Source organism: Paraburkholderia ginsengisoli NBRC 100965 (assembly GCF_000739735.1).
In the GTDB taxonomy this organism is placed as follows: Bacteria; Pseudomonadota; Gammaproteobacteria; order Burkholderiales; family Burkholderiaceae; genus Paraburkholderia; species Paraburkholderia ginsengisoli.
In genome coordinates this window covers 115,344-168,148 of sequence record NZ_BBJF01000019.1, presented here as the reverse complement: position 1 = coordinate 168,148, position 52,805 = coordinate 115,344, and the positions used below count along the sequence as shown (strand labels likewise).

Below are 52,805 nucleotides of genomic sequence, written 5' to 3'. Positions count from 1 at the left end.
TTTCAGTGCCCGCCCGTCCGCAACGCGTCCGCGTAACCCGTCAGTTCTGAGAGCCCGTGTTGCGAGCGCCGCCGCGATTCGCTCACACAGTGCCACGCAGCCAGGCAACAGCCAGCGCGGCTTGGCTCGTAGTGCCGACGGATATGCAACGCATCTCCCCGCTCAACGCTTTCAAATCCAGCTAAGCCCGCTTACGCGCGGGCGTCTGATCAGGCACACCAGCGATAAAGCGATCGAGCCGTTCGCTCGCCTCCGTGACGGCCCAAAGAGGCACGCTGCGCAGTTGCCGGTCATAACTCCTCGCGATTAACGCAAAAAGCTCAAACCCCTCGCCGTCCAATTGCCACTCGCCGGTCTGTCGGCCAATATCGAACACCGCCGACACAGCACGATCCGCCGCGCCGAGTTCCTCGCTGCTCAGCGAGCCGAAGCCCGCTTCCACCAGAAAGCCGGTCAGCAGCATGGTCTGCGTGAGCGTCTGTGCGTCGGTTTTCGTACCGACGCCGCGGCGCAACGCGTCGAGTGCCAGGTGCACTCGCAACGCGAGGTCGTCGGCGATTTGCCGGGCGATCGGCAACAGCATAGTCTTGGCATGCCGTGCGCGCGCCGCGCCAGCGTTGCGCGAAAAGGGGATAGGTTGTGCCATGAAGGTCCAAAGTTATGCCTGTGCAGATGCAATAACGGCTCGCCCTGGAAAAGGTTGAGCCTTTCTTGTGCAAACTGCAGATCGACCGACGAAAACGTTTGCTGGCGGCTGTTTTCGCATCAATCGCCTTTGCTCGACGTCATCTTGTCAATTCAATCGGGCAACGCATTCGGCCTCCTTCATGGAGCGGGCCGGTTCATCAAGAGACCTTCCGCCATCCTCCGCCAATAAAATTGCAGCAAAGGTCGCTACGGTGACCGTGCCCGCGTCTGCGAACGCGAGATGCCGGGGGTATTCGAACCGTTCCCGAAACCCCGCACCCATCGGCCACCCCAACCTACCGTCACCCCAACCACATCACTCCTCGCCACTCTCCTCCGACGACGCCACACTCCGCGCCCGAATCCGTCGCCGAATCTCCGAATCCAGAATCAGACGCCCTCGCAGTTTTCCTTTCATCCGCTTCACGTAACGTGGCGCTTCGGTCATGTGGATCACCATCAACTCCCGCACCTTCTCCACGTCACGCTCACGTGCCGCTTTCGTAATCGCCTTGTGAATCTTGACGTTCGCCTGACCGAACCGTTCATGCTCCGCTGGGGGCGTGTCGTTACGAAATTCGATGAGCTGCCGGATCATTTCATTGATCAGTTCGCAGCTGAAGCGCAGAAACGGATTGGGATTCGCCGCTGCCAGAATGTCATGAAAGTTCACGTCTTCCTGACGTTGCCGCACGATGTCCTGACCGCCATGCGAAGACGCGGGTCGATCGCAACACGCAATGCTCGCTTCGAGCGCGTCGAAGTCCTGTTCCGTCAGATGCGGCACGGCTCCCGCCGCGAGCTCCGGCTCCAGCAATTTGCGCACGGTGTAGATATCGTCGATCGATACGTCCTTGAAGAATAGATAGTTCTGCAGAAGTTGTAGCGTGCGATCCAGCGGCACTTCCACGACCATGCCGCCGCCACTCGGTCCGGTCGTCACCTTGATCAGCCCTTGTACTTCGAGCGACTTCAACGCCTCGCGGATCGTGCTCTTGCTCACCGAGAAGAGTTGCTGCAACTCCCCCTCGCGCGGCAGGCGATCGCCTGGCTTGAGGTCCTTCTCCGTGATGAGCCGCTTGATTTCCTCCGCGACCAGATCGCCGCGCTTCTGCTGTTTGATCTCTATCGCGGCGCCAGCCTTGGCTCGGTCCATGGCCATATTCGATTCTCCCTGTTGTCCCGCACGATCCTCGATCGATTCGCCGGCCACTCGCGGTCGCAAACGACGCCCGGATACGCCCAGGAATATTGCCTTATTGACACCCGAATTTATTGTACCTACGATCAAGTCCAACCTATTTATCATGATAAATAGAACAAAGCCGAAGAGGTGGAAAACTTCACGGCGGCCAGCAGGCTCGACACGTCGTCGCGTCGTGCATGCAGTTTCGTAGCCGGTCAGTGCGTGTCTCTATCAAGGAGCGTCATTTTGAATCGCCGAAATATGTTGAAGCTGGCCGCGCTGTCGGCCGTTCCGGGGACGTTGGGCTCGCTCGCCGCGCGCAGCGCGTTTGCGCAGGCCGGCACCGTGCAATTCGCGTGTCCGGTGCCGATGTCGGGGCCGTTCGCCGCGAACGGCAAATACGCCGATCTCGGCATGAAGCTCGCAATCGAGCAATACGGCAAGGTCCTCGGTCAACCGCTCGCATATACGGTGCTCGACACGGAAGGCAAGCCTGCGACTGCCGTGCGTCGCGTGCAGGAAATCGCGCAGCAAAAGAATGCGCGCTTCTTTGCGGGCGGTATTTTGTCATCCGAAGCATTGGCGATGGGCAAGGAAGTGCAGAAGGCCGGCGGCATTTTTATCACAACCGCAGGCGCCGACGAAATCACCGGCAAGGACTGCAACGCCGCTACGTTCCGCTGGTCGGTGCCAACCTACGGCGCGATCGAACAGACTGTGCGTCCGCTGATCCAGACGTTACCCAAAGCAAAACGCTGGTACACCATTACGCCGCAATACGTATTCGGCGACGGTTTGTTGTCGGCGGCCAAGGCGATCTTCAAGGAGAAGGGCATCGAGCATGTGGGCAACAGCTACCACTCTCTCAATGAGAAGGAATTCAGCGGCTATCTGACGAATGCAGTCGCTGCGAAGCCCGACGTACTGCTGATTCTGAACTTCGGCTCGCAATCGTCCGATACGTTGCGCCAGGCGGTCAGCTTCGGCATGAAGAACAATTGCACGATCCTGATGGCGTGGGCATCCGGCCTCGAGCAATTCGAATCGCTCGGCGCGGACTTGTGCGAAGGCGTTTATTTCGGCGCACAGTATTGGCATGGCATCGATTCACCGCTCAATCGCGATCTCGTCAAACGCGCCAATGCCGCGTTCAAGGCGAACCCCAACTACAGCCTCGCCGGCTCCTATATCTGCACGAAGATTCTGCTCGACGGCATCATCAAGGCGGGGACGGTCGATCCGAAGAAAGTCGTCGCCGCGCTCGAAGGCATGAAATACGACGGTTTGACCGGCCCGGAAGAAGTCCGCGCAGGCGACCATCAAGTTCTGAAGAACTACTATCTGTTGAAGGGCAAGGCGAAGAACAAGATGAAGAACGCCGACGACTACGCGGACATCGTGAGTTCCGGCCAATCCTTCCTGCCGCTCGACAAGACCGGCTGCAAGATGACGTGATGCCTGCGTGCCGCCGCACACGAGCGCGGCACGTTTATCGCGAGCCGGAATCGCGACACCTCTTCGCCACACCCATCAGACGGACGCCATGAACGTTTATCTTCTGCAGATCGTCAACGGCATCGGAGTGGGGATGCTGTATTTCCTGCTCGCGGTCGGTTTGTCGATCGTCTTCGGCCTGCTGCGTTTCGTCAATTTCGCGCACGGTGCGTTCTATCTGCTCGGCGCGTACTTCTGCTATCAGGCGATGCAATGGTCGATGAGTTTCTGGACCGCGCTCATCGTCGTGCCGATCGTGGTCGGCGCATTGGCGTGGGTCGTCGAGAAGCTGATTCTGCGGCACGTCTATGCACAACAACACGAGTTTCATATTCTCGTGACCGTCGGCCTCGCGCTCGTCGTGCAGGAATGCGCGATCCTGATCTGGGGGCCGCTCGGCGATAACGTCGCGGTGCCCGACGTTCTGAACGGTGTGGTGATCTGGGGCAGCTTCGTCTATCCGAAGTACCGTCTGTTCGTGATTGGCTTTACGGCCGTGCTGGCCGCGCTGTTGTGGTGGGTGCTGGAAGGCACGCGACTCGGCAGCGCCGTGCGTGCCGGCAGCGAATCGACCGAAATGGTGTCGCTGCTCGGCATCAACGTGCTGCGCGTCTTCAGTCTCGTGTTCGCGCTCGGCGCAGCGACCGCTGCACTCGCGGGTGTGCTGGCCGCACCGATTCGCGGCGTCGATCCGTTCATGGGCATCGAAGCGCTCGGCGTTGCCTTCGTCGTGGTCGTGGTTGGTGGGATGGGCAATTTTCTGGGTGCGCTCGTCGGCGGTCTGCTGGTGGGGATCGTGCAAAGCGTGATGAGCACTTTGTGGCCCGAAGGCGCGCGGCTGATGATCTACGTCGCGATGGCCGCGGTTCTGCTACTGCGTCCGAACGGTTTGCTCGGGAGAGCGGCATGATCGATACCTCGAAGCCTGCCGTGCAAAGCATTCGCTCCTCATCGACGCCGCAAGGCATGAAGCATTCGCTGCATCGCTACCGTTTTCTGCTGCTTGCGTTGCTGGTCGTGTGCATCTTGCCGCTGACACTGCGCTCCGGATCGCTCGCGACAGAAGTACTGGTTTTCGCGCTCGCCGCACTTGGCTGCAATCTGCTGCTCGGCCACACGGGATTGCTCTCGTTCGGACAAGGCATTTTCTTCGGGCTCGGCAGCTATGGCGCGGGACTGGTGCTGACTAGAACCGCGTTGCCGGTGCCCGTGGCGTTGCTCGCGGCGGTTGTGATCGGCGCAGCGGCGGCCGCGCTCGTCGGCTGGTTTTCGATTCGCCAGCGCGGCACGTACTTCGTAATGTTGACGCTCGCATTCGGCCAACTGTTTTATTTTCTGGCATACACGACGCCTGATCTGACCGGCGGCGACAACGGCCTGCTCGACATTCCGCGCCCCGCGCTGAGCGTGTTCGGCAAAGCCGTCGTTCCGCTGACTTCACCCTGGCAATACTACGGCTTCGTCGCGGTGCTGTTTCTGGTGGTGTTCTGGTTGCTGATGCGCGTGTCGCATTCGGTATTCGGCCGAACCCTGCTCGCAATTCGCGACAACGAGGCGCGCGCGGCCGCGGTCGGCTACGACGTCAAGCGCTTCAAGCTGATGGCCTTCGTGATCTCCGGCGCGGTGACCGGGCTCGCCGGTGCGCTGCATGCGTTGATGACCGGCATCGCGCCGCTCTCCAACATCGACTATCACACGAGCGAGATGATCCTCGTAATGACGGTGATCGGCGGCACGGGCAATCTGTTCGCGTCCGTATTGGGTGCCGCTTTCTACGTGCTGTTCGCCGACTGGCTCTCGACGTTATGGCCGCGCTGGCTGTTGCTGCTCGGCATCGTATTGATCGCAGTGAGCCTGTTCATGCAGCGCGGACTGTGGGGGCTGGGCGAACGCATCTGGCAAGCACTGCGCCGCAAGCCATCGTCTGACCACGACAAGGGCGCGGGTAACGGCACCGATAACGGCACCGAGCAGGAGACCGCATGAACGAAACCATTCTGCAAGCGAGCGGCATAGTGAAGCGCTACGGCAAATTCACCGCGCTCTCCGACGTGAATCTGAGCATCAAACCGCGCACCGTGCATTCGGTCATCGGCCCGAACGGCGCGGGCAAGACCACGCTCTTTCATGTCCTGACCGGCACGCTGCCGATTACCGAAGGCAAGATCGTCTTCGACGGCCATGACGTCACGCATGAACCGGACCATAAGCGCGTGCGCCGCGGCGTCGCGCGATCGTTTCAGGTCACGAGCCTGTTTGCCAATCTGAGCGTGCGCGAGAATCTGCGGCTCGCGGCGCAGGGTGTCGACGCAGTGCGAGCGTTGAATGCGTGGACGCCCCCGCACGGTGCGCTCACGCATGCGGACACGGTCGACAGCGTGCTCGAACGGCTCGCGTTGCAGCGCTTCAGCGATGTCCTGGCAGGCGCACTCTCACACGGTCAGCAGCGCCGCCTCGAAGTCGGCATGGCGCTCGCGGCGCGGCCCAAAGCGATCTTTCTCGACGAGCCGACGTCGGGCATGGGTATCGACGATCTCGACGACATGAAGCAACTGATTCGCGGCCTGCGCGACGAGTACACAGTCGTGCTGATCGAACACAACATGGGCATCGTGATGGATATCTCCGACACGATCACCGTGATGCAGCAGGGCCGCGTGCTCGTGGAAGGGCGGCCGGACGATATCCGCGGCGACGAGCGCGTACGTAGCGCGTATCTTGGCAACATGATCACCGGAGGCCGCGCATGATTCTCGACGTGCAGCAGATTCACGGCTTCTACGGCAAGAGCCACATTCTGCAAGGCGTGTCCCTGCAGATCGGCGACGGCGACGGCGAAACCGTCACGCTACTCGGCCGCAACGGCGCGGGCAAGTCGACTACGCTCAAGGCGATCGCCGGCGTCGTCGCGCCACAGCGTGGGTCGGTGACGTTCAACGGCACGCAGATCGGCGGCTTGCCGCCGCACAAGATCGCCGCGCGCGGCGTGTGCTTCGTGCCCGAACATCGCGGCATCTTCCGTTTGCTGACCGTCGAAGAAAACTTGCGGCTCGGCGCGCGCAAAGATTCGCCGTGGCAACTGGACGACATCTACCGTATTTTTCCGCGGCTGAAGGAACGGCGTACGAATGGTGGCGCGCAACTGTCCGGCGGCGAACAGCAGATGCTCGCGATCGGCCGTGCGTTGATGAACCACCCGCGTTTGCTGATGCTCGACGAGCCGGTCGAAGGACTAGCACCGGTGATCGTCGAAGAGATCGTCGCGCAACTCAAGCTGATTCGCGAAGCGGGCGTGGCCATTCTGCTGGTCGAGCAGAACCTCGAAGTCTGCACGCAACTCGCGGACCGTCACTACATCATCGAACAGGGCGTGATCGTCTATTCGGGCGACAACGCGTCGTTCGCCGCGGACGAGTCGATCAAGGACCGTTATCTCGGTGTGGGCGTCGTTTGACGCTAGCGCCGTCTTCAATACGAGGAAGCATCGATGCAAGTTCATGAATCAACGATCGTGGCGACACCCGCCGATTTGCGAATCGACGGCGCGCGGCTGTGGGACAGTCTGATGCAACTCGCGCAGATCGGCGCCACCGACAAAGGCGGCGTGTGCCGGCTCGCATTGACGGAGTTGGACCGGCAGGCGCGCGAGCTTTTCATCGCGTGGGCGAAAGAGATCGGCTGCAGCGTGCGGGTCGATGCGATCGGCAATATCTTTGTGCGTCGCGCCGGTTTGCGCGACGACCTGCCGCCGGTGATGACCGGCAGCCACATCGACACGCAACCGACCGGCGGCAAGTTCGACGGCAATTACGGCGTGCTCGCGGGGCTCGAAGTGCTGCGTACGCTGGCCGATGCCAACGTGCAAACCGTCGCGCCGCTGGAAGTCGCGGTGTGGACCAACGAGGAAGGCTCGCGCTTCGTGCCGGTGATGATGGGCTCGGGCGTGTTCGCCGGCGCGTTCACGCTGGAGCATGCGCTCGCGCAACGCGATCGCGAGGGCGTGTCGGTGCGCGACGCGTTGACGGCGATCGGTTACGCCGGTGAGAGCGGAAAGCCGCACACCGTCGGTGCGTATTTCGAAGCGCATATCGAACAGGGCCCAGTGCTGGAGGCGCACGATAAAACCATCGGCGTGGTGCAGGGCGCGCTCGGACAACGCTGGTACGACGTGACCGTGCACGGCATGGAAGCGCACGCGGGGCCGACTCCGATGGAGTTGCGTCGTGACGCGCTGCTCGTCGCGGCCGATCTGATTCACGCGGTCAACCGTATCGCGCTCGATCACGCGCCGCACGGCCGTGGCACGGTCGGCTGGCTCGACGTGCATCCGAACTCGCGCAACGTGATTCCTGGCCGCGTGACGCTCACGGTCGATCTGCGCGCCGCCGACGATACGACGCTCACTGCGATGGACGCCGCGTTACGCGCCACGTGTTCCACAGCGAGCGAGAAGAACGGCATTGCCGTCGACGTCGAACAGGTGGTGTACTTCCCACCGCAGCCGTTCGCGGCGGAACTGGTCGGCGCGGTAAAGCAGGGCGCGGACAGGCTCGGCTTGTCGTCGATGGACGTGATCAGCGGCGCCGGTCACGACGCCGTTTATCTGGCGCGCGTCGCGCCCGCTGCGATGATCTTCGTGCCGTGCAAGGACGGCATCAGCCACAACGAAATCGAAGACGCGCGCGCCGATCATCTCGAAGCCGGTTGCAACGTGCTGTTGCAGGCCATGCTGGACGCCGCGCTGAAGCTCGGGAGCGCACCCGCATGAAGATTCTCATCGCGCGAATGAATCACGAGACCAACACGTTCTCGCCGGTAGCGACACCGCTTGCCGCGTTCGGCCGCAACGGTCCGAGTTATGGCGAGGACGCGTTCAACGACAACAAAGGCATGCAGACGGCGATGGCCGCGTTCATCGACGCCGCCGAGCGCGAGCAGGCCGAGATCGTCACGCCGGTGTCCGCATCGGCGAATCCGAGCGGGCCGGTCGAGGCCGCCGCGTACGATGCGATCTGCGACGCGATCGTGGCGGCTGCTGGCGGCTGCGACGCGGTGATGCTCGATCTGCACGGCGCGATGGTCGCCGAGAATTCGAACGATGGCGAAGGCGATCTGCTCGAACGTGTGCGTGCCTTGCTACCCAATGCGCCGATCGCGGTTGCACTCGATCTGCACGGCAACGTCACGCAGAAGATGATCGACAACGCCGACGTGATCGTCAGCTTCAAGACCTATCCGCACGTCGACATGTACGAGACGGGCGCCCACGCGGCGCGTCTGCTGTTCGATCTCGTGCATGGCAGAACGAAGCCGGTGATCGCATGGCGTCAGCCGCCGCTGCTCACGCACACGTTGCGCAGCGCGACCGCCGAGGGTGCGATGAAGCGCGCGGTGGACGCCGCGCGTGCCGCCGAGGCCGACGGCATGCTCGCGGTGTCGGTGTTGTCCGGCTTCTCGCTGGCGGATATCGCCGCGCCGTGCATCAGTGTCATCGTGGTCGGCAATGGCGAACGCGCCGAGGCCGACGCGGTGGCGGAACGCATCGCGCGGCAGATCTGGGACGAGCGCGAAAATTTCGTCTATCGCAGCGCGCCGCTTGCGGAGTCGGTCGCGCAAGCGGCGTCGTTCGCGCAGGGCGCGGACAAGCCCGTGCTGTTGCTCGACCACGGCGACAACTGCATGTCGGGCGGCACCTGCGACACGATGGACCTGCTCGAAGAAGCGTTGCAGCAGAAGCTCGAAGGCATCGTCAGTGGGCCGTTGTGCGATCCGCAAGCGGTGGCGGCGTTGATGTCGGCGGGCGTCGGCAGCACGGTGACGGTGACGATCGGCAACAAGGTCGCGAGCGATGCATTGACGCCGCGCCCGCCGCTTGCGATGACCGGTGTAGTGCGCGCGCTGACCGACGGCGAATACGTGATCAGCGGCCCGACCTACACTGGCCAGCGAGCGTTCATGGGACGCGCGGCGGTGCTCGACACGGGCACCGTGAAGCTCGTGATGACCGAGCGCACGCACGAACCGTGGGACCTCGGCGTGTTCGAGAGTGTCGGCATCGATCCGCGCCGCGCGCGTTTCCTGCTGCTCAAATCGCGCATGTACTGCCGGCCGGTCTTCGTGCCGATTGCCGCCGCGTTGATCGAATGCGATAGTCGCGGCGTGACGAGTTCGGATTACGGGCTGTTCGCATTCGAGCATGTACAACGGCCGGTTTATCCGCTGGATACGCAGACCGAGTGGGTGGCGACGAATTGAACTGCTCATCCGTGTCGGCATAAATAGCGATTGGGGCTTGTGCTACGCGAGAGGAGTCTCTATAATTCGCGCTCTCTAAAGGCTCGTAGCTCAGTTGGTTAGAGCACCACCTTGACATGGTGGGGGTCGTTGGTTCGAATCCAATCGAGCCTACCAACGCATCGGTGACGTAGACGAAAGCGGTTCCGCTTTCGTCTACGTCACTGTCAGTTTCTCTATTCTGCATCGCTCCCGTTCGTTACTATCCGATTGCTTCGCGAGTGCTTTTGCGCGCGCAGGGCCGCCGTATCGCCTCGTCTTTCGTGAATGCGCGGTACAGTTGAGCCTTCCCCTGTTCTTCCCGTTTTCGCAACTGAATAAACTGCCGTCAGCGCGCATTGCTGCACGGGCAGCTTGAAAGGAAGCCGACGCAATGAAGAAGCTCATCAACGACGTCTCCGCCGTGGTCCCCGACATGCTCGACGGACTCGCGGCGCTCAATCCCAATCTCTCGCTCCTGCAGGGCGGCACGATCGTCGTGCGGGCCGATGCGGAGGCCGTTGCCGCGCGCGGCGAAGTCGCGCTGATCTCGGGCGGCGGCTCGGGTCACGAGCCCGCGCATGGTGGGTACGTGGGCCACGGCATGCTGAGCGCGGCGGTGGCGGGCGAGGTCTTCACATCGCCGTCCACGGATGCCGTGCTCGATGCGATCCGCGCGGTGGCCGGCCCGGCCGGCGCGTTGCTGATCGTGAAGAACTACACGGGCGACCGCTTCAACTTTGGCCTGGCTGCGGAGATCGCGCGCGCCGAAGGCATTCCGACCGACATGGTGATCGTCGCCGACGACGTCGCGCTCACGGCGAGCGGCGATCACGCCGGCCGTCGCGGACTCGCGGGCACCGTGCTGGTCCATAAGATCGCGGGCGCGGCGGCGGCCACGGGCCGGCCGTTGACCGAGGTCGCGCGCATTGCACGCGAGGTCGCCGCGTCGCTCGGCACGATGGGCGTTGCGCTTACGCCTTGCACGGTGCCGGCAGCGGGTAAGCCAGGGTTCGAGCTGGCCGATGACGAGATCGAATGGGGTCTAGGTATTCATGGTGAACCGGGTGTCGAACGCGGCGCGCTGGAGCCGGCCGATGCGATCGTCGAGAGGCTGCTGGCGAAGATCGCCGGCGACCTTGGGTTGCGGCGCGGTGAGCGTGTCGCGCTGCTCGTGAACAACCTCGGCGGTACGCCGTCGAGCGAATTGAACGTGGTGGCCGGGTCCGCGTTGCGCAATCTGGCGGAGCGCGGCATCAAGGTGGAGCGCGCGTGGGCCGGCACGTTCCTGAGCGCGCTGGAAATGGCGGGCGTTTCGTTGACGTTGCTGCGCGTGGACGACGAGCGGCTTGGCTGGCTCGATGCCGTCGCGCACACGAGCGCATGGCCCGCGTTGAGCGGCCGCGTCGCACAGGTGTCGGTGCGGGCCGCGCCGGTGATGCCGGAGCGTGCCAGCGGCGCGACGCTCGCGCATGACGCGACGTTGCGTCGTGTGATCGAAGCGGTGTGCGCGTGTTTGCTGAAAGCCGAGCCGACGCTGACCGACATGGATCAACGCGTCGGCGATGGCGATCTCGGCATCAGCCTGTCGCGCGGCGCACGCGCCGTGCTGCATGAGATCGACGGCTATCCTTCCGAAGCGACGCCGGGCGCCGTGTTGCGCAGCGTGTCGGCGACGCTGAGGCGAGTGGTCGGCGGCACCTCGGGTCCGCTATACGCGGTGATGCTGTTGCGTGCGGCCGCTGCGCTTGAGGAACAGTCGGGTGAGGCTACCGCGCAGCAATGGGCGGCGGCATTCAGTGCGGGTGTCGACGGCTTGATGGAGTTGGGCGGGGCGAAGCCCGGCGATCGCACGATGGTCGATGCGTTGAAGCCCGCCACCGATGCGTTGCAATTGGCGCTCGCGGGCTCGCCGCAAATCGATGCCGCGTTGCAGGCCGCCGTCGACGCGGCCACCGAAGGCACCGCGAAAACAGCGTCGATGCATCCACGGCGCGGACGTTCGAGTTATGTCGGCGATCGCGCGCTAGGTCATGCGGATCCAGGCGCGCATGCGGTGGCGTTGTGGCTTGCCGCGATTCGGGATGCGTTGGCGGAGTGAGGCGATGGTGGGCTTTCGCTTGCGGGGTTGCGACGCCGCGCACGCTCATGTTCTTTCGCGCTCACGCATGGACGCATTGACGCCTACGCACAAAAGAAAACGGCTAACAGCCGCAACACTGTTAACCGTGCGACGCAGACTAACTCGCCTGCGCTGACGTCGACAGGCCTCGCTATAAATAACACTCGCCATCAAGATAAGCCTTGCGCCAACGCGTAATCGTCACGCGCTCGAACAGGCCGACCAACGCAAACGGATCGCCCGCGATGAATCGTTCGGCTTCCTCGCGCGTGTCGAGATCGACCACATACAAACCGCCGCCCGCGCCGCTGCCGTCGTCGTTCAGCTTCGCGCCGCATGCCAGCAGCAGCGCCTTGTTCTTCTCCAGAAACGCCAGATGCGTATCGCGCTCGCGCGCGCGGACATCGGCGTGGCCGGGCTTGTCGAATGTTTCGATGATGTAGGGCATGGGCTCTCCGCTTCAGTTCGGTGCGATTGCGGACGGATGCTGCGCGAGCGGCGTCACGTTCACGACCATGTACGGAAAGAGCGGCAACGAACTGAGCAGCGTATGCAGCTCGTCATTCGACTCGACGTCGAACACGCTGTAATTCGCGTACTGTCCGGCCACGCGCCACAGATGGCGCCATTTACCGTCGTGCTGCAGCTTCTGCGAGAACGCTTTTTCTTCGGCCTTCAGACGATCGGTCAACGCCTTGTCGGCGTCGGCGGGAATCTGCACCTGCATATGAACCAGATATAGCATTCGAAACCTCTTCATCAATGAGGCCGCCACGTTGCGGCCGGATCTTTGCTCAACCCCAGGCGAGAATCGCCACCGTGTACACGATACCGATCCAGAACATCATGATGACGGTATAGCCCATGATGTCCTTCAGTTTCAGTTTCGACAACGCGAGCGCCGGCAGAATCCAGAACGGCTGGATCAGATCGTTCCATGCGTTGCCGAGCATCACGGCGGTCGCGGTGTGGCCCACCGATGCGCCGATCGACTTGGCCGCCTCGATCATGAACGGCCCCTGAATCACCCAGTGCCCGCCGCCCGACGGCGCGAAGAAGTTGATGAAGAACGAACTGATCAAACCCCAGAACGGCAGCGTTGCTGGCGTCGCAATGTTCACGAAGAAATGCGAGAACGTATTGACCAGACCCGACGACGCCATGATCGCCATGATCCCCGCATAGAACGGGTACTGCAGGATGATGCCGCTGATCGTGCGAATGCCTTCGTTCAGCTTCTCGACGTAGCGGATCGGCGTGCCGAGCAGGATGATGCCGAGAAACAGAATGATGAAGTTGATCAGGTTCAGGTCCATCGAACCGCCGCCGTGGAAATACAGCACGACGTAGATTACGCCGATCGCGCCGATCAGATAGCTCAGCAGGCGGCTGTTGTTCAGGCGGTTGGCGATCGTGTTGCTTTCGTCGATATCGAGCGCGGGCGTCGCGGCTTTCGGCGTTTCGTACAGCGCCGGGTCGATTTCCGTGACCGGCTGGCCCGGCTTCGGATGCAGCCACGCGTTGAGCAGCGGCAACGTAATGATGACGACGAGGCTCGTGATCAGCATGGTCGGCGAGAAGATCGTTTCCGCGAGCGGAATCACGCCCATCTGCGCTTCCATCGGATGACCTTTGGTCGAGATCAGCACCGGAATACTCGCCGACAACCCCAGCCCGTACATCGTGAAGCCGCTATACGCGGACGCGATGATCAGCGGATAGTGCACGCCCTTGATGCTCATCGCGAGTTTGCGCGCGACGATGCCGCCGATCACTAGACCGAAGCCCCAGTTCAGATAGCTGCCGATGCCGCCGACCAGCGTCGCGACGATCACCGCCATGCGCGGGTCGTGCACCCGCGCAACCAGCCGGTCGAGCAGCCGTTCGGTGAGCGGCGCGGTGGCGAGCACGTAGCCCATCGCGAGAATCACCGCCATCTGCGTGGTGAACGCGAGCAGCGCCCAGAAGCCCTTGCCCCAGCTCAGCGTGAGCGCGGTGACCGCCTGGCCCTGCACGAGCACGGCGAGAATCATCGTGAGCAGCGTGAGGCCGATGGCGAACACGAACGGGTCGGGCAGATACTTGCGCATCAGCTCGGTAAAGAAAGCGGTGATTTTCTGCATGGGACTGTCTCTAGCTTTGGTCGAATAGTAGTTATCGGGTCATGCGGCGGATACGGCCGGATATAACGGACGCGGCTATGAATCGTTCGATACGGATTCCTTGCGATATTGGGCCAGCTTCATCAACGCGCGATCGCGCCAGGCGACGCGCGCTTCCCATTGGTCGAGCGGCAACGCGCTGCGGCGCGCGGCGGCGACACCTTCGACGAGTTCCGGCGTCCACGGATCGTGCTGACCGCGCTCGGCTCCCATGCGTGCATACGAGGGACCCATCTTCTGCGCGTGCGAAGCGATGCCGCCGCGCGTATTCAGATCGGCGGTCTCGAATGGGCCGATCACCGACCAGCGCAAACCGAGCGCTTCACGCACGACGGTGTCGATGTCGTCCACCGATGCGACGCCGTCGCGCACGAGGCAATACGCTTCGCGCAGCAACGCGCCTTGCAGCCGGTTGAAGACGAAGCCCTCGACTTCCTTCGCGACGCGCACGGGTTTGAGACCGGCGTTGGTGAAGAGGTCGATGGCGCGCGTGACAGCGTCGTCGTGGGTGAACGGCGCGGGCACGATCTCGACGACCGGAATCAGATAGGGCGGATTGCCCGGATGCGCGACCAGGCAGCGGCCGCGGCCCGGCAACGAGGCGTCGATAAAACGCGAGGCCGCGAGAAACGACGACGCGCTCGCGAGAATCGCTTTTGCGGGCGCGACGCGATCGAGTTGCGCGAACAGATCGCGCTTGATGTCCTCGCGCTCGGGCGCGCATTCCTCGACGAGATCGGCTTCTGCTGCGGCAGCGTCGAGCGTCTCGACGATTTCGACGCGCGCGGCGATCGCGTCAGCCGTTTCATCGAGCAGACCGAAGCGTGTCAGTTCGTCGAGCCGTTGCCGGATTTCCAGCGGCGCCAACTCACGCCGCTCGGCCGCCGGATCGAACAGACGCACTTGCCAGCCGGCACGCGCGAACACCACCGCGAACGCAATGCCGATGCTGCCGCCGCCGACAATGCCCGCACGCCGTGTCGTCTGGGCGTGCATGCTCAGACTCCCGCAACGCCGACGGTCATCCCGCCGCACACGTACAGCACCTGACCGGTGACGAAGCCGCTGCGCGCATCGAGCAGATACGACGCGGCGTGCGCGACGTCGTCCGGTGTGCCGACGCGTTTGACCGGCACGCTGTCGATGATCGCCCGCGTGCGCGGCGCATCGGGCGGATTCGCGCGGTCGAACAGTTCGGTGCGAATCGGGCCCGGGCCGATCGCGTTCGCGGTCACGCCGAACGCGCCGAGTTCGAGCGCCCACACGCGCGTCATGCCGAGCAACGCGGCCTTGGTCGCCGAATAGGCGGTGCGCAATTCCTTGCCGAGCGCCGCACGCGACGACATGTTGACGATGCGCCCGAAGCCCGCCGCCTTCATCCCCGGCAACAGCGCCTGCATACACTGCAGCGAGCAACGCACGTTGAGCGCCCACGCGCGTTCGAGTTCTTCGAGCGATTGCTCTTCGGCATTCGCCGGCACCACGATGCCGACGTTATTGACGAGCCGGGTGATCGGCCCGTCCGCGAGCGCGCGTTCGAGCGCGCTTGCCGTCGCCTGCGGGTCCGACAGATCGGCGATCAATCCGTCGCCCACACGGTCGATCACGACCACGTCATAACCATCCGCCTCGCAGCGTGCGGCACATGCCGCCCCGATGCCGGCGGCGCCGCCGGTAATCAACACTCGTTCTTTGGCCATGTTTCAGATTCAAAAGGAAAGAGGAAAAGCTCAGACGGTCGCGATCGGCGTGACGGGCGAACCCATCGCGCCCGGTAAGCGCAACGGTGGCGCGGTCAGCATGAAATGCGAGCGGCCGTTCGCGCGCAGCCATGCGGCGAGATCGCGCAAGTACCAGAGTTCGCCGAGGGGCAAACCGAGTTTGAACAGGCAGTGGTGATGCAGCGGCATCAGCGGATGCTCGCCCGGCGTGGCAGGTGCGCGTGCCGGATAGCGTTCGACCGCGTAGTTGTCGGCGGCGAGCGCGGCGATGCCCGAATCGGTGAGCCATTGCAGCAGGCGTTCGTCGCGGCCGTCGAGCGCGCAGCACTGACGATCGAGCACGCTTTCGTCAGGATGACGGTTCATTTCCAGCACCATCTCGGCGAAGCCGGTGCGCAGCACGAGCATGTCGCCGCGTTCGATCTGCACGCGGTCGGCGTCGATCGCGAACATCAGGTCGTCGTAGCCGACCGTGCGATGCTCGCGTGCGTAGTGCGCGACCAGGTCGACCAGCACGCCGCGACCTTGCATGCCTTTGACGGCGAGGTTCTCGATGCCGAGCACGTCCGCGTGACTGTGTTCGCCGCCGCATGCGTGCGGCGCGAAGCCATCGTCCGCCCGATACTCGATCGGCCCGACGACGTCCGCGTGCGCGCGATACCCGTTGTAGTAGACGCTCTCGGGAACGCCGTCGCCGTCCGCGTCGAAGCGCGCGCCGACATGCGCGAGCGAATCCCATTGCGTCGAGTATTGCAGGCTCAACAGCACCTGATCGTCGCTGACCACATCCGTGGCGCCCGGCTCGTTGCGCGCGAACGGGAAGTTCACGTAGGGCAGGCCGTCCCTGAACGTCGGCCGCAACACGGGCGGATGACGGCGCACGTTCAGCTTGTTGTCGCCGGGAAAGTCGAGCGGCAATGACAAACAGAAGCTCAGGCCCGCGCGGATTTCGCGCGCGCCCTTGAGCACCTGTTCCGTGCCGATCAGATTCGGCCTGCCGAGTTGGTCGTCGGCGCCGAACTCACCCCAGTTCGAGCCTTCCGGTCTGTTCTTCCAGCGCATTGCAAATCCTTTTGATCTGGCCTGCGCGCTGCACAGTTCGGATACCGAACGAACCGTGGCGGCGCGCCGTCACGCGAGCAAAGCTGGCGGGATCTGGCCGTAAATGTCGAGCAGCGCTTCGATCGCCTGCTGCTCGTTCTTGAGGAGCCGTGCCTTCGGGCCGCCGATCACCAGCGCGAACGCCTCGCCGTGAATCAGGAAGCCGCGCGCGAGACCGGCGACGTCTTCGACGTTTTCGCCCGTCGAGCGATGCCAGCCGTTTTTCACGCCTTGCTCGACTTCGATTTCGAGCGTCTTGCGATCGATCACCGAACCGTCGGTCGACGCGGTCCACGGCTCGCAACTGTCGAGCAGCTTGCGGCGCGCCTCCACCGACAACGCGCCGAGCAACGCCTTGCCCGCAGCGCTCGCATGCACGTACATGAAGCCGCCGGGCTCGTCGCTGTAGCGAATCTTCTGGCGCGACTCCATCACGTCGAGATAGACAACGCGATTGCCGGCCAGCGTGGCGAGCGCGGCGGTCTCGCCGGTCGCGTCGCGCAGCGAACTGAGCAGCGGCTGGAACAGCAGCGTGAGCGGGTCTTCGCTGCAGATGTCGCGGGCGACGTGCAGCAGCCGCTGGGTCGGGTAGTAGCCGGCCTTCACGCCCGGTGCGTACAGGTAGCCCTTGGCCACCATCGTTTGCAGAAGCGCGTGGCAACTCGACAGCGGGATCTCGGTTCGACGCGCGATCTCGCTATAGATCATGGGTTGCCGCACTTCGGCAAAGAGGTTTATCACGTCGAAGACGCGTACTGCTGTTTTCACATCCATGAGAACATTATCGACAGATCGACAGCCAGCTGGCAATAGGGGGCGGGGTATACACCTAGCCGACAGGAGCATTGCCCGCCGTTGTCACAGGGTAATCCCTTGATTGACGCCGATCGCCGACGATCCCTATAGTCCGCTTCCTGTTCGCTACCGGAAACGGAGTTCGTTAATCGAACATCGCCGCGAGCGGGCGCGAAGTTCGTTCGCCGCATTCGCGACACAACATGGAGACGTAGATCGATGGCGCTCACGCTGGAAATGCAACACCGCAACGCCCGTAAAGCGGGTATCGCCTCATTCGTCGGGACCACGATCGAGTGGTATGACTTCTACGCGTACAGCACGGCGGCGGCGCTCGTGCTCGGCAAAATCTTCTTTCCGCACACGTCGGCGCTGGCCGGTACGCTCGCCGCGTTCGCGACCTTCTGGGTGGGCTTTCTCGCGCGGCCGATCGGCGGGATCATCTTCGGCCACCTCGGCGACAAGGTAGGCCGCAAGAAAACACTGATCATCACGTTGATGCTGATGGGTTGCTGCACGACTGGCATGGGGCTGCTGCCGACCTACAACCAGATCGGCCTGGCCGCGCCCGCGCTACTGATCGTGCTGCGACTCATGCAAGGCATCGCGATGGGCGGCGAGTGGGGCGGCGCGGTGGTGCTGTCATCCGAACACGCGCCGAAGGGCAAGGAGATTCTCTATTCGGCGTTCGCGCAGCAAGGCTCGCCCGCCGGCAACCTGCTCGCGACGGTGGCGTTTTTGCTGACCTCGACGCTGCCCGATCACCAGTTCATGACGTGGGGCTGGCGGGTGCCGTTCCTGTTCTCCGCGCTGCTCGTGGTGGTCGGCATGTTCATCCGGATGAGCGTCGACGAGTCGCCGGCGATGCAGCAATTGAAGGACCGCAACAAGGTCGCCAAGCTGCCGATCGGCGAAGTGCTGCGCAACCACAAAGGGCTCGTGGCGATGGGCGTGGGGGCGTGCGTGATCGGCCTGTCGGCGACCTACTTCAAGACGACGTTCGCGCTGTCGTGGGCCGTGACGAGCATCGGCTTCGACCGTACGCAATTTCTCACGGTGATCACCGGAGCGATCGTCGTGCAGCTGATCGTGCAACCGTTCGGCGCATTGCTGGCGACGAAAATGGACCTGAAAAAAGCGGTGATTTACATGCTGGTGCCGGAAATCGTCGCGCTGCCGCTGATGTTTTCGTTGATCGCAACGGGCTCGACGAAACTCGCGATGCTCGGCATGGCGCTCGCGTCGATTCCGCACTCGCTGTATTACGCGGCGATGGCCGGCATACTGGCGAAGTCGTTTCCGGTGCAGGTGCGCTACACGGGTATTTCGCTTTCCTATCAAATCTGCGGGATGGTGTTCGCGGGCACGACGCCGATTCTCGGGCAATACCTGCTCGGCGCGACCGGGTCGATTCTGTCGGTGGTCGCGCTCGGCGTGCTGCATGTGTTGATTACGTTGTTCTGCGCGCTCGGTCTGATCACGCGGATGCATCAGGAAGGCGCACGCGATGCGGCGCGTGAAGCAATGCTGGCGCAGAACTGAAGGTTCGCGCCGAAGGGGAAAGATAGCGCCGTCGAGGCGCGCAAGCCCGCGTCGCTGTCGACGCGGGCTTGGTTGTCAGGGACGCAGCAGATCGAAGCCGGCCAGCGCGACGACGCCGCTGATCACGATCAGCGCCACCGAATGCTGTCCGACATATAGCAGCCCGGCGGCCGACCAGCTTGTCAGAGTGAATGCGGCGATTCGTTTCATACGCGGGAAAGCAGTTAATCAGAAGCCCAAAGCAACGGCTAACAAGCCGCTCACCACCCCGCACGCCACCACCGCCACAGCAACCACGGTCAGCACGCGACGCGGGAACGAGCGTCCGAGCATCGCCATCGACGGCACGCTGATCAGCGGCAGCGTCATCAGCAACGCACCGGCCGGGCCGACGCCCATGCCGAACGACAGCATCGCCTGGATGATCGGCACTTCGCCCGCGGTCGGAATCACGAACAACGTGCCCGCGATTGCCAACGCGACGATCCATAGCAGGCTGTTGTCGATGTTCGGTCCGATGTGCGGGAACAGCCACGCGCGCGCCGCGCCGAGAATCAGCACCAGCACGATGTATTCGGGCACGAGGCGCAGCGTCATGCTCGCGAGAATTTTCAGCCAGCGCGTGAAGGCAGTGCCGGGGTTGTCGGTGGTGATCAGTTGCGAGAGCGCCTCGCGCGACGTTTCGGCTTCTTTCGGCGTGACCATGCGGTTCACCAGATAGCCGAGGCCGAACACCATCACGATGGCGAGTGCGAGCCGCAAGCCCATCCACTGCCAGCCGAGCACGAAGCCCATGAAGATCAGCGTGGCCGGATTCAGCGCGGTGTTGCCGAGCCAGAATGCGATCGCCGCGCCCGGCGCCGCCTGACGCGCGCGCAAACCGGCGACGACCGGCGCGGCGCAGCACGTGCACATCATGCCCGGCAACGACATCAGGCCGCCCTTTACGACGCTGCTGAAATCGCTGCGGCCGAGCGCGCGCGCGACCCATTGCGGCGGAATCAGCGCCTGCACCGCCGAGCCGAGCAGAAGCCCGAGCACCATCGCTTGCCAGATGGCCTTGCCGTACGCGAACGCGTAGTCGATCGCGGCTTGCCATGACGCGGCGGGCGCGCTCGCCGACGTGCCCATCAGGATCGATTTGCCGATCGAGTGCTGGCTCGCCGCGACGAACGCGCGGTTGTAATAGGGGAACCACTTCACGTAGAAGAGGCCGACGACGGCGATCAGCAGGAATACGATCCAGCCGAGCGCGACGCGAGGTTGTCGAAGCGTTGATTGCATGGGTGGTCTCAAGCGTGGTTTTTAATCAGGTCACGGCAGCCGGCGCGCGGCTGTCGAGCCTCGCCAGCAGCGTTTTCGCCTGGTCGACGACGTCGGCGTCGTTGGGGCGGAAAGTCATTTGCACCGCCTGCGGTAACTGCACGAAATGCTGATGGCTGCTGCGCGCGTAGGCGGGATCGTAATGTTTTTCGATCAACTCGTGTGCGAGCTCGGCGCGCCGGTTGGCGTCGACAAGCTGCTCCCAGCCGGTCACGCGCTCGCGGCTATGCAAACCGATCAGCCGTTGCAGTTGCCCTTTCAGCGCGCCGGGGTCGTCGAACAGGTGCGCGTAGTCGTGCAGCAGGAACTCGGCGCGATCTTCGTGGCTCGACACCACTTCGACGCACGCGCCGCGGTGAAACGTTTCGAGCAGCGCGAGCGGCAACGCAACCGAGCCGATGCGCCGGCTCTCGGCTTCGACGAACACCGGCCGGCGCGCATCGAACTCGCGCAACGCGCTAACGAGCAGCGTGTCGAATCGTTTCTGCGACGGCTGCGGCACGCCCGCCCATGCGCCGAGCAGCGAGCCGCGATGCGAGGCCAGCGCTTCAAGGTCGAGCGTTTGCGCGCCCGCCTGGTTCAGCGCGGCCAGCAGGCGCGTCTTGCCGCTGCCGGTCGGGCCAACCAGCGCGATGTAGGAGAAGGTCTTCGGGAGACTTTCGAGCGTTTCGAGCGTGAAGCGCCGATAGCTCTTGTAGCCGCCGTCCAGTTGACGCGCCCCCCAGCCGATCATGTTGAACAGCGTCGTGACCGAGCCCGAGCGCTTGCCGCCGCGCCAGCAATAGATCAGCGGCCGCCAGTTGCGCGGCCGGTCGGCGAAGGTCGTTTCCAGATGATGCGCGATGTTGCGCGCGACCAGCGCGGCGCCGATGCGGGTGCCTTCGAACGGCGACACCTGCTTGTACGTCGTCCCAACCAGCACCCGCTCTTCGTTGCTCAGCACGGGTGCGTTGAGCGCGCCGGGAATATGGTCTTCCGCAAACTCGAGAGGCGTGCGGACATCGATGATTTCATCGAAATCACGGGCTTTATCGAGGCTGACGAGAAGGTTTTTCAAGGGTAGGGACGCAACGGGCCGGCGGGAGAGGGGAATTATCGCATGCGGTGTCAGGGCGGCTGGCGAGGCCGCCCCGCGCGTTAATCAAACGCGCCACATGCGCCAAACGCGTCAGACCACTTCGACGCGCCGTTCTCCACTGACCATTTCGCCGATCACGCGCGCGTCGCCGAAGCCGTCGGCATGGAACAGCGCGAGCACTTCGTCGACCGATTCCGGCGTGCACGACACGAGCAGGCCGCCCGAGGTTTGCGGGTCGGTCAGGAGCGCGCGGGCGGTCGACGGCAACGTCGCGGGCAAGACGATGTCCTTGCCGTACGCGTCCCAGTTGCGTCCCGAGGCGCCGGTGAAAATCCCGGCTTCCGCGAGGCCGACCACGTCCGGCAGCCACGGCAGATCCGCGTATCGTACGCGGGCGGTGAGATTCGAGCCGCGCGCCAGCTCCAGCGTGTGGCCAAGCAGACCGAAGCCCGTGATGTCCGTGAGCGCATGCACGCCGTCCAGCCGCGCCAGCTCCGCGCCCGGGCGATTCAGCTTGGTGGTCGCGCCGATCATCGCGGCGTAGCCGGCGGCGTCGAGCCGGTCTTTCTTCAGCGCCGCCGACAGAATGCCGACGCCGAGCGGCTTGCCGAGAATCAGCACGTCGCCGGCCTGGGCGCCCGCATTGCGCTTGACGCGCTTCGGATCGACCACGCCGATCGCGACGAGACCGTAGATCGGCTCGACCGAGTCGATGGAATGGCCGCCAGCGAGCGGAATGCCGGCCTCGGCGCACACCGACTCGCCACCCTTCAGCACGGCTGCGATCACGTCGTGCGGCAGCACGTTGATCGGCATGCCGACGATCGCCAGCGCCATGATCGGCTTGCCGCCCATCGCGTACACGTCCGACAACGCGTTGGTCGCGGCGATCCGGCCAAAGTCGAACGGGTCATCGACGATCGGCATGAAGAAATCGGTGGTGGCGACGATCGCCTGCTCGTCGTTGAGGCGGTAGACGGCGGCATCGTCGGCGGTGTCGTTGCCGACCAGCAGGTCGGGGAAAAAGGGCAGCGGCGCGCTGCGCTTGAGCAGGTCGGCGAGCAGGCCGGGGGCGATCTTGCAGCCGCAGCCGCCGCCGTGCGACAGGCTGGTGAGGCGGGGTGACGGGCTGGTCTGGGTGTGGATGTCGGTCATGGTGCGCGAGTCTCGGGCTGCGAATGACCGCAATTATGCGGGTTGTTCGCGCACCGCGCTGCGGCGGCGCCCCTCGCGCATGCGTTTGCGCCGGGAAATAAGGGAACGTGCCGCGCACCGCCCGTCGTCTCAATAACGCTCGCTTAGACGACGAAAACGTGAGCAAAAAAGCGACGAAAAATCTGCCTGAAAACGCAAAATGTATTCCGTTCAGCTGCGACAAATTGACTCGCCGCGACGGCTATTTGTTGCTGCCGGCTCCGGTGCCGTACAAGCCATTGTCAAAACCACCCGCCCCCTGCGTTTTGTGATCTTTCTTACCCGTCTTGCCGCGCGAGGTCGCCGAGCCGCCGTCCTTCGCCTGCGGTTTTTGCGACTCGTGAACCATCGACGCGCTCGGGTCGGGCGTGGTGCCCATTGCGGACGTGCGATTGTCCTGCTGGGCCGAGCCGCTGTTCTGCGGGATTTGCGCGTTCGCGGATGACCCTGCGACGAGCAACACGCCACCTAGCGCGGCGGCCGCGACCGACGCCCCGCTCGCCGCCGCCTGCCGCTTCGCGAGGTTGTAAAAATTGCTTGCACAAAAAGAGATAAGAGATCGGCGTGTCATAGGAGCGTACAGATCCAGAGTAGGAAGTTAATGCAGCTCAATCAACGCAGCACGAATAATGCCCGGCGCGGTTCAAACCGGCTGAGAAAGTTCATATTTCCGGCGTTGTCTAAACGCGCAAGTCTGGCTGCAGGACTGAATGTCGCACCCTATAATCCTTTCAGTACCCCAAAGAGCCGAGGCCATTCAATGACCCATATGTCCCGGCGACAATTCCTGAAAGTCTCCGCCACTACGCTAGCCGGATCGAGTCTCGCCCTGATGGGCTTCTCGCCGGAACCCGCGCTCGCGGAAGTCCGCCAGTACAAATTGTCGCGCACAACTGAAACTCGCAATACCTGCCCGTACTGCTCGGTAGGCTGCGGCATCCTGATGTATGGACTTGGCGACAACGCCAAGAATGCGAAGTCGAGCATCATCCATATCGAAGGCGATCCCGATCATCCGGTCAATCGCGGCACGCTGTGCCCGAAGGGCGCGAGCCTGATCGATTTCATTCATAGCGAGAGCCGTCTGAAGTACCCCGAGTACCGCGCGGCCGGCTCCAATGAGTGGAAGCGCATTTCGTGGGAAGACGCGCTCGACCGCATCGCGAAGCTGATGAAGGAAGACCGCGACGCCAACTTCGTCGAGACGACCGAAGACGGCAAGAAGGTCAACCGCTGGCTGACCACCGGCATGCTGGCCGCATCCGCCGGTAGCAATGAAGTAGGTTATTTGACGCACAAGACTATCCGTAGTCTTGGCATGCTCGCATTCGACAATCAAGCACGTGTCTGACACGGCCCGACGGTGGCAGGTCTTGCCCCGACGTTTGGCCGTGGAGCGATGACGAACCATTGGGTCGACATCAAGAACGCGGATGTGATTCTCGTGATGGGCGGCAATGCGGCCGAGGCGCACCCGTGCGGTTTCAAGTGGGTCACGGAAGCCAAGGCGCACCGCAAGGCAAGATTGATCGTGGTCGACCCGCGCTTTACGCGCACGGCGTCGGTGGCGGACTATTACGCGCAAATCCGGACCGGCTCGGACATCGTGTTTTTGGGCGGCGTGATCAATTACCTGCTCACCAACGACAAGATCCAGCACGAGTACGTGAAGAACTACACGGACATGTCGTTCATCGTTCGTGAGGATTTTTCGTTTACGGATGGTCTGTACTCCGGCTACAACGCCGAGAAGCGCAGCTACGACAAGAGTTCGTGGGACTACGAGCGCGGCGACGACGGCTTCGTCAAGGTCGACCCGACGCTCCAGAACCCGCGCTGCGTCTATCAGTTGTTGAAGCAGCACTACTCGCGCTATACGCCAGAGCAGGTCGAGAAAGTCTGCGGCACGCCGAAAGAGAAGTTCCTGCACGTGTGCGAAATGCTGGCATCGACGGCCGTCCCTGGACGCGCCGGCACGATCCTGTACGCGCTCGGCTGGACGCATCACTCGGTCGGTTCGCAGATCATCCGCACCGGCGCGATGGTGCAGTTGCTGCTGGGTAACATCGGCATCGCGGGCGGCGGCATGAATGCGCTGCGCGGCCACTCGAACATCCAGGGCTTGACCGACCTCGGCCTGATGTCGAACCTGTTACCGGGCTACATGACGTTGCCGCTCGAAGCGGAGCAGGACTTCGACGCGTACATCACCAAGCGCGCGACGCAACCGCTGCGGCCGAACCAGTTGAGCTACTGGCGCAACTATCGCGCGTTCCACGTGAGCTTCATGAAGTCGTGGTGGGGCGATAACGCGACGGCCGAGAACAACTTCGGCTTCGACTATCTGCCCAAGCTCGACAAGTCGTACGACATGCTGCAGGTCTTCGAGCTGATGAATCAAGGCAAGATGACCGGCTATATCGCGCAGGGCTTCAACCCGCTCGCCGCGGCCCCGAACAAGGCGAAGATCGGCGCGAGTCTGGCCAAGCTGAAGTGGCTCGTCATCATGGACCCGCTCGCCACGGAAACGTCGGAGTTCTGGAAGAACCACGGCGCTTTCAACGACGTCGACACGGCATCGATCCAGACCGAAGTGTTCCGTCTGCCGACCACCTGTTTCGCGGAAGAGCGCGGCTCGCTGGTCAGTTCGAGCCGCGTGCTGCAGTGGCACTGGCAGGGCGCGGACGGCCCGGGCGAATCGCGCAGCGACCTGGAGATCATGTCGGGGCTGTGGCTGCGCATCCGCGATGCTTATCGAAAGGACGGCGGCAAGTATCCCGATCCGATCCTCAACATGAGCTGGCCGTATTCGAATCCGGAGAGCCCGACGCCCGAAGAGATCGCGATGGAGTTCAACGGCAAGGCGCTCGCCGACGTCACCGATCCGACCGACAAAACCAAGGTGCTCGCGAAGAAGGGCGAACAGCTGGCGAGCTTCGCGCAGTTGCGCGACGACGGCAGCACCGCGAGCGGCTGCTGGATCTTCTGCGGATCGTGGACCCAGGCGGGCAATCAGATGGGCCGCCGCGACAACTCCGACCCGACCGGCATCGGCAACACGTTGAACTGGGCGTGGGCGTGGCCCGCGAACCGGCGGATTCTGTACAACCGTGCGTCGTGCGACGTGGCCGGCAAGCCGTTCGATCCGAAGCGCAAGCTGATCGCGTGGAACGGCAAGACGTGGTCGGGCGCCGATATCCCTGACTTCAAGGTCGACGAGCCGCCTGAAAACGGCATGAATCCGTTCATCATGAATCCGGAGGGAGTCGCGCGCTTCTTCTCGCGCGACGGGCTGGTCGAAGGGCCGTTCCCCGAGCACTACGAGCCGTTCGAAACGCCGCTCGGCTACAACCCGCTGCATCCGGACAACAAGGCGGTCGTCAGCAATCCGGCGGCGCGCGTGTTCCCGGGCGACCGGGCGGCCTTCGGCACGCACGAGAACTTCCCGCATACGGCCACTACCTATCGTCTGACCGAGCATTTCCACTACTGGACCAAGCATGCGCATCTGAATGCAATCGTGCAGCCGCAGCAGTTCGTGGAGATCGGCGAGGACCTGGCGAAGGAAGTCGGCGTGGTGGCGGGCGATCGCATCAAGGTGTCCTCCAATCGCGGGCACATCATCGCCGTCGCGCTCGTCACCAAGAGGATCAAGACACTGACGATCGAAGGCAAGAAAATCCAGACGGTCGGATTGCCGTTGCACTGGGGCTTCAAGGGTGTCACGCAACCGGGCTATCTCGTCAATACGCTAACGCCCTCCGTGGGCGATGGGAATTCGCAAACACCGGAATTCAAGTCGTTCCTCGTCAAGGTCGAAAAGGCATAAGGAAAAGAGATGGCACTGCAATCACTGGATATCAGACGCATGTCGGCCACGACCTTGCCTCCGCCGCAAGTGCGTGAGCCGGTCACGGGCACGGTCGCCAAGCTCATCGACGTGTCGAAATGTATTGGCTGCAAGGCGTGTCAGACCGCCTGCATGGAATGGAACGATCTGCGCGATGAAGTGGGCGTGAACGTCGGCGTCTACGACAACCCCGCCGATCTGACCGAACACTCGTGGACCGTCATGCGGTTCTCCGAGTACGAGAACCAGCAGGGCGATCTGGAGTGGCTGATCCGCAAGGACGGCTGCATGCACTGCGAGGACCCGGGCTGTCTGAAGGCCTGTCCGTCGCCTGGCGCGATCGTGCAGTACACGAACGGCATCGTCGATTTTCACGAGGAAAACTGCATCGGCTGCGGCTACTGCGTGACCGGTTGCCCGTTCAACGTGCCGCGCATTTCGCAGAAAGACAACCGCGCGTACAAGTGCACGCTGTGCTCGGATCGCGTGGCGGTCGGCCAGGAACCGGCTTGCGTGAAGACCTGTCCGACCGGTGCGATCATGTTCGGCACCAAGGAAGACATGCACCATCAGGCGGCGGAACGGATCGTGGATCTGAAGGAGCGCGGTTTCCAGAACGCCGGTCTGTACGATCCCGCCGGCGTGGGCGGCACGCACGTGATGTACGTGCTGCATCACGCGGACCGGCCGAGCCTGTATCACGGCTTGCCGGACAATCCGAAGATCAGTGTGATGGTCTCGTTGTGGAAGGGGCTGGCCAAGCCGCTGGCGCTCGCGGGTATCGCGTTCGCGGCCGTGGCTGGGTTCTTCCATTACACGCGGGTCGGTCCGAACGAGGTGACGGTGGAGGAAGAAGCCGAAGCCCAGCGCGAAGCCGACGAAGCACGCCGTTCGAGGGAGGCATCCAATGAAGCATCCTGAGCAAACCGGGCTGAAGGACGTGAAGGGCAATAGCCTGATCGTGCGCTATACGCCGAACGAGCGCACCAATCACTGGATCACCGCGATCACGTTCGTGTTGCTGGCGCTCTCCGGCCTCGCGATGTTTCATCCGGCGATGTCCTGGCTCTACGCGATCTTCGGCGGCGGGCAATGGACACGGATTCTGCATCCGTTCGTCGGCTGCGTGATGTTCGTGTCGTTCCTGATTCTTGCGTTGCGCTTCTGGCATCACAACTATCTGGATAAAGCCGACATTCAGTGGATGAGGCAGATCGACGACGTGCTGAACAATCGCGAGGAAAAGCTTCCCGCGATCGGCAAGTACAACGCCGGTCAGAAGCTGCTGTTCTTCACGATGGTGGTCTGCCTCGTGCTGTTGCTGGCGAGCGGCATCGTGATCTGGCGGCGCTACTTCTCGTTCTATTTCCCGATCGAGATCATCCGTCTCGCGGCGGTCGTGCATGCGGCCGCGGCGTTCGTGCTGATCGTCGGCATCGTCGTGCATATTTACGCGGCGTTGTGGGTGAAGGGCTCGATCGGCGCGATGACGCGCGGCACCGTCACGTACGGCTGGGCGCGCAAGCATCATCCGAACTGGTTCAAGGAAATCATCGGCAAGTGACCAGTCGATAAGGCGGCGCGCGTTCTCGCGCGCTGCGCACCGAGCCGCCGCCTTCGTTCGACGAAACGCGGCGGCTCTTCAGTTTTTAGAGGTCGATACTGTGGTTCAACGCATTCTTGAAGCGGGCGATATCGAGTCGCTCGATCACACGGCGATTCCCCGCATCCGCATGCCGGAACGGCTCGCGGTATTCGCGCCGCGCGCCGCGCGTCTGCGTCAGCTGGCGGCCCTCAACAATCCGATCGCCGGCTATCTGCGGCTGATGTCCGTGCTTGCCGACGCGCAGCAGGAGGTGATCGCGGGCTTCAAGGCGCAGCCGCCCAGCGCCGAGCTGATCGCGAGCGCGCAACAGCATTCGATGCCACTGATCCCTGCGCTTTCCGGCGTACGCGATCCCGCATGGCATGATGTGCTGCGCCAACTGCTGGAAAAAATCGAAGCCGCCGGCCCGCTCACGCCGCCGCTCGTCGAGCTGATCGCGCGCTTGCGCACGTTCGACCCGGCGACGCTCGACGCCCAGGCCGACGCGATCTTCGCGCAGCGTTTCGACGAAGTCGACCCGGCCGCCGCGCCGTTCGTCATGGCCGCGCTGCAGGTTGTGTGGACCGATCTCGCCGCCGACATCGACAAGCGCGAAGTGCCGTACCTCGAAACGCTCGGGCTGTGCCCTGTGTGCGGTTCGCATCCGGTGGCGAGCATCGTGCGAGTCGGAGGCGCGTCCGACAACTACCGCTACCTGCAATGCGGCCTGTGCTCGACCGAGTGGCACATGGTCCGCTCGAAATGCTCGAACTGCGATTCGACGAAGGGCATCGCCTATCACGCGGTCGGCTCGCCGGACGCCGACGAAGCGACACGCGAAGCCGAATCGAAAAACGCCGTCCTGAAGGCGGAGTCGTGCGACGAATGCCATACTTACCGCAAGATCGGCATTCAGTCGAAGGACTACGATTTCGAGCCGTTCGCGGACGATCTCGCCAGCCTCACGCTGGATCTGCTGATGGGGGCGGAGGGTTACCGGCGCGCGTCGCCGCATCCGTGGCTGTGGCCCGAGCAGGCAGGCGGCGCGGATGAGCCCGCCGGCGACTCCGCGTCCGACTAGAATCCGCGGGACACACCACTTCAAAGGGATTGCTTCGTGAGCGATGTGAGCGGCTCGGAATTGCGTGCGCTGATGGCGCGCGTGCCGTCGGTGGAAAAGGTGATGGCGTCGGCGGAATTCGCGGCGCTGGTTAGCGATTACGGCCGCACGCAGGTGCTGGTCGCGGTGCGCGCCGCGCTCGACGCCTGGCGCGCCAGCGCGCAGGCGGGCGATGTGTCGGTCAGCGCGCTCGACATCGCGCGGCTGCACGCGGCGGTGGAAGCCGCGCTGCGCCGACGCAACGAATCGCGCTTGCGCAGCGTGTTCAATCTGACCGGCACCGTGCTGCATACCAACCTGGGCCGCGCGCTATTGCCCGACGAAGCGGTGCAGGCGGTGATGAAAGCGCTCACGCAACCCGCCAACCTCGAATTCGATCTCGGCACCGGCAAGCGCGGCGACCGCGACGATCTGATCGACGAACTCATCTGCGAGCTGACCGGCGCCGAAGCGGCCACCGTTGTCAACAACAACGCCGCCGCGGTGCTGCTCACGCTGTCCGCGCTGGCGTCGAAGAAAGAAGTCGTGGTGTCGCGCGGCGAGTTGGTGGAGATTGGCGGCGCGTTTCGCATTCCTGACATCATGAGCCGCGCGGGCGCGAAACTGCGCGAAGTCGGCACGACCAATCGCACGCATCTGAAGGACTACGCCGAAGCCATCGGACCGCAAACTGCGCTGCTGATGAAGGTCCACGCAAGCAACTACGCGATCAATGGCTTCACCAAAGAGGTCGGCCTCGACGAAATCGCGCCGCTCGCGCATGAGCACGGTCTCGCGGTCGCGGTGGATCTCGGCAGCGGCACGCTGGTCGATCTGAGTCAATGGGGCTTGCCGCGCGAGCCGACCGTGCGCGAAACCGTCGAAGCCGGCGCGGACCTCGTCACGTTCAGCGGCGACAAGCTGCTCGGCGGTCCGCAAGCGGGGTTGATCGTCGGGCGGCGCGATCTGATCGCGAAGATCAAGAAGCATCCGCTCAAGCGCGCGCTGCGCGTCGGCAAGCTGACGCTCGCGGCGCTGGAGCCGGTGCTGCAGCTGTATCGCGCGCCGGAGAAACTGGTGGAGCGGCTGACTACGCTGCGCCTGCTCACGCGTCCCGCCAATGACATCCGTCTCGCCGCGGAGCGCGTGCAGCCGGCGTTGCAGCGCGCGCTCGGCGAGCGCTACGCGGTGGCTGCCGAGCCGATGTTCAGCCAGATCGGCAGCGGCGCGCTGCCGGTCGACGTGCTGCCGAGCTACGGGCTCGTCGTTCGGATGGGCGACGGCAAGCGCGGCGGCCGTCATCTGCTCGCGCTGGAAAAGCTGCTGCGCGAGATGGCGCGGCCGGTGATCGGCCGGATCGCGGACGACGCGCTACGCCTCGACCTGCGCTGCCTCGAAGCCGCCGATGAAGCGCAGCTGATCGCGCAGTTCAACGAGCAACCGCACGAACCACTGAAGGGCGTGAGCGCATGATCGTCGGCACGGCGGGGCATATCGACCACGGCAAGACGAGTCTGGTGAAGGCGTTGTCGGGCGTCGATACGGATCGGTTGAAGGAAGAAAAGGCGCGCGGCATTTCGATCGAACTGGGTTACGCCTACGTGCCGCTCGACAACGGCGACGTGCTCGGCCTGATCGACGTACCCGGCCACGAAAAACTCGTGCACACGATGACCGCCGGCGCGAGCGGCATCGATTTCGCGCTGCTCGTGATTGCCGCCGACGACGGCGTGATGCCGCAAACGCGCGAGCATCTGGCGATCGTCGAACTGCTCGGGATCGGACGTGGCGCGATTGCGCTGACCAAGGTGGATCGCGTGGACGCGCAGCGCTTGCGCGAAGTGCGCGACGAGGTGGCCGCGTTCGTGAGCGGTGGCGTGCTGCACGATGCGCCCATGTTCGAGACCTGCGCGACGCGCGCCGACGATCCCGGCGTGGCCGCGCTGAAGACCCATCTGCATGCGGCTGCCGCGGCGTGGCATATGAAGCGCGCCGACGGCCTGTTCCGGCTTGCCGTCGATCGCGTGTTTACGCTCGCGGGGCAAGGGACCATCGTTACCGGGACGGTGGTTTCGGGCAGCGTCACGGTCGGCGACACGATGCTGCTTGCGCCGAAGAATCAAGCGGTGCGCGTGCGCAGCATTCATGCGCAGAATCGCCCGGCCGAAACGGGGCGCGCGGGCGAACGCTGCGCGCTGAATCTGGCGGGCATAGAGAAGAGCGCGATCGAGCGCGGCGACTGGATCGTCGATCCACGGCTGTCGCAGGCGTCGGAACGGATCGACGTGATGCTGACGCTGCTTGCCGATGCGCCGCTCACACTGGAGCATTGGGCGCCGCTGCATGTGCATCTCGGCACGCAGCATCAGGTGGCGCATGTCGCGTTGCTCGAAGGCGAAACGCTCGGCGCGGGGCGGTGCGCTCGCGTTCAGCTCGTGTTCGAGCGGCCGATGTGCGCGGTGCCGGGCGACCGCTTCGTCGTGCGCAATGCACAGGCCGATCGCACGGTGGGCGGCGGCCATGTGCTCGATCCGTTCGCTCCGTCGCGCAAACGGCGCTCGGCGGAGCGCCTCGCGTGGCTCGATGCGATTCAGACGATGCTCGACACCGGCGCGCTCGACGCGATGTTCGCGCGGGCGCCGCATGGCGTGTCGCGTGCGTTGCTGGAACGGCTGACGGGCATGCCGGCGGCTGCGCTCGCGTTGCCGCCCGGCACGCGCGTGATCGAGTTGCCGGGTCACGACGCGTTGCTCGTCGCCGAGGCGTCTTGGCAGGCGTTGAGCAATCGGCTGACGGCGACACTCGCGCAATATCACGAGCGCTCGCCGGACGAGCTGGGTCCGGACGTGTCGCGTTTGCGGCGGATCGCGGCGCCGCTGGTGGACGATGCGTTGTGGCGCGCGCTCGTCGACGATGCCGCGGCGCATGGCGCGATTGCCAAGCGCGGGCCGTGGCTGCATCTACCGGGTCACACGGTGACGCTCGACGACGCCGACCGCGCGCTCGCGGCGGCGCTGCTGCCCGAAGTGAAGGTGGGGCGCTTCGATCCGCCGTGGGTGCGCGATCTCGCGACGGCGCATGGTGTGCCCGAGGAACGCATGCGCCAGTTGCTGCGCAAACTCGCGCGCCAGGGCGAGCTATTCCAGGTCGTGCACGACCTGTTCTATCACCAGGAGGTGATTCGCGAACTGGCGACGATCGCGGCCGCCGAGGCGCGGAAGAACGCGGGCACGGTGGCGGCGGCGCCTTTTCGCGACGTCACCGGACTGGGCCGCAAGCGCGCAATTCAGCTTTTGGAGTTCTTCGATCGGGTTGGTTATACTCGCTTCCACCGTGGGCTACACCTGTTGCGCACGGATAGTCGTTGGCTCGATCTGTTCTGATCGGCAACGCGTTGTTCAATCACCGTAGGAAGGCATTCGTATCCGGTGGTGCGGCTGGGCTTCAAACCCAGTTGAGGGCGTCAGACGTTCTCAGGTCGGTTCGACTCCGGCTGCCTTCCGCCATGAGCCCTCATTCCCCCTAAACACGCGCCAATCCACGCGAGAAAGCCGCCGGAGCCAGGAGCGCTTGAGTCGGCCGCTTCGCTGCACGGGGCGGTAAAGCGCCGCCGCAAGGCACGCAGCTTGCGGCGATCACCATGTGCGCGGCTGATGGTGCATGAGATGTCTCTTTCGGAGGTGAGCATGAAACCTATAACCAGGCTATTTTTCGCTTCGGCTCTCGCCACGGCCTTATCGGCGATGGCATACGGGCAAGCCGTCAACGTGGCGGGTGGAATCGCAAAGCCCGGCGCGAGCACCGGTTCGACAAAGACCTTGAACGAAGCGGGTTACGGTTCGCCGGGCGACACGCGCACTGATGCCGGAACCGCTATCGGCGTTGGCGCGGCGGGTAACGGCCCGACGACGCCGCGCTCCCATAGCGCGAAAACCAACGGACTGAATAAAGGTACAAACAGCGGCGCGAACAGCGACGTCAACGGCCGGCCCGGCGGCTTGCGAAACGACCACTAGTCCCCGCATTTTCAGCGCTTGCGCCGGGGGGCGCCTGGAGTGCCGAAACGGTCCCGCCCTTCGCAAGCCCCGCGTCGGCGCCGCCGTCGAACATATCCGGGAGACGCATCGAAGACTTCGAGATGTCCCCGAAGTAAAGCGGCAGTTGTCGATATCAAGCGGGCCATCCAGGATCCGGACCGGCGGCACAATCCCACTCCCGCATGGAGCGAACATGGCGATGTGCGTGCGAAGCGCGACCGGGCGCGCGAGACAGCCAGAACCAACGCCAACTCCCGTCTCGTCGCCTGATTCGAAGCGGCTCGCTGATAGATTGAATGCAGCGACATCCGGTCGGTGCCGTACATACGACAGCAGTCCAACGCGCGACGATTTCAACATCCCATCTACGCTTGGGATTCAGCTGTCCAGTCTCGCTCAATCAGGTGCCCACTGCTTTTGTCAGGCTGAAGAGGAGTGGTCGATGAAAAATGGTCTTCATACCGCAGAGAATCGGCGACCTGGCGTTTTCGCCAAAGCGGAATTGGTGCGTGTGAAAACCCGGTGGCTACCGTTTGGGATGACACCGGAATTTCCGATGTACGAATCTGGCGGCGACTTCGACCCCACCCGTTTATGGCCCGGCCGAAAACGCGAACTTCGGACGTTCCTGTTTCTGATCCTGTCGTGCTGCCTGAGCGCCGCGCTTGCGGCGCAAAAGGCGGAATCCACCGATGCCACGCAGGCGCGCCCTAAGGCCGCTCACCACGCGGGTCTTGATCGCTCCGGCAAGACGCGCAAAGGCAAGGCCTCGTACTACGGCCGGAAGTTCTACTCGAAAAAGATGGCCGACGGTTCGCGCATGGATCCGCAATCCAACGCGGCCGCGAGCAAGACTCTGCCGCTTGGCACCAAGGCCCGGGTCACGAATCTGGAAAACGGCAACAACGAGGTGGTCGAAATCAAGGATCGCGGCCCTTACGTCAAGGATCGCATCGTCGATGTGTCGCCCCAAACCGCCGACAAGCTCGGATTGAAAGAAAATGGCACCGCCCCCGTCGAAGTCAAGCCGCTGGCAGTTCCGCAGTCCGACGGCAGCGTGAAGCCCGGCGCAGGCGCCGCGGAAACGCCGCGTGGCAAGCCGTCGGCCGACTCGCGCGATCGCCGTTCGTCGAATTGATATGGCGTCACGATGACGGCGGGACGTTTCTCGTGCGGACAACGTCTCCGTTGTGCGTCCTTCGAAAAAGCAAAACCGCCGCTCGCTGAAGCCGCGTTGCATCAGTGCCCGCTGCAGAAAATAGCCGTGAGAAAGAGCGGGACGACCTGCCGGATGACAGCGTCGCTGCCGGTCTCGCGGGCGCGCGCTTCGACCGCCTCGACAGAGCCGATTACGACAGCGCCATACGACGACTCCTTAATGGGCTCGCCGCTTCCTTCCTTGAACATTGCGTCGTCGGGCTCATAGCCGAGAACGGCGTAGACACGAAACCCGAAAGCCGTCAGGTCGCTGCCTTGCGCCGGTCGAAACGCATTGACCGAGTTCGCTTCGACGCGCATCGGATTCGGATCGATTGATCGGGCGCTTACCAACGGCGCGATGAACGCATGCGCGTTCGATTTGCAGTCGAGTTGGGCATCCAGCGCCTGGGCGCGGCACACGCCTGGATCGAGCCCCAGGCCGAGTACCGCAAGCACGGTTAGCGTGTTGAGAGCGATGCGGGTCATGATCGAGGTACCGCCGATACTGTCCATCGAACCCTCTCATGTCGGGCAGGAAATGTCTGTACGGTAGCGACCATGACCGGTAGCTCACGTCCCTGCTGCCGCTTCCGCACCACGGCGGTGCCGGTTGCAGCAATGTGAACCCGGTGTCCTCGACGCGGTTGCCTTCGACGGGTCCGAACGTCAGCTTACAGACTTACGCCGTTGTCCGTGTGACGCGGCTGTTGCAGGCCGCGTTCAGTTCTTCGACTGTTCGCCGAACGTCGAGAGCGTCGTGGAACGCCTGGTGATCCTTGAGATCAACTCGTCCAGCCGCGACAGGAACAGTCTGACGATCGGCGCCGTATTGCCTGGGCTGTAGCCCACGACGAGTTCGATGGTCGGCGCTTCGCTTTCCAGCGGCCGGCTGACGACGGACCACGGCATCAGGTTTTGCACATAGGCCGGTATCAACGTGACCGCACGCATCGAAGCAATCAGCGACATCACCATCGCCGGGTTGTCCACCCTTTGCACGACGTCCACTTCGACGCCCGACTTCGCCAGATAAGCGTCGATCACCTGTCTCAGCACCTTGGCTTTGTCCGCCATCGCGATGAACGGCTCGTGGCGTAGCTCCTCCGGGCGCACCGTTTTGCGCGCGGTCAACGGATGATCGCTCGGCATCAACACGACGAGCGGCTCGTCGCCGACGACCTTGTACTCGAGACCGTATCCGGGCTCAGCCCGCATGAACGCCACGTCGAGCTTGCCGTGCGCCAAAGCGTCGGCCAGTACCGTCGAATAGTCGCTGGAGACCGTCACCTCGATGTTCGGCAACTCCTCACGCAACAGGTGCATCGCGTCGGTGAGCCAGGTCATTTCCTGGCCGGTCAGAAAGCCCACGGCAAAGCGCGGCTTGGCCGGCAGGGCGGCGCGCCGTGCCGCTTCGACCGCTGCGTCGACCTGGGCCATCGCGAGCCGCGCATGATCGAGGAAGGCCTTGCCTGCCTCGGTCAGTTCGACGCCGCGCGCACTGCGAAGCAGCAGCTCCGCGCCAACCTGATCCTCCAGATCGCGGATTTGCCGGCTCAGCGACGGTTGTGACGTGTGCAATCGGTTCGCAGCCGCTTCCGTAAGGCTGCCGGTTTCGGCGACCGCAATGAAATACCGCAAGTGACGCAGTTCCATAGTGTCTCACCCCATGCCTGTCAGGCATGCGCCCAAGCTTCGAAAGTCTTTTTCATCGACGCGTGAAGCTCCTAGATTAACTCCTGTAGCCACTTTTCTCCGCTGTGAACGCCGAAAGCCTCATGCGCCGCAGCGATACCCTACAGGAGTTTCTCATGAACAGCCCCGTCGTTCTCATCACCGGCGCGCTGACCGGCATCGGCCGCGCCACCGCCATCGCTTTCGCTCGCTCCGGAGCCCGGCTCGTCGTTTCCGGCCGTCGTCCAACCGAAGGTGCCGCCCTCGAAGCCGAACTGCGCGAACTGGGCGCCGAAGCCTTCTTCGTGCAGGCCGACGTGCGTCATGACGACGAGGTCCGCAGCCTCGTCGATCAGGCCGTTTCCCGCTTTGGCCGGCTGGATGTCGCCGTCAACAATGCCGGCACCGAAGGCACGCCTGGCCCGATAACCGAGGTGTCGGCAGATAGCTATGCCGCTACTTTCGACACCAACGTGCTCGGCGTGCTATTGAGCCTCAAGCACGAACTGCGGGTCATGACGGCCCAACGCTCAGGCAGCGTGATCAACATCTCGTCGACCTATGGCCACGAAGGTGCAGCGTATGCCGCCATCTACGCGGGCAGCAAGCACGCGGTCGAAGGGCTCACCAAATCGACGGCGCTCGAAGTTGCTGGCACGGGCGTGCGCGTCAATGCGGTCGCGCCAGGGCCAACGGACACCGGCATGCTCGATCGCTTCACCGGCACGCCGGAGAGGAAAGCGAAGCTGGTGGGCGCCGTTCCGCTCGCGCGCATCGGCAATCCATCGGACATCGCGGCGGCCGTGCTTTATCTGGCGTCCGAAGGCGCGGCTTTCGTGACCGGGCAGATCGTCACGGTCGATGGCGGCAAGACCGCGGGCTGATCCGCACTTTCCTAATCCCAAACGTGCGAAGCGAGGAGCAGCAGATCATGAGTACATTGACTGGCAAGACCGCGTTGGTGACCGGCGCATCGCGCGGCATCGGCCGCGCTAGCGCGCTGGCGCTGGCGAAGGCAGGCGCGCAGGTGCTCGTGCACTACGGCCGGGGTGCGCAGGAAGCCGACGCCGTAGTCGCCGAGATACGGCAAGCGGGAGGCACATCCGAGAAGATCGCCGCGGACCTGCGCGCGGCCGACGGTCCTCACGTCCTCGCACAGCGCACGCGCGCAATCGTCGGCGGCCGCCTCGACATACTGGTTGCGAATGCCGGCATCTCGGGCGCGGTGGCGATCGAAGAAACGACGGTCGAACATTTCGACAACCTGTTCGCAGTCAATGTGCGCGCGCCGTTCTTCCTGGTTCAGCAACTGCTGCCGGTGATGTGCAAAGGCAGCAGCATCGTGCTGCTCTCGTCGCTGGCTGCGCACGCGGCACTCGGCACGCTGGCGGCGTACGCGGCCACCAAGGGCGCGATCGACACGCTGGTCAAACACTTCGCCGCCACGCTCGGCGAACGGGGCATTCGCGTCAACGCCGTCGCACCCGGCGTCGTGCCGACCGATATGTCCAGCTTCGCGAAGACTGAGGCAGGGCGCGATTTCGCGATCGGTATGCAGGCGCTCAAGCGTATGGCGGAACCCGACGATATCGCCGCGGCGGTGGCATTTCTTGCGTCCGACGAAGCCCGCTGGATCACCGGCGATACCTTGCACGTGGACGGCGGATCGAAGCTTTGATCCGCCAACGCGTCCCAGTCTCTTATGGAGAGAACTCATGAAGCTTTATCACGCCAGCGGCTCGCCTAACTCGCGCCGCGTTCGCATCCTGATCGCGGAGAAGGGGCTCGACATCGAGCTTGTTCCCGTCGATCTCGGGACCAGGGAGCAGTTCTCCGACGCCTACCGCGCCGTCAACCCGCGGGCGGTCGTACCGACGCTCGTGCTGGACGACGGCACGGCAATCGGCGAGACGCCCGTCATCATGCGCTACCTCGACGACGCATTCGAGCAGGTGCCGTTGTTTGGCATGACGGCCGAGGAAAAGGCCGTCGTCGCCATGTGGGAGCGGCGTGCGGAAATTGAAGGATTTGCAGCGGTGATGGAAGGTGTGCGCAACGCGGCAGCCGGGCTAAAAGGCCGCGCCGTTTCCGGGCCCCACGGATACGAACAGATTCCCGAACTGGTTGAACGCAGCAAGCGGCGCGTGGCGAACTTCTACGACGATCTCGATGCAAGACTGTCGAGCGTCCCGTTCGTCGCCGGCGAGCACTACACGGCCGCCGACATCACGGCGTTGGTTGCAGTGGACTTCGCTATCCGCGCATTCGCAATGCCGATCGTTGATCAACATGCCGCCATCAGGCGATGGTACGAGCGGGTTTCAGTCCGCCCGAGCGCGATGGCTTGACGTGTCCTTTGCTCTGCCGGGTCGAGCTTCCCGGACATGGGGAACCTACGCGCAGATGATCTTCTCAAGGCTTCATCGCATGGGCTTCTCGAAGCGGCTCGACGATCAACGCGCCTCGCCGCACTCTGCTGATTTGCGTACTTCTCTAACGCTGGGGGGCGTGTATCGGCCAGGCTGTCGAGAAAAATGCGCTGATTTCCGGACGAACGTTGATTCACCCTGCCATTAGCGATACCCTGAATCGTTCGTGGTCGTCGAATGCTGGTTCAACCCGGAGACAACCGTTTCGTGAAGCGAGCATGGGCTTTCTCCTGCATCCTCGCCTTGAGCGCGATCCTCGGGGGATGCGGCAAGGGCGGATCGCAGAACGCTACTCAGGAAGCGGGCGCGTCCGCGGCTCAGCCAGGGCAGGCGGCGAGCGAGACACCTGTTGCATCGGGCGCGCAGGGGCGGAGCGCGCCGGTCGCCATCACCAGGGCGCAGTTGCCGGGGGAAGCGGTGGAAACACTGCGCCTGATCAAAGCGGGCGGCCCATTCCCTTTTAGCGAGGACGGTGTCCTGTTCCGCAACAGCGCGGCGTTGCTGCCGGAGCATCCGCGCGGCTACTACCACACCTACACAGTACGCACGCCTGGCTCGACGGATCGCGGGCTGCGCCGCATCGTATGTGGTGGACCGCGCAAGCAGACCGGCGACTGCTACTACACCGACGATTACTACGTCAGCTTCAAACGCATTACTGAATAACTTGAGGCAATGAAAAAAAAGCCCCGGGCCTCCAGTCAAGGAGGTGCCGGGGCGTCGTGTTTTGAGAGACCGTGCCGCGATGGCACGATCAGTGGCAGAGGGTAGTGAGCATTCCCATGGCGATTCCCGCCAGGCACATAATCGTGTCCCTGTTTCGTCATGCGAAGTATTTCAAATTGCCTCGCTCATTAGCACGCCTCGCTCCGGCCATTGGAAGTCGGGACCATCGTCGCGCTTCCGTTGGCGCTGCGCGTGCAACCCGGTTCTCGACGCTCGCAGGGCGTGCCCGCGACCACGCGTGCTTTTCATCCTGCCCCGGCAAGCAACGCAAGCCGCTTGCCGGTGCACGACTCAGCCTACCGTCAGGCCATCATGAGGCCACGTCGAAACGGTCCAGGTTCATCACCTTGGTCCAGGCCGCAACGAAGTCCTCGACGAACTTCTGTTTGGCATCGCTGCTGGCATAGACCTCGGCCAGCGCGCGCAGCACGGCGTTGGAACCGAACACCAGGTCGACACGGGTGCCGGTGTACTTCACTTCGCCGCTCCTGCGGTCACGTCCCTCGAACAATTCGGCCGTCGCGTCGGTGGCCTTCCACTCGTTGCGCATGTCGAGCAGGTTGACGAAGAAGTCGTTGCTGAGCACGCCGACCCGGTCGGTCAACACGCCGTGACGGCTGCCGTCGAAATTGGCTCCCAGCACACGCAAGCCGCCGATCAACACGGTCATTTCCGGCGCAGTCAGCGTGAGCTGCTGGGCCTTGTCGATCAACCGGGTCTCGGTGGTGGGGCCGCCCTGCTCCTGGCGGTAGTTGCGGAAACCATCGGCGGAAGGTTCGAGGAGCTCGATCGCTTCGACATCCGTCTGGTCCTGACGGGCATCGACCCGGCCCGCCGCAAACGGCACCGCGATTTCGACACCCGCCGCTGCGGCAGCCTGCTCGATGCCGACCACGCCCGCCAGCACGATCACGTCGGCCAGCGAAATCTTGCCGGACGCTTGCTGGATGGCTTGCAGCTTCGGCAGCACGGCGGCGGCGATCCGGTTGACTTCCCAATCCTTCTGCGGCGCCAGCGCGACCCGCGCGCCATTGGCGCCGCCGCGTTTGTCGCCGCCGCGGAAAGTCGCGGCCGATGCCCACGCCACCGAGACCAGTTCGCTCACCGACAGTCCCGCCCCGGCGATCTTCGCCTTCACGTCGGCGATGTCGGCCGCGCTTGGATTGTGAGTCGGCGCCGGCAGCGGATCTTGCCAGAGCAGGTCTTCCTTCGGCACTTCCGGGCCGAGGTAGCGCGCCTTCGGTCCCATGTCGCGGTGCGTCAGCTTGAACCAGGCGCGCGCGAACGCTTCACTGAAAGCCTGCGGGTCCGCGAGGAAGCGGCGCGAAATCTTTTCGAACTCGGGATCGAAACGCAGCGTGAGGTCGGTGACCAGCATGGTCGGCTTGCGCTTTTTCGACGGATCGAACGGGTCGGGGATGATCTCCGGCGCGTCCTTCGCTTCGAACTGGATCGCGCCGGCCGGGCTGCGCGTCTGCACCCATTCGAACTTGAACAGATTTTCGAAGAAGTGGTTGCTCCACTGCGTGGGCGTTTGTGTCCAGATCACTTCGAGGCCGGACGTGATCGCATCGGCGCCGGCGCCCTTGCCGAGGCTGCTGGCCCAGCCGAGGCCTTGTGCTTCGAGCAGCGAGGCTTCCGGATCGGCCCCCACGTGGTCGGCCGAACCCGCGCCGTGGGTCTTGCCGAGCGTGTGGCCGCCGGCGATCAGCGCGACGATTTCCTCGTCGTCCATTGCCATGTTGCCGAACGTCGCGCGGATGGCCGGCGCGGCCGACACCGGATCACCGCTCGCATTCGGGCCTTCCGGGTTGACGTAGATCAGGCCCATCTCGGTGGCGGACAGCGGGTTCTTCGCCAGCGTCTCCGGGTTGCGGTGGGTGAGCCACTTGCTTTCGTCGCCCCAGTTCACATCCTGATCCGGTTCCCACACGTCTTCGCGGCCCGCGCCGAAACCGAAGGTGCGAAAACCCGCGTTTTCCAGCGCCACGTTGCCGGCCAGCACGATCAGGTCGGCCCACGAAATCTTCTGGCCGTATTTCTGCTTGATCGGCCACAGCAGACGGCGCGCCTTGTCGAGGCTGACATTGTCCGGCCACGAGTTCAGCGGGGCGAAGCGCTGCTGGCCGCGACCCGCACCGCCGCGACCGTCGACCATGCGATAGGTGCCGGCGCTATGCCATGCCATGCGGATAAACAGACCGGCGTAGCTGCCCCAGTCGGCCGGCCACCACTCCTGCGAGTCGGTCAGCAGGGCCTTGATGTCGCCCTTGAGCGCGCTGTAGTCGAGCTTCTTGAACTCGTCGCGATAGCTGAAGCTTTCGCCCAGAGGATTGGAGCGGTTGGAATGCTGGTTCAACAGGTCGACGCGCAACTGATTGGGCCACCAGTCGCGGTTTCCGGTGCCGCCGCCGGCGACCGGCCGGGGCGCCGCGTGAAACGGGCATTTGGCTTCTTCGGGGGTGGGCGTGTCGATTGGTGTGCTCATGGTTACTCCATTCGCTGTGGGGATCTGGCTAATATAACTGTTACCGGTGACACGCCCGATTGAGCGTGCCAATGCGGCCGATAGTGGGCTGCGGTTAACCAGGCGCGGCCTCGATTACGAACCGGACAGCATCAACTCTCCACTCCCATAGCGCCTTTGCGGACGATGTTCATCAAATGGCCACAATGCGGCGAACTGTGTCTTCGAGGTGCCGACCGATGGTTGCAAACTCAGGATGCAATTGACCTGGCGCGTTGAGATGATAACTCCGGTTATCGCTGCAATGTCGGTTGGGAAGGCAGGCAGGAGCGGCGATTGCTAAGGGCAATTTTCAAAGGGTAGGATATTGCCGCCTGAATTGCCACGGGGTGTTTGTTGGCATTAGCGATCGCTGATCCGCTCATTATGTGGTGAATGAATGAGCGGCACGGAAGGGAAACTTCCGAAGCCTGGCAAAGGGAATGCGGCTTAATCAAACGTGAAGCGACTCTCGCGTGAATGCGAAAAATGCGACGCGTGATTTCCTGAAACCCGACCCGCCGCAGATCAGCGGCGTTACTCAAAAGTCTTCTGCACGGCACGCCGTTTGCGCATCCTCAGTACCGGCCCCTCTGCGCCGGTGCGCGCGTGACGGCATGCAACGCATCCGGTCCGCGGCGCCCATCCTCCCCGACATTGGAGCGACAGATGAAAGCGCTTTGCTGGCATGGTAAGAAAGACATTCGCTACGACACGGTCGCCGACCCGACGATCGAGCATCCGCGAGACGCGGTGATCAAAGTATCGAGTTGCGCAATCTGCGGCTCCGACCTGCATCTGTTCGATGGCTTCATGCCGACCATGGAGTCCGGCGACGTGATGGGCCACGAGTTCATGGGCGAGGTCGTCGAAGTGGGGGCGGAGAACAGAAAGCTGAAAGTTGGGGACCGCGTGGTGGTGCCGTTCACCATCGCGTGCGGTGAATGCGAGCAGTGCAGGCGAGGCCTGTTCTCCGTATGCGAGCGGTCGAACCGCAACAAGGAAAAAGCCGACAAGGTGTTTGGTCACGCGACTGCCGGCCTGTTCGGCTACTCGCATCTGACGGGCGGCTATCCCGGCGGACAGGCCGAATACGTACGCGTCCCCTATGCGGACGTGACGCCCGTCAAGGTCCCAGATGGACTGACGGACGAACAGGTGCTGTTTCTCGGCGACATCTTCCCGACCGGCTGGCAGGCCGCGATGCAATGCGATATCCAGCCGACAGACACGGTCGCGATATGGGGCGCGGGACCTGTCGGCCAGTTTGCGATTCGCAGTGCGATATTGCTTGGCGCAAAACAGGTCGTGGTAATCGATCGTGTGCCGGAGCGCCTGGCCATGGCGACGCTTGCGGGTGCGATTACGATCAACTTCCAGGACGAGAGCGTCGTCGAGCGGTTGAACGAACTGACCCAGGGCAAGGGGCCCGAAAAGTGCATCGACGCGGTGGGCATGGAATCGCATGCGAGCAGCTCGCTCGATGCCATCTACGACCGCGCGAAGCAGGCCGTGATGCTCGAGACCGACCGTCCTCATGTTCTGCGCGAAATGATTTATGTGTGCAGGCCGGCGGGAACACTGTCCATTCCCGGTGTCTACGGCGGATTGATCGACAAGATTCCGTTCGGCGCCGCGATGAACAAAGGGCTCACTTTCAGAATGGGCCAAACGCACGTCAATCGATGGACGGACGATCTGCTTCGACGCATCGTCGAAGGTCAGATCGATCCTTCGTTTGTCATCACCCATAGCGTGCCGCTCGAAAAGGGCCCGGATATGTACAAGACGTTCCGCGACAAGGAAGACGGTTGCATCAAGGTGGTCTTGAAACCTTGACGACGTCGCGGGCCGATAGAGCCACGCCGGTGATGCCTTTCCATTTCAGATCATCCTCGTAACACGAATGGCGCTATGCGCGCCCAACTATAGGCGGAGCTTCCATGTACTCTGATATCGCAGATCAGTTTTCCTCGCGTCAACGTGACACCGTCGTCGAAACCGCCTTCGATTGCAACACCGAAATCTTTTCGGGGGTCGCAAGGTTTGTCGAACTCAACCTGCAAACGGTAAAGACATCGTTGTCCGAGCAGCAGGCATTGGCCGACGCGGCACTTTCCGCCCAATCGCTCAGTGAGGTGATCGATCTCCAGTCCCAACGATTCCCGGCCGCCATTAAAAAGAGCTTTGCCTACTGGCGTCACGTCGAAGACATTGCCGCGCAAACTCGAATCGGGCTATTCACCGCGATGCAGTCGCACTTCGACAACTCTCTGAACACGTTCACGGACATTGTCGAGACGGCATCCGCAGAAACGGTCGCTCAGGAGCAGAGCGCCGAGTCGAGCCTGCTTGTCACGTCGGAACCCGTTGTCGCGGCCGCCGAGCAGGTGGCGATCGTCGACAGCTCAGGCAAGGTGGTTTCATCGGGCGACGGTCATAGCGACTTGCACTAAAGCCGGCTCGGCGCGCCCACGAACGGGCGCGCCGAATGCCCTTCATTGGAGTTGACGCCGGCGTTCAGGCCGCCGTGTGATGAAGCGATTCCCTCACCATCGCTGACGACTCAACGCGTTGGCGACGCATGGGAACGATTGTTGCGCTTGCTCCGTAGCCGTCCTACGCCAACGCTACCAGTGAGAGAAAACCCATGACCGCCGAATCAGAAAACCGCCACCGTCCGGACGATTCGACCGGCAGCCAGAGCGAACGTCTTTTCAACGGAGCGCCAATACGCGTGCTCGTGGTGGACGATTCACGTGCGTCCGCCGATGCGCTGAGCGCCTACCTGCAAGCCGGCGGGATGAGCGTACGGACCGTCTATCACGGCTCGGACGCATTGCGGGAAGCCAAAGCGTGGATACCCGACTGCATCGTTCTGGACGTCGCGATGCCCGGACTATCGGGCATAGGCGTGGCGGCCGCGCTCAGGCGAATCGAGACGACCGGAAAAATCCCGCTGCTGGCCTATACCGCATTCGATACCGCCGACCGCATCCGCGAAATGAAGGAGGTCGGTTTCGATGTCGTCTGCCGCAAGCCTGCTGAATTGACTCAGCTCGAAGGCATGATTTTCAAGCTGGTCAGTCATGAGGCCGTGGATGACTTTCGGGTTGCGTCATCTCCAGCGGAATTCGTGCCGCCGGATGCAGGGCTGGACACGCTCGATCGACACTAGCGCGGCAGAGAACGGGCAAAGGCATGGGTCCGCGACCGGGCATAGCGGTTGCTGGCTGGAGAGAGTCAGCCGTGGCAAACAAAGCCAACGGCATCACCGAGGAGATCAGCATGGAAGCGACGAAACAAGGCAACACAGAAACGGGCTCCGGCCCGCAGGATGCACTGGTCATTCTCGAGGCCGACCATCGCGCGGTTGAAAAATTGTTCAAGGCGTTCGAAAAAGCCGAGGACGACGATCTCGACGCCAAAGCAACACTCGCGCAGCGCGCATGCGAGGAGCTGACGATTCACGCGATGATCGAAGAGGAGCTGCTGTATCCCGCGGCCAAAGAAGCCCTGCCGGATAGCGACCTGATCGACGTCGAGGAAGCCTATATCGAGCACTTCCTTGTCAAGACCCTGATCGCGAAGTTCGAGACGATGAAGGCAGGCGACAAGGGCTTCGACGCGACCTTCAAGGTGATGAGCGAGATGGTGGGCCACCACGTCGAGGAAGAAGAGGACGAACTCTTTCCGGAACTTCGCAAATCCAAATGCGATCTGCGCGCGCTCGGCGTCAAGATTGCGAAGCGCAAGGAGGAGTTGCAAAGCAAGCTCGATGCGGTGGGCAGCAAATTGGTCGGCGACAAGACCGCGATACTTTGAGCATCACATCGCTACGGTATATCGCGGACGCTAACCGGAAATAGAAAAATCCATGACGCTAGAGCAGCGGCTGCGCAGCATGCGCAAGACGATGCGTGACATGTTCGGGATCACCCGCTTGCGCGCTGGTCAGGAAGACATCATTCGCAGCGTGCTGGAACGGCGCGACACGCTGGCGACGATGCCGACAGGTGCCGGCAAATCTCTGTGCTACCAGTTGCCGGCATTGCATCTCGACGGGACGACGCTGGTGGTGTCGCCGCTGATCGCGTTGATGAAGGATCAGGCGGACAAACTGTTGGCAGCGGGTATCGACTGTACGCTGGTCAACAGCACGTTGCGCCGCCGTGAAGAACGGGACGCGTTGCAACGCATCGTCGATGGCAGGAGCGGTATCGTTTTCGTCACGCCGGAACGGTTGGCGCAGCCCGCGTTCATGAAGGTGTTGCAGGCGGGGGGAGAACACAGCGTGGGTCTGGTCGTGGTCGACGAAGCGCATTGCGTGTCGCAATGGGGCCACGACTTTCGGCCGGCGTTCCTGCAGATTGCCGGCGCCGTCAAGGCGCTCGGCCAACCGCCGGTGCTCGCGCTCACCGCGACCGCGACCCAGCCGGTGCTCGACGACGTCACGCGTTCGCTGGGACTGCGCGATCCACGCATCGTTCGCACGGGGACGTTGCGCGAGAATCTGCGTTATCGCGTCGTGCAGGTCAGCGTGGGTGGCGGCAAGGACGGCGCCGAGCGGGCTGCGCAAACCAAGCGCGAGCAGTTGCGAGAGGTAATCGCGGCGAACGCGGGTAGCGGCATTATCTACACGGCGACGGTACGCGACGCCGAGGACATTTACGCGTGGCTCGCGGAAGCAGGCGAATCGGTGTCGCGTTATCACGGCAAGCTGAGTCCGGGCGCTCGCGACGCGGCCCAGGAAGCGTTCATGTCGGGCGCCACAAGGCTGATGGTCGCGACCAACGCGTTCGGCATGGGCATCGATAAAGCCGACATCCGTTTCGTTATCCACTACCAGATGCCGGGCAGTCTCGACGCTTACTACCAGGAGACGGGCCGGGCCGGCCGCGATGGTGAACCGGCCGACTGCGTGTTGCTGTTCGATCTGAACGACCGCCGCATCCAGCAGTTCTTTCTCGCGGGCAGGTATCCGAGCGTCGAACTGGCGCAGCGTTTGTATGACACGCTCGCGGCGCGCTGCAAAGACGCGCCGGAAGGCACCACATTCGTCGAACTGAAGGACGCGCTGCCCGACGTGGGCCGCGGCAAACTGGAGGTGGCGCTCGGCATGCTGGTCGACGCGCGAATAGCGAGGCGTGACAGGCAGCGGCGCTATCATCCGCGCGCACGCGATGGCGCGCACGAAAGCGCGCATGATGCCGTGACGAAAGCCGCCGCACAATTCGAGGCCATGAGCGTTCATGACAAGGAAACGCTGCAACAGATGATCGACTACGCGCAGAGCGGCCAATGCCGTTGGCGCACGATACTCGCGTACTACGGCGACACACCTTCGATGCAACGCTGCGGCGTTTGCGATAACTGCGTGAGTCCACCGCAAATCGCGCCGGTGGAGCGGTCGATCGCTGTCGGCGATACCTTGTTCGACGCGGAGGTAGCGAGCGGGTTATCGAAGCCGCAACCGTGGTCGCCGGGCGACGCGGTGCGTGTGCCGAGGTTCGGCGCCGGCGAGGTGGCATTGGCGAGCGGCGAGCAGGTTGCGATCGTGTTTCCCGACGGCAGAACCCGGACATTCATGTCGAGCTATGTGAAGGCGGCTCGCCGCGCGGCTTAGCGAAATGACAGCGAGTCGATTACCGGACCTGGCTAAAGCAGCGCAACCGCACTGTCTTTGAACGGGCCGCGCTCACACACCTTTCGCGATGGCTTTGCGCGCGGCGACACCTAACCACGCGGTGATCCCCGAGCGGCTGACAATGCCGACCGTCCGGCGCGGCCCCAGCACAATCGCTCCGACACATAACGCTAACAGCAGCGTTACGCGCGGCGTTTCTGCGAGCGATGCCATCACGCTGGTCACGCTCGACTGCGCCTGCCCGCGCACGACAGGGACCGAAGGTGGAGGGCGGTTCGCTGCGAGCAAGGCCTCGCGCGATTCCGCCATGCGTAGGAGGATAGCCGCCTGGGCCTCTCCGTTGTTGCGTCCATGATTCATCGCAGCGCCTCCTTCAGCGTGTCGAGGTCATCGCGCAGCTCTCTCTGCAGAACATGGAACGATCGTCCGGGCTTCTGCGAGCGTACGACGAGCAACGAGATGATGGAGAGACCCAGCCACATCGCGGCAACGCCCCACACGACGGGCAGGAAGTAAGGCGTTCCCCACGCCGTTGCGATCACCGCAATGCACACGAATGAAAGCGTGAAAAGACCGGCGACGGCGAGGGCGACAAGTGCGCTCAATTCGCGCACGAGCCGTTTCCTCGTTTCCTCCAGCTCGACGCCGAGGAGTTCGCCATAATCGGTGGCCCGTTCGACACAGAATCTGCCGACGTTCCGCCACTGTGTGACTTTCGAACGCATGGACATTCCGGACTCCTCGAGATGGCTTGTTCTGCAAACGTACGGCGCGGTGACACGTGTCGGGGCGATCGTCTGTACCTCGGCGGGTCTTGCCGAAGGACAGACGTGCACGGCCTTAGTCCCGATCTCTCCAGTCGCTCCGTCCGTTATCGGGGCGCGCGCGATTCGTTGCACGTAACGCGCCGAGAATAAAGCCGACGCCCGCGGCAATCGCCAATGCTGCAAACGGCCGCTCCAGCGTCGATTCGCGAACCACGTCGGCGAGATCGGCATAGAGTTGCTGCGCCTTGCCGCTCAACTCTTTTGCCTTGCCGCTGACTTGCGCGCCAGCGTCGCCGAGCAGATCGCCGGCGGCTTGCTGCACGTCGCCAACAGCCTCGCGTAGAGCGCCTTCCCCTTTCGTCGTTTCCATTGTCTGCTCCTCAAGTAAATGCGATCAGGCTGCATAGGAAATGCACCTGCGTGAATGTCGAGCCCCTGCCGTGATGTAAAGGCGTTGGCTCGACGGGCGGGTCGCCGTGCCGAATACTGCGCAAATGTCGGGCCCGGCGTGCCCGTTGGTTGAAACGGTTGAAACGAACGCGCTCGACGAATCACTTGCGGTTTTGCGTTCACCTCTTTGCTGTCAAATCAACCACCTATGCTGAGCGTCGTTTCCGACGCTGCCGGCTCGCTCTTGAGCCGCAGCACTGCACCGGTGCCTTGCAACTCACTGCGTCCTATTACATCGTCCGGACTCAGACTGCGGCCGCACGTCGGGCAACCGGGCGTCATTTCGGCAAACAGTTCGTCTTCTCCGTCATATGTGCCGTCGCGAGTCAGTTTGCGTAGCCACGCCCGGTGCCAACCGGTTCGAAACGCGCCCGCGTCGATGGTCTGGATGAGGGCGCCGCGATGTCCGCATGGGCATTCGACGTAAGTGAAAATCCGGGTTTTCATGGCGGCCTCCTGCCGGTTTTCATCGACGCCGCATGAACCGGGCCACGAACCGGATCAGCCAACCGCTTTTCAGCGCGGAACAGGCACGAGTCATGCGGTATATCTGGTGGCAGTGCCTGACAAACCGCACGGAAGATTGCTTCACGCGCGATGAATCGGCCACGTCAAGGCGACCGCACTCCAGACATTGAGCGGTCGAAGCGAAGAAGAAGAGGGAGAGGAACCATGCTCGGCGTCGTTATTCCGGCCCATAACGAGGCTGCCTTTATTGGCTCGTGCGTGCGCTCGGTCATCCGCGCGGCGAAGCATCCGGCGCTTGCCGGTGAAGAGGTCAGGATCTTCGTCGTGCTCGATAGCTGCACCGACGGAACCGGCGACGTCGCCAGCGCGCTCGACGCACACGTCCTGCTCGTCGAGACTCGCAACGTGGGTGTGGCGCGCGCGACCGGCGCCGCCGCCGCGCTGGCTCAAAAGGCACGGTGGCTCGCATTTACCGACGCCGACACCATCGTCGCGCCGGACTGGCTGGTCGAACAACTACGCTGCAACGCCGACGCGGTCTGTGGCGTCATCAGCGTAGGCGACTGGAGCGGCCATAGCGATGCCGTGCGCGAGAACTTCGTGACCACGTATCACGACGTCGACGGACATCGCCATATTCACGGCGCCAACCTCGGCGTGTCCGCGAAAGCCTATGCGCTGGTGAAGGGCTTCCAGCCCCTCGCATCGAACGAAGATGTCGCGTTGGTGAAGGCGTTGATTGCCGCCGGCGCGACGATTGCATGGAGCGCCGCGCCGCGCGTGACCACGAGTGCCCGACTGGATTCGCGGGCACCGGGCGGATTCGGCGACGCATTGCGCAAGGTCAGCCGCCGCCTCGCGACGACAGGGCTGCCCGCAGCGGCGCTCACAGACTGCGGAAAGTGAAAGCGGAAATGAAAAAAGTAGCCGTGCGTGAATCGCGCGGCAATTGTCGAGTGTGGATCAACCACTAAATTTCACACGCTCTGGGGAAGAAACGCTATGGCGCAGAAAGCGGTTAGCAACAGGAAGGTGCCTGACTTCAAAAGTCGGCAGACCGTGCTTACGGCACTCCGTAATACGAAGATGGCCCGATCGGCGCATGCGTATGTACGCGGCAACACGATGCAATTCTACGAATGGCTCGAAACCAGTCACAGCCAGCTACTGCCCGAAGGTCCCGCAATCTGGATATGTGGAGACTGCCACACGGGCAATCTCGGCCCTGTAGCCGATGCGCAGGGTCGCGTCGAAATTCAGATCCGCGATCTGGATCAGACGGTCATCGGCAACCCGGCACACGATCTGATCCGGCTTGGCCTGTCGCTGGCCACTGCGGCGCGCGGCTCCGACTTGCCCGGCCTCACGACGGTTCACATGATGGAAGCGCTCGCCGATGGATATGAACGCGCGCTCGAACGCGAGTTGAAGGGAAAGGAAGTCGATCTGGCAAAAAAGCCGGAAACGGTGCGCGTCGTCATGCAGGAAGCGGTGCGTCGTTCGTGGAAGCACCTGGCAGTCGAGCGCCTCGAAGACACCACGCCGACGATACCGCTAGGCAAGCGCTTCTGGCCGCTCACGAAAGAGGAAGCGACCGGCATAGCGGCGTTGTTCGAGAAGGGTTCGATAAGCCAGCTCGCGACCAGTCTGCGCGGGCGCAAGGATGACGGCCGGGTGTCGGTGCTCGATGCCGCCTATTGGGTCAAAGGGTGCAGCTCGCTCGGCCGCCTGCGTTATGCGGTTCTGCTGGACGTCGACGGTGGAGTCGTTGAAGGAGACGATCTCTGCCTGATCGACATCAAGGAGGGATTGAAGGCAGCCGCGCCGCGCTATGCGGGCACGCGCATGCCGAAGGACAATGCCGAACGTGTGGTGGAAGGTGCACGGCATCTATCGCCGTTTCTCGGCGAGCGGATGCGCGCGGACCGGCTGCAGGATCGTTCGGTGGTGATCCGCGAGTTGCTGCCTCAGGACATCAAACTCGAGATCGATCAACTGAGTCAGACCGAAGCGATGGAGGTCGCGCGCTATCTGGCGCAGGTGGTCGGTAAAGCGCATGGACGGCAGATGGATCACGGCACGCGTGCCGCGTGGCTCAAGGAAGTACGGCGGGGTCGTTCGAAAACCATCGACACGCCGTCCTGGCTCTGGAAAAGCGTGGTCGAACTTCTCGGCAGTCATGAGGCTGCCTATCTGGAGCACTGTCGCCGTTACGCGTTGGAGGCGGCCTAGAGTCACCACCGCTGTACGTTCGCGGCACTCGGCGTCTTCAACGCTTCAACGAGAAGGCGCGCGCTTGAGTTGCTTCGCGGCATGTCCGCGTCGCTCAACGTCGCGCTTTCTTTCTCTTCGGCTTCGGCTTCGGATTCGGCGGCGTCAGTGCCGCCGTCCAGAATGCCGAGGTGCCGCGCTTCGCCGCTGCCGTTGCGTGACCTCTGGCGGAGCCGGCTACCGCGTTGGCTCCGCTTAGCCACATGCTGAGAAAGGGATTCTTCTTGGTCCATGGATTTTTCATGTTCGGCTCCATCGAGTAAGCATTGCCAGGGCCGCGCCGTCAGCAGCGAGATGTTGACGACGCGCGGCCAGCGACTTCAGTTAGGGACGCGTGTCCGGAAGCGGGCCTGTCCGCTCGCCGGGCAAGGACGACGGTGCGCCTTCCACGCGCTCGACTTCGACTTCCGTGCCTTTCAACGTTTCATTGACCGTCTCCACGCGCTCCGACGCTTCCTTCCCGACCGTCACTTCCTCGACCACGTGAGCGGTCTTGGACACGACCGCGTGTTCCGCCGTTTCGCGCACTTCGACCGATGCGGCCTTGAGATCTTCGGCTGTCGCAATACGGTCCACTGGGTGCCGTTCGATCGTGGCATGTTCTTCGCGCAAAGTGACCGCCTCGCTGACGGGGGTGGCCGTGGCGCGTGAATAGACCCGCACGCCGCCGGTCTGTACCTCGCGTTTGCCCACTTCGAGCGACTCGCGTACTACGGCGAACGACTGGCGCTCTGCTGCCGTTTCGTCGGCGGAGTATTGCGCGGCACTCGGGTCGTATCCCTTATAGCCCGTGTTTTTCCATTCGGAGACGCGCTCTTCGATATCCACCGCGCCGGCTTCATGCAATGTGGACCGAACCGCTCTCATCTGCGCTTCGTCGAGCACCGTCACCGTCAGGACAGCGCCGCCACGGCGCACGGCTTCCTGGTAGTGGCCGACCTCCTCCGGTTGCTCGTCGTTGCCGAACAGGTTGCTGAAGAAGCGCGCGATTTTGCTCGCCGGACCTTCGTCCGTGTGCAGCGCGGGTTGCTCGACCGCCGGGTCTTCCACGAGCGGGTCGCTGATCCGGCCGTTCGCGTGAACTTCCATATGGCTTCGGTCGATGCCGCTTTGCGTCAGCTTTTCAACCGCCCGATCGGCCTGCTCAAATGAATCGAATACACCTACAAGGACTTCCGACATTTTTAGTACTCCAAGAGTGTGAGTGGCTTGACCTCAGCCAGAATGACCTGCTGTTCTTCAAAACGCCGACTGCTCACCATCTTCGGAGGACGGTGCCGCGGGTTGCGCGATCCAGTCTCCATCGGTTCCGGTTCGCCGCTCCACGACGAGCTCCTGCCGTTGCACTTCGGCCTCGTGCACGCTCGCTACTTCAGTTGTTTCGAGGCCGATGCGGACTTCTTCCTTCAGCATCAATTTCA

The 52,805-nt window shown here is 63.2% G+C and carries 52 protein-coding genes and 2 tRNA genes (1 of these 54 only partly in view); 30 read left to right on the top strand and 24 right to left on the bottom strand.

The window, feature by feature from the left end:
• Positions 1-181 precede the first annotated feature (181 nt).
• The gene (locus BGI01S_RS24255; protein ID WP_042328621.1) at positions 182-646 is read right to left on the bottom strand and encodes a hypothetical protein; all 465 of its coding nucleotides are present in this window, start codon (positions 644-646) and stop codon (positions 182-184) included.
• Between the two features lie 357 nt (positions 647-1,003).
• Positions 1,004-1,849 (bottom strand): FadR/GntR family transcriptional regulator, encoded by an 846-nt coding sequence (locus BGI01S_RS24250; RefSeq protein WP_042328620.1) that lies wholly within the window; start codon positions 1,847-1,849, stop codon positions 1,004-1,006.
• A 270-nt stretch (positions 1,850-2,119) separates the two neighbouring features.
• Here BGI01S_RS24250 and BGI01S_RS24245 point away from each other — a divergent pair, with 270 nt between their 5' ends.
• The 9 genes from BGI01S_RS24245 (at position 2,120) to dhaK (ending at position 11,741) form a co-directional block, all read left to right on the top strand.
• On the top strand, positions 2,120-3,328 hold the full coding sequence (locus BGI01S_RS24245) for an ABC transporter substrate-binding protein (protein WP_042328619.1): 1,209 nt from the start codon (positions 2,120-2,122) through the stop codon (positions 3,326-3,328).
• Positions 3,329-3,416: 88 nt separating this feature from the next.
• Positions 3,417-4,277: a branched-chain amino acid ABC transporter permease gene (locus BGI01S_RS24240; RefSeq protein WP_042328618.1), complete on the top strand. Its 861-nt coding sequence runs from the start codon at positions 3,417-3,419 to the stop codon at positions 4,275-4,277.
• Positions 4,274-5,353, top strand: a complete 1,080-nt coding sequence (locus BGI01S_RS24235) for a branched-chain amino acid ABC transporter permease (RefSeq protein WP_042328617.1) — start codon at positions 4,274-4,276, stop codon at positions 5,351-5,353. The genes BGI01S_RS24240 and BGI01S_RS24235 overlap by 4 nt, the downstream gene beginning before the upstream one ends.
• Positions 5,350-6,117 (top strand): ABC transporter ATP-binding protein, encoded by a 768-nt coding sequence (locus BGI01S_RS24230; protein WP_042328616.1) that lies wholly within the window; start codon positions 5,350-5,352, stop codon positions 6,115-6,117. Before BGI01S_RS24235 ends, BGI01S_RS24230 begins: the two co-directional genes overlap by 4 nt.
• Positions 6,114-6,821, top strand: a complete 708-nt coding sequence (locus tag BGI01S_RS24225; protein ID WP_042328615.1) for an ABC transporter ATP-binding protein — start codon at positions 6,114-6,116, stop codon at positions 6,819-6,821. Before BGI01S_RS24230 ends, BGI01S_RS24225 begins: the two co-directional genes overlap by 4 nt.
• A gap of 33 nt (positions 6,822-6,854) precedes the next feature.
• A complete protein-coding gene (locus BGI01S_RS24220; protein WP_042328614.1) occupies positions 6,855-8,135 on the top strand; it encodes a Zn-dependent hydrolase in 1,281 nt (426 codons plus the stop codon).
• On the top strand, positions 8,132-9,622 hold the full coding sequence (locus tag BGI01S_RS24215; RefSeq protein ID WP_042328613.1) for a M81 family metallopeptidase: 1,491 nt from the start codon (positions 8,132-8,134) through the stop codon (positions 9,620-9,622). The genes BGI01S_RS24220 and BGI01S_RS24215 overlap by 4 nt, the downstream gene beginning before the upstream one ends.
• Before the next feature lie 79 nt (positions 9,623-9,701).
• Positions 9,702-9,778 (top strand) — tRNA-Val (locus BGI01S_RS24210).
• Between the two features lie 256 nt (positions 9,779-10,034).
• Positions 10,035-11,741 (top strand): dihydroxyacetone kinase subunit DhaK, encoded by a 1,707-nt coding sequence (dhaK, locus tag BGI01S_RS24205; RefSeq protein ID WP_042328612.1) that lies wholly within the window; start codon positions 10,035-10,037, stop codon positions 11,739-11,741.
• A 172-nt stretch (positions 11,742-11,913) separates the two neighbouring features.
• On the opposite strand, the gene BGI01S_RS24200 is transcribed toward dhaK, so the two are convergent.
• From BGI01S_RS24200 to BGI01S_RS24170, 7 genes are all read right to left on the bottom strand, one after another.
• Positions 11,914-12,210, bottom strand: a complete 297-nt coding sequence (locus tag BGI01S_RS24200; protein ID WP_042328611.1) for a YciI family protein — start codon at positions 12,208-12,210, stop codon at positions 11,914-11,916.
• Positions 12,211-12,222: 12 nt separating this feature from the next.
• The gene (catC, locus tag BGI01S_RS24195) at positions 12,223-12,507 is read right to left on the bottom strand and encodes a muconolactone Delta-isomerase (RefSeq protein ID WP_042328610.1); all 285 of its coding nucleotides are present in this window, start codon (positions 12,505-12,507) and stop codon (positions 12,223-12,225) included.
• A gap of 49 nt (positions 12,508-12,556) precedes the next feature.
• Complete coding sequence (locus BGI01S_RS24190; RefSeq protein WP_042328609.1) at positions 12,557-13,885, bottom strand: short-chain fatty acid transporter; 1,329 nt, start codon at positions 13,883-13,885, stop codon at positions 12,557-12,559.
• 75 nt (positions 13,886-13,960) lie between these two features.
• Positions 13,961-14,920 (bottom strand): 3-hydroxyacyl-CoA dehydrogenase, encoded by a 960-nt coding sequence (locus tag BGI01S_RS24185; protein ID WP_042328608.1) that lies wholly within the window; start codon positions 14,918-14,920, stop codon positions 13,961-13,963.
• Between the two features lie 2 nt (positions 14,921-14,922).
• Complete coding sequence (locus BGI01S_RS24180) at positions 14,923-15,624, bottom strand: SDR family oxidoreductase (protein ID WP_042328607.1); 702 nt, start codon at positions 15,622-15,624, stop codon at positions 14,923-14,925.
• A gap of 30 nt (positions 15,625-15,654) precedes the next feature.
• Positions 15,655-16,707, bottom strand: coding sequence for a cyclase family protein (locus BGI01S_RS24175; RefSeq protein ID WP_042328606.1), 1,053 nt, complete (start codon positions 16,705-16,707; stop codon positions 15,655-15,657).
• Positions 16,708-16,776: 69 nt separating this feature from the next.
• Positions 16,777-17,520 (bottom strand): IclR family transcriptional regulator, encoded by a 744-nt coding sequence (locus BGI01S_RS24170; protein ID WP_042328605.1) that lies wholly within the window; start codon positions 17,518-17,520, stop codon positions 16,777-16,779.
• A gap of 240 nt (positions 17,521-17,760) precedes the next feature.
• Here BGI01S_RS24170 and BGI01S_RS24165 point away from each other — a divergent pair, with 240 nt between their 5' ends.
• Positions 17,761-19,083 carry an MFS transporter gene (locus BGI01S_RS24165; RefSeq protein WP_042328604.1) on the top strand — a complete coding sequence of 441 codons (1,323 nt, stop codon included), beginning with the start codon at positions 17,761-17,763 and terminating at the stop codon, positions 19,081-19,083.
• 75 nt (positions 19,084-19,158) lie between these two features.
• Here BGI01S_RS24165 and BGI01S_RS31205 read toward each other — a convergent pair whose 3' ends face one another.
• The 5 genes from BGI01S_RS31205 to BGI01S_RS24140 all read right to left on the bottom strand — a co-directional run bounded on the left by BGI01S_RS31205 (position 19,159) and on the right by BGI01S_RS24140 (position 23,249).
• The gene (locus tag BGI01S_RS31205; RefSeq protein ID WP_042328603.1) at positions 19,159-19,293 is read right to left on the bottom strand and encodes a hypothetical protein; all 135 of its coding nucleotides are present in this window, start codon (positions 19,291-19,293) and stop codon (positions 19,159-19,161) included.
• Between the two features lie 18 nt (positions 19,294-19,311).
• Positions 19,312-20,367: a permease gene (locus BGI01S_RS24155; RefSeq protein ID WP_042328602.1), complete on the bottom strand. Its 1,056-nt coding sequence runs from the start codon at positions 20,365-20,367 to the stop codon at positions 19,312-19,314.
• 25 nt (positions 20,368-20,392) lie between these two features.
• Positions 20,393-21,463, bottom strand: coding sequence for a tRNA 2-selenouridine(34) synthase MnmH (gene mnmH, locus BGI01S_RS24150; protein WP_042328601.1), 1,071 nt, complete (start codon positions 21,461-21,463; stop codon positions 20,393-20,395).
• 111 nt (positions 21,464-21,574) lie between these two features.
• Positions 21,575-22,639 carry a selenide, water dikinase SelD gene (gene selD / locus BGI01S_RS24145; protein WP_042328600.1) on the bottom strand — a complete coding sequence of 355 codons (1,065 nt, stop codon included), beginning with the start codon at positions 22,637-22,639 and terminating at the stop codon, positions 21,575-21,577.
• 241 nt (positions 22,640-22,880) lie between these two features.
• The gene (locus BGI01S_RS24140; protein WP_042328599.1) at positions 22,881-23,249 is read right to left on the bottom strand and encodes a hypothetical protein; all 369 of its coding nucleotides are present in this window, start codon (positions 23,247-23,249) and stop codon (positions 22,881-22,883) included.
• 189 nt (positions 23,250-23,438) lie between these two features.
• Between BGI01S_RS24140 and fdnG the strand changes: the two genes are divergently transcribed.
• From fdnG to BGI01S_RS24095, 9 genes are all read left to right on the top strand, one after another.
• A complete protein-coding gene (gene fdnG, locus BGI01S_RS24130) occupies positions 23,439-26,507 on the top strand; it encodes a formate dehydrogenase-N subunit alpha (RefSeq protein ID WP_084585485.1) in 3,069 nt (1,022 codons plus the stop codon).
• A 9-nt stretch (positions 26,508-26,516) separates the two neighbouring features.
• Positions 26,517-27,449, top strand: coding sequence for a formate dehydrogenase subunit beta (gene fdxH / locus BGI01S_RS24125; RefSeq protein ID WP_042328596.1), 933 nt, complete (start codon positions 26,517-26,519; stop codon positions 27,447-27,449).
• Positions 27,436-28,092, top strand: a complete 657-nt coding sequence (locus tag BGI01S_RS24120) for a formate dehydrogenase subunit gamma (RefSeq protein ID WP_042328595.1) — start codon at positions 27,436-27,438, stop codon at positions 28,090-28,092. Before fdxH ends, BGI01S_RS24120 begins: the two co-directional genes overlap by 14 nt.
• Positions 28,093-28,192: 100 nt before the next feature.
• A complete protein-coding gene (fdhE, locus tag BGI01S_RS24115) occupies positions 28,193-29,194 on the top strand; it encodes a formate dehydrogenase accessory protein FdhE (protein WP_042328594.1) in 1,002 nt (333 codons plus the stop codon).
• A 36-nt stretch (positions 29,195-29,230) separates the two neighbouring features.
• A complete protein-coding gene (selA, locus tag BGI01S_RS24110; protein WP_084585484.1) occupies positions 29,231-30,685 on the top strand; it encodes an L-seryl-tRNA(Sec) selenium transferase in 1,455 nt (484 codons plus the stop codon).
• Complete coding sequence (gene selB / locus BGI01S_RS24105; RefSeq protein ID WP_042328593.1) at positions 30,682-32,595, top strand: selenocysteine-specific translation elongation factor; 1,914 nt, start codon at positions 30,682-30,684, stop codon at positions 32,593-32,595. Before selA ends, selB begins: the two co-directional genes overlap by 4 nt.
• Before the next feature lie 27 nt (positions 32,596-32,622).
• A tRNA-Sec gene (locus tag BGI01S_RS30375) sits at positions 32,623-32,718 on the top strand.
• 159 nt (positions 32,719-32,877) lie between these two features.
• Entirely contained in the window at positions 32,878-33,228 is a 351-nt protein-coding gene (locus BGI01S_RS24100) for a hypothetical protein (RefSeq protein ID WP_232624435.1), read from the top strand.
• Between the two features lie 463 nt (positions 33,229-33,691).
• Positions 33,692-34,387 (top strand): septal ring lytic transglycosylase RlpA family protein, encoded by a 696-nt coding sequence (locus BGI01S_RS24095; protein ID WP_232624436.1) that lies wholly within the window; start codon positions 33,692-33,694, stop codon positions 34,385-34,387.
• Positions 34,388-34,488: 101 nt separating this feature from the next.
• Here BGI01S_RS24095 and BGI01S_RS24090 read toward each other — a convergent pair whose 3' ends face one another.
• Positions 34,489-34,935, bottom strand: coding sequence for a hypothetical protein (locus tag BGI01S_RS24090; protein WP_042328639.1), 447 nt, complete (start codon positions 34,933-34,935; stop codon positions 34,489-34,491).
• A 234-nt stretch (positions 34,936-35,169) separates the two neighbouring features.
• Entirely contained in the window at positions 35,170-36,102 is a 933-nt protein-coding gene (locus BGI01S_RS24085; RefSeq protein ID WP_042328592.1) for a LysR family transcriptional regulator, read from the bottom strand.
• A 155-nt stretch (positions 36,103-36,257) separates the two neighbouring features.
• Between BGI01S_RS24085 and BGI01S_RS24080 the strand changes: the two genes are divergently transcribed.
• The 4 genes from BGI01S_RS24080 to BGI01S_RS24065 all read left to right on the top strand — a co-directional run bounded on the left by BGI01S_RS24080 (position 36,258) and on the right by BGI01S_RS24065 (position 39,215).
• Positions 36,258-37,004: an SDR family NAD(P)-dependent oxidoreductase gene (locus BGI01S_RS24080; RefSeq protein ID WP_042328591.1), complete on the top strand. Its 747-nt coding sequence runs from the start codon at positions 36,258-36,260 to the stop codon at positions 37,002-37,004.
• Between the two features lie 47 nt (positions 37,005-37,051).
• Positions 37,052-37,798, top strand: a complete 747-nt coding sequence (locus BGI01S_RS24075) for an SDR family NAD(P)-dependent oxidoreductase (RefSeq protein ID WP_042328590.1) — start codon at positions 37,052-37,054, stop codon at positions 37,796-37,798.
• A 37-nt stretch (positions 37,799-37,835) separates the two neighbouring features.
• Entirely contained in the window at positions 37,836-38,468 is a 633-nt protein-coding gene (locus tag BGI01S_RS24070; protein WP_042328589.1) for a glutathione S-transferase family protein, read from the top strand.
• Between the two features lie 288 nt (positions 38,469-38,756).
• Positions 38,757-39,215, top strand: coding sequence for a ribonuclease (locus BGI01S_RS24065; RefSeq protein ID WP_042328638.1), 459 nt, complete (start codon positions 38,757-38,759; stop codon positions 39,213-39,215).
• Positions 39,216-39,585: 370 nt separating this feature from the next.
• Here BGI01S_RS24065 and katG read toward each other — a convergent pair whose 3' ends face one another.
• The gene (katG, locus tag BGI01S_RS24060) at positions 39,586-41,763 is read right to left on the bottom strand and encodes a catalase/peroxidase HPI (protein ID WP_042328588.1); all 2,178 of its coding nucleotides are present in this window, start codon (positions 41,761-41,763) and stop codon (positions 39,586-39,588) included.
• A 687-nt stretch (positions 41,764-42,450) separates the two neighbouring features.
• Here katG and BGI01S_RS24055 point away from each other — a divergent pair.
• The 5 genes from BGI01S_RS24055 to BGI01S_RS24035 all read left to right on the top strand — a co-directional run bounded on the left by BGI01S_RS24055 (position 42,451) and on the right by BGI01S_RS24035 (position 47,407).
• Entirely contained in the window at positions 42,451-43,620 is a 1,170-nt protein-coding gene (locus BGI01S_RS24055) for a zinc-dependent alcohol dehydrogenase (protein ID WP_042328587.1), read from the top strand.
• 104 nt (positions 43,621-43,724) lie between these two features.
• Positions 43,725-44,237, top strand: coding sequence for a phasin family protein (locus BGI01S_RS24050; protein WP_042328586.1), 513 nt, complete (start codon positions 43,725-43,727; stop codon positions 44,235-44,237).
• A 194-nt stretch (positions 44,238-44,431) separates the two neighbouring features.
• Positions 44,432-44,959, top strand: coding sequence for a response regulator (locus BGI01S_RS24045; protein ID WP_042328585.1), 528 nt, complete (start codon positions 44,432-44,434; stop codon positions 44,957-44,959).
• A 110-nt stretch (positions 44,960-45,069) separates the two neighbouring features.
• Positions 45,070-45,606: a hemerythrin domain-containing protein gene (locus BGI01S_RS24040; RefSeq protein WP_042328637.1), complete on the top strand. Its 537-nt coding sequence runs from the start codon at positions 45,070-45,072 to the stop codon at positions 45,604-45,606.
• 52 nt (positions 45,607-45,658) lie between these two features.
• Positions 45,659-47,407, top strand: coding sequence for a RecQ family ATP-dependent DNA helicase (locus BGI01S_RS24035; protein ID WP_042328584.1), 1,749 nt, complete (start codon positions 45,659-45,661; stop codon positions 47,405-47,407).
• Positions 47,408-47,479: 72 nt separating this feature from the next.
• On the opposite strand, the gene BGI01S_RS24030 is transcribed toward BGI01S_RS24035, so the two are convergent.
• The 4 genes from BGI01S_RS24030 to BGI01S_RS24015 form a co-directional block, all read right to left on the bottom strand.
• Positions 47,480-47,788, bottom strand: coding sequence for a hypothetical protein (locus tag BGI01S_RS24030; RefSeq protein WP_042328583.1), 309 nt, complete (start codon positions 47,786-47,788; stop codon positions 47,480-47,482).
• Positions 47,785-48,159, bottom strand: a complete 375-nt coding sequence (locus BGI01S_RS24025; RefSeq protein WP_042328582.1) for a phage holin family protein — start codon at positions 48,157-48,159, stop codon at positions 47,785-47,787. The genes BGI01S_RS24030 and BGI01S_RS24025 overlap by 4 nt, the downstream gene beginning before the upstream one ends.
• Positions 48,160-48,268: 109 nt before the next feature.
• Positions 48,269-48,565, bottom strand: a complete 297-nt coding sequence (locus BGI01S_RS24020) for a CsbD family protein (RefSeq protein WP_042328581.1) — start codon at positions 48,563-48,565, stop codon at positions 48,269-48,271.
• Positions 48,566-48,783: 218 nt separating this feature from the next.
• Positions 48,784-49,092, bottom strand: coding sequence for a hypothetical protein (locus tag BGI01S_RS24015; protein ID WP_042328580.1), 309 nt, complete (start codon positions 49,090-49,092; stop codon positions 48,784-48,786).
• Positions 49,093-49,317: 225 nt separating this feature from the next.
• Here BGI01S_RS24015 and BGI01S_RS24010 point away from each other — a divergent pair, with 225 nt between their 5' ends.
• Both BGI01S_RS24010 and BGI01S_RS24005 read left to right on the top strand, forming a co-directional pair.
• Positions 49,318-50,019 carry a glycosyltransferase family 2 protein gene (locus BGI01S_RS24010; protein ID WP_042328579.1) on the top strand — a complete coding sequence of 234 codons (702 nt, stop codon included), beginning with the start codon at positions 49,318-49,320 and terminating at the stop codon, positions 50,017-50,019.
• Between the two features lie 96 nt (positions 50,020-50,115).
• Positions 50,116-51,345, top strand: a complete 1,230-nt coding sequence (locus BGI01S_RS24005; protein WP_042328578.1) for a DUF2252 domain-containing protein — start codon at positions 50,116-50,118, stop codon at positions 51,343-51,345.
• Positions 51,346-51,347: 2 nt separating this feature from the next.
• On the opposite strand, the gene BGI01S_RS24000 is transcribed toward BGI01S_RS24005, so the two are convergent.
• The 3 genes from BGI01S_RS24000 to BGI01S_RS23990 form a co-directional block, all read right to left on the bottom strand.
• Complete coding sequence (locus BGI01S_RS24000; protein WP_042328577.1) at positions 51,348-51,617, bottom strand: hypothetical protein; 270 nt, start codon at positions 51,615-51,617, stop codon at positions 51,348-51,350.
• A 91-nt stretch (positions 51,618-51,708) separates the two neighbouring features.
• On the bottom strand, positions 51,709-52,566 hold the full coding sequence (locus tag BGI01S_RS23995; protein ID WP_042328576.1) for a YsnF/AvaK domain-containing protein: 858 nt from the start codon (positions 52,564-52,566) through the stop codon (positions 51,709-51,711).
• Between the two features lie 57 nt (positions 52,567-52,623).
• Positions 52,624-52,805, bottom strand: the 3' portion of a protein-coding gene (locus BGI01S_RS23990; RefSeq protein WP_042328575.1) for a YsnF/AvaK domain-containing protein. It continues 295 nt past the right edge of the window; only the last 182 of its 477 coding nucleotides appear in the window; the start codon falls outside the window, past its right edge — the gene reads right to left on this strand; the stop codon is at positions 52,624-52,626.

Bases quoted from the DNA above. Each gene is read 5' to 3' on its own strand.
- BGI01S_RS24035 (WP_042328584.1), top strand. From the start codon at position 45,659: ATGACGCTAGAGCAGCGGCTGCGCAGCATGCGCAAGACGATGCGTGAC.
- BGI01S_RS24030 (WP_042328583.1), bottom strand. From the start codon at position 47,788: ATGAATCATGGACGCAACAACGGAGAGGCCCAGGCGGCTATCCTCCTA.
- BGI01S_RS24040 (WP_042328637.1), top strand. From the start codon at position 45,070: ATGGAAGCGACGAAACAAGGCAACACAGAAACGGGCTCCGGCCCGCAG.
- BGI01S_RS24075 (WP_042328590.1), top strand. From the start codon at position 37,052: ATGAGTACATTGACTGGCAAGACCGCGTTGGTGACCGGCGCATCGCGC.
- BGI01S_RS24085 (WP_042328592.1), bottom strand. From the start codon at position 36,102: ATGGAACTGCGTCACTTGCGGTATTTCATTGCGGTCGCCGAAACCGGC.
- BGI01S_RS24080 (WP_042328591.1), top strand. From the start codon at position 36,258: ATGAACAGCCCCGTCGTTCTCATCACCGGCGCGCTGACCGGCATCGGC.
- BGI01S_RS24250 (WP_042328620.1), bottom strand. From the start codon at position 1,849: ATGGCCATGGACCGAGCCAAGGCTGGCGCCGCGATAGAGATCAAACAG.
- BGI01S_RS24140 (WP_042328599.1), bottom strand. From the start codon at position 23,249: ATGACACGCCGATCTCTTATCTCTTTTTGTGCAAGCAATTTTTACAAC.
- catC (WP_042328610.1), bottom strand. From the start codon at position 12,507: ATGCTATATCTGGTTCATATGCAGGTGCAGATTCCCGCCGACGCCGAC.
- BGI01S_RS24215 (WP_042328613.1), top strand. From the start codon at position 8,132: ATGAAGATTCTCATCGCGCGAATGAATCACGAGACCAACACGTTCTCG.
- BGI01S_RS24165 (WP_042328604.1), top strand. From the start codon at position 17,761: ATGGCGCTCACGCTGGAAATGCAACACCGCAACGCCCGTAAAGCGGGT.
- BGI01S_RS24100 (WP_232624435.1), top strand. From the start codon at position 32,878: ATGTCTCTTTCGGAGGTGAGCATGAAACCTATAACCAGGCTATTTTTC.
- BGI01S_RS24120 (WP_042328595.1), top strand. From the start codon at position 27,436: ATGAAGCATCCTGAGCAAACCGGGCTGAAGGACGTGAAGGGCAATAGC.
- dhaK (WP_042328612.1), top strand. From the start codon at position 10,035: ATGAAGAAGCTCATCAACGACGTCTCCGCCGTGGTCCCCGACATGCTC.
- BGI01S_RS24025 (WP_042328582.1), bottom strand. From the start codon at position 48,159: ATGTCCATGCGTTCGAAAGTCACACAGTGGCGGAACGTCGGCAGATTC.
- BGI01S_RS24055 (WP_042328587.1), top strand. From the start codon at position 42,451: ATGAAAGCGCTTTGCTGGCATGGTAAGAAAGACATTCGCTACGACACG.
- BGI01S_RS24200 (WP_042328611.1), bottom strand. From the start codon at position 12,210: ATGCCCTACATCATCGAAACATTCGACAAGCCCGGCCACGCCGATGTC.
- BGI01S_RS24235 (WP_042328617.1), top strand. From the start codon at position 4,274: ATGATCGATACCTCGAAGCCTGCCGTGCAAAGCATTCGCTCCTCATCG.
- BGI01S_RS24000 (WP_042328577.1), bottom strand. From the start codon at position 51,617: ATGGACCAAGAAGAATCCCTTTCTCAGCATGTGGCTAAGCGGAGCCAA.
- fdxH (WP_042328596.1), top strand. From the start codon at position 26,517: ATGGCACTGCAATCACTGGATATCAGACGCATGTCGGCCACGACCTTG.
- BGI01S_RS24225 (WP_042328615.1), top strand. From the start codon at position 6,114: ATGATTCTCGACGTGCAGCAGATTCACGGCTTCTACGGCAAGAGCCAC.
- BGI01S_RS24175 (WP_042328606.1), bottom strand. From the start codon at position 16,707: ATGCGCTGGAAGAACAGACCGGAAGGCTCGAACTGGGGTGAGTTCGGC.
- BGI01S_RS24015 (WP_042328580.1), bottom strand. From the start codon at position 49,092: ATGAAAACCCGGATTTTCACTTACGTCGAATGCCCATGCGGACATCGC.
- BGI01S_RS24180 (WP_042328607.1), bottom strand. From the start codon at position 15,624: ATGGCCAAAGAACGAGTGTTGATTACCGGCGGCGCCGCCGGCATCGGG.
- BGI01S_RS24255 (WP_042328621.1), bottom strand. From the start codon at position 646: ATGGCACAACCTATCCCCTTTTCGCGCAACGCTGGCGCGGCGCGCGCA.
- BGI01S_RS24185 (WP_042328608.1), bottom strand. From the start codon at position 14,920: ATGCACGCCCAGACGACACGGCGTGCGGGCATTGTCGGCGGCGGCAGC.
- BGI01S_RS24070 (WP_042328589.1), top strand. From the start codon at position 37,836: ATGAAGCTTTATCACGCCAGCGGCTCGCCTAACTCGCGCCGCGTTCGC.
- BGI01S_RS24190 (WP_042328609.1), bottom strand. From the start codon at position 13,885: ATGCAGAAAATCACCGCTTTCTTTACCGAGCTGATGCGCAAGTATCTG.
- BGI01S_RS31205 (WP_042328603.1), bottom strand. From the start codon at position 19,293: ATGAAACGAATCGCCGCATTCACTCTGACAAGCTGGTCGGCCGCCGGG.
- BGI01S_RS23995 (WP_042328576.1), bottom strand. From the start codon at position 52,566: ATGTCGGAAGTCCTTGTAGGTGTATTCGATTCATTTGAGCAGGCCGAT.
- BGI01S_RS24045 (WP_042328585.1), top strand. From the start codon at position 44,432: ATGACCGCCGAATCAGAAAACCGCCACCGTCCGGACGATTCGACCGGC.
- BGI01S_RS24090 (WP_042328639.1), bottom strand. From the start codon at position 34,935: ATGACCCGCATCGCTCTCAACACGCTAACCGTGCTTGCGGTACTCGGC.
- BGI01S_RS24170 (WP_042328605.1), bottom strand. From the start codon at position 17,520: ATGGATGTGAAAACAGCAGTACGCGTCTTCGACGTGATAAACCTCTTT.
- BGI01S_RS24155 (WP_042328602.1), bottom strand. From the start codon at position 20,367: ATGCAATCAACGCTTCGACAACCTCGCGTCGCGCTCGGCTGGATCGTA.
- BGI01S_RS24220 (WP_042328614.1), top strand. From the start codon at position 6,855: ATGCAAGTTCATGAATCAACGATCGTGGCGACACCCGCCGATTTGCGA.
- BGI01S_RS24005 (WP_042328578.1), top strand. From the start codon at position 50,116: ATGGCGCAGAAAGCGGTTAGCAACAGGAAGGTGCCTGACTTCAAAAGT.
- BGI01S_RS24020 (WP_042328581.1), bottom strand. From the start codon at position 48,565: ATGGAAACGACGAAAGGGGAAGGCGCTCTACGCGAGGCTGTTGGCGAC.
- BGI01S_RS24240 (WP_042328618.1), top strand. From the start codon at position 3,417: ATGAACGTTTATCTTCTGCAGATCGTCAACGGCATCGGAGTGGGGATG.
- katG (WP_042328588.1), bottom strand. From the start codon at position 41,763: ATGAGCACACCAATCGACACGCCCACCCCCGAAGAAGCCAAATGCCCG.
- BGI01S_RS24010 (WP_042328579.1), top strand. From the start codon at position 49,318: ATGCTCGGCGTCGTTATTCCGGCCCATAACGAGGCTGCCTTTATTGGC.
- BGI01S_RS24095 (WP_232624436.1), top strand. From the start codon at position 33,692: ATGAAAAATGGTCTTCATACCGCAGAGAATCGGCGACCTGGCGTTTTC.
- BGI01S_RS24050 (WP_042328586.1), top strand. From the start codon at position 43,725: ATGTACTCTGATATCGCAGATCAGTTTTCCTCGCGTCAACGTGACACC.
- BGI01S_RS24230 (WP_042328616.1), top strand. From the start codon at position 5,350: ATGAACGAAACCATTCTGCAAGCGAGCGGCATAGTGAAGCGCTACGGC.
- selD (WP_042328600.1), bottom strand. From the start codon at position 22,639: ATGACCGACATCCACACCCAGACCAGCCCGTCACCCCGCCTCACCAGC.
- selB (WP_042328593.1), top strand. From the start codon at position 30,682: ATGATCGTCGGCACGGCGGGGCATATCGACCACGGCAAGACGAGTCTG.